The 55736-nt window shown below is 60.7% G+C and carries 58 protein-coding genes and 1 riboswitch (2 of these 59 only partly in view); of the genes, 19 read left to right on the forward strand and 39 right to left on the reverse strand.

Annotated elements, in window-relative coordinates:
- Together ACNOHI_RS21815 and ACNOHI_RS21820 are read left to right on the forward strand one after the other, a co-directional pair.
- A protein-coding gene (locus tag ACNOHI_RS21815) for a DMT family transporter (RefSeq protein ID WP_420476814.1) crosses the window boundary here: on the forward strand, positions 1-315 show its 3' end. Its footprint begins 615 nt before the window's first position; 315 of the gene's 930 nt are visible here — the last part of the coding sequence; the start codon falls outside the window, past its left edge; it ends in the stop codon at positions 313-315.
- Positions 316-329: 14 nt separating this feature from the next.
- On the forward strand, positions 330-1184 hold the full coding sequence (locus tag ACNOHI_RS21820) for a sulfurtransferase (protein ID WP_420476815.1): 855 nt from the start codon (positions 330-332) through the stop codon (positions 1182-1184).
- Here ACNOHI_RS21820 and ACNOHI_RS21825 read toward each other — a convergent pair whose 3' ends face one another.
- The 3 genes from ACNOHI_RS21825 to polA form a co-directional block, all read right to left on the reverse strand.
- Positions 1185-1868: a ZIP family metal transporter gene (locus tag ACNOHI_RS21825; RefSeq protein WP_420476887.1), complete on the reverse strand. Its 684-nt coding sequence runs from the start codon at positions 1866-1868 to the stop codon at positions 1185-1187.
- 239 nt (positions 1869-2107) lie between these two features.
- On the reverse strand, positions 2108-2992 hold the full coding sequence (locus ACNOHI_RS21830; RefSeq protein ID WP_420476816.1) for a dienelactone hydrolase family protein: 885 nt from the start codon (positions 2990-2992) through the stop codon (positions 2108-2110).
- A gap of 28 nt (positions 2993-3020) precedes the next feature.
- Positions 3021-5765: a DNA polymerase I gene (gene polA / locus ACNOHI_RS21835; protein WP_420476817.1), complete on the reverse strand. Its 2745-nt coding sequence runs from the start codon at positions 5763-5765 to the stop codon at positions 3021-3023.
- Between polA and ACNOHI_RS21840 the strand changes: the two genes are divergently transcribed.
- The 5 genes from ACNOHI_RS21840 (at position 5766) to ACNOHI_RS21860 (ending at position 10124) form a co-directional block, all read left to right on the forward strand.
- Complete coding sequence (locus ACNOHI_RS21840; RefSeq protein ID WP_420476818.1) at positions 5766-6503, forward strand: TIGR00730 family Rossman fold protein; 738 nt, start codon at positions 5766-5768, stop codon at positions 6501-6503.
- 88 nt (positions 6504-6591) lie between these two features.
- Entirely contained in the window at positions 6592-6996 is a 405-nt protein-coding gene (locus tag ACNOHI_RS21845; RefSeq protein ID WP_420476819.1) for a DUF2782 domain-containing protein, read from the forward strand.
- 53 nt (positions 6997-7049) lie between these two features.
- Entirely contained in the window at positions 7050-8006 is a 957-nt protein-coding gene (locus ACNOHI_RS21850; RefSeq protein ID WP_420476820.1) for a homoserine kinase, read from the forward strand.
- Positions 8007-8008: 2 nt separating this feature from the next.
- A complete protein-coding gene (locus tag ACNOHI_RS21855) occupies positions 8009-8794 on the forward strand; it encodes a BPSS1780 family membrane protein (protein ID WP_420476821.1) in 786 nt (261 codons plus the stop codon).
- 103 nt (positions 8795-8897) lie between these two features.
- Positions 8898-10124 carry an HD-GYP domain-containing protein gene (locus tag ACNOHI_RS21860; RefSeq protein ID WP_420476822.1) on the forward strand — a complete coding sequence of 409 codons (1227 nt, stop codon included), beginning with the start codon at positions 8898-8900 and terminating at the stop codon, positions 10122-10124.
- A gap of 2 nt (positions 10125-10126) precedes the next feature.
- Here ACNOHI_RS21860 and ACNOHI_RS21865 read toward each other — a convergent pair whose 3' ends face one another.
- On the reverse strand, positions 10127-12400 hold the full coding sequence (locus ACNOHI_RS21865; protein ID WP_420476823.1) for a UvrD-helicase domain-containing protein: 2274 nt from the start codon (positions 12398-12400) through the stop codon (positions 10127-10129).
- Positions 12401-12496: 96 nt separating this feature from the next.
- On the reverse strand, positions 12497-12874 hold the full coding sequence (locus tag ACNOHI_RS21870) for a cupin domain-containing protein (RefSeq protein ID WP_420476824.1): 378 nt from the start codon (positions 12872-12874) through the stop codon (positions 12497-12499).
- 125 nt (positions 12875-12999) lie between these two features.
- Here ACNOHI_RS21870 and ACNOHI_RS21875 point away from each other — a divergent pair, with 125 nt between their 5' ends.
- Positions 13000-13881: a LysR family transcriptional regulator gene (locus ACNOHI_RS21875; RefSeq protein ID WP_420476825.1), complete on the forward strand. Its 882-nt coding sequence runs from the start codon at positions 13000-13002 to the stop codon at positions 13879-13881.
- A 31-nt stretch (positions 13882-13912) separates the two neighbouring features.
- Positions 13913-15073 (forward strand): aminotransferase class V-fold PLP-dependent enzyme, encoded by a 1161-nt coding sequence (locus tag ACNOHI_RS21880; RefSeq protein ID WP_420476826.1) that lies wholly within the window; start codon positions 13913-13915, stop codon positions 15071-15073.
- A 4-nt stretch (positions 15074-15077) separates the two neighbouring features.
- Here ACNOHI_RS21880 and thiE read toward each other — a convergent pair whose 3' ends face one another.
- Genes thiE through thiC form a run of 5 tightly spaced genes read right to left on the reverse strand, consistent with a single transcriptional unit; the run spans position 15078 to position 19446 of the window.
- Entirely contained in the window at positions 15078-15689 is a 612-nt protein-coding gene (gene thiE, locus ACNOHI_RS21885) for a thiamine phosphate synthase (protein ID WP_420476827.1), read from the reverse strand.
- Positions 15686-16477, reverse strand: coding sequence for a bifunctional hydroxymethylpyrimidine kinase/phosphomethylpyrimidine kinase (gene thiD / locus ACNOHI_RS21890; RefSeq protein ID WP_420476828.1), 792 nt, complete (start codon positions 16475-16477; stop codon positions 15686-15688). Before thiD ends, thiE begins: the two co-directional genes overlap by 4 nt.
- Positions 16474-17274: a thiazole synthase gene (locus ACNOHI_RS21895; RefSeq protein ID WP_420476829.1), complete on the reverse strand. Its 801-nt coding sequence runs from the start codon at positions 17272-17274 to the stop codon at positions 16474-16476. The genes thiD and ACNOHI_RS21895 overlap by 4 nt, the downstream gene beginning before the upstream one ends.
- A gap of 53 nt (positions 17275-17327) precedes the next feature.
- Complete coding sequence (gene thiS / locus ACNOHI_RS21900; protein WP_420476830.1) at positions 17328-17528, reverse strand: sulfur carrier protein ThiS; 201 nt, start codon at positions 17526-17528, stop codon at positions 17328-17330.
- 4 nt (positions 17529-17532) lie between these two features.
- Positions 17533-19446: a phosphomethylpyrimidine synthase ThiC gene (thiC, locus tag ACNOHI_RS21905; protein WP_420476831.1), complete on the reverse strand. Its 1914-nt coding sequence runs from the start codon at positions 19444-19446 to the stop codon at positions 17533-17535.
- A 55-nt stretch (positions 19447-19501) separates the two neighbouring features.
- Positions 19502-19599: riboswitch (TPP riboswitch) on the reverse strand.
- A gap of 122 nt (positions 19600-19721) precedes the next feature.
- Between thiC and ACNOHI_RS21910 the strand changes: the two genes are divergently transcribed.
- Both ACNOHI_RS21910 and ACNOHI_RS21915 read left to right on the forward strand, forming a co-directional pair.
- A complete protein-coding gene (locus ACNOHI_RS21910) occupies positions 19722-22529 on the forward strand; it encodes a valine--tRNA ligase (protein ID WP_420476832.1) in 2808 nt (935 codons plus the stop codon).
- An 84-nt stretch (positions 22530-22613) separates the two neighbouring features.
- The gene (locus ACNOHI_RS21915) at positions 22614-23060 is read left to right on the forward strand and encodes a DUF2147 domain-containing protein (protein WP_420476833.1); all 447 of its coding nucleotides are present in this window, start codon (positions 22614-22616) and stop codon (positions 23058-23060) included.
- A gap of 54 nt (positions 23061-23114) precedes the next feature.
- Here the strand turns inward: ACNOHI_RS21915 and ACNOHI_RS21920 are convergent, their stop codons facing one another.
- The 3 genes from ACNOHI_RS21920 to ruvA form a co-directional block, all read right to left on the reverse strand.
- Positions 23115-23945, reverse strand: a complete 831-nt coding sequence (locus tag ACNOHI_RS21920) for a 2-keto-4-pentenoate hydratase (RefSeq protein WP_420476834.1) — start codon at positions 23943-23945, stop codon at positions 23115-23117.
- Positions 23946-24230: 285 nt separating this feature from the next.
- On the reverse strand, positions 24231-25295 hold the full coding sequence (ruvB, locus tag ACNOHI_RS21925) for a Holliday junction branch migration DNA helicase RuvB (protein ID WP_420476835.1): 1065 nt from the start codon (positions 25293-25295) through the stop codon (positions 24231-24233).
- A 12-nt stretch (positions 25296-25307) separates the two neighbouring features.
- Positions 25308-25883, reverse strand: a complete 576-nt coding sequence (ruvA, locus tag ACNOHI_RS21930) for a Holliday junction branch migration protein RuvA (protein WP_420476836.1) — start codon at positions 25881-25883, stop codon at positions 25308-25310.
- A 187-nt stretch (positions 25884-26070) separates the two neighbouring features.
- Here ruvA and ACNOHI_RS21935 point away from each other — a divergent pair, with 187 nt between their 5' ends.
- Positions 26071-26508 (forward strand): hypothetical protein, encoded by a 438-nt coding sequence (locus ACNOHI_RS21935; protein WP_420476837.1) that lies wholly within the window; start codon positions 26071-26073, stop codon positions 26506-26508.
- On the opposite strand, the gene ruvC is transcribed toward ACNOHI_RS21935, so the two are convergent.
- The 8 genes from ruvC to tyrS all read right to left on the reverse strand — a co-directional run bounded on the left by ruvC (position 26505) and on the right by tyrS (position 33117).
- Complete coding sequence (ruvC, locus tag ACNOHI_RS21940) at positions 26505-27047, reverse strand: crossover junction endodeoxyribonuclease RuvC (RefSeq protein ID WP_420476838.1); 543 nt, start codon at positions 27045-27047, stop codon at positions 26505-26507. The two genes, ACNOHI_RS21935 and ruvC, sit on opposite strands and share 4 nt — an antisense overlap.
- Positions 27048-27091: 44 nt before the next feature.
- Positions 27092-28657 carry a bifunctional phosphoribosylaminoimidazolecarboxamide formyltransferase/IMP cyclohydrolase gene (purH, locus tag ACNOHI_RS21945; protein ID WP_420476839.1) on the reverse strand — a complete coding sequence of 522 codons (1566 nt, stop codon included), beginning with the start codon at positions 28655-28657 and terminating at the stop codon, positions 27092-27094.
- Positions 28658-28746: 89 nt separating this feature from the next.
- Complete coding sequence (locus ACNOHI_RS21950) at positions 28747-28980, reverse strand: Fis family transcriptional regulator (protein WP_088707469.1); 234 nt, start codon at positions 28978-28980, stop codon at positions 28747-28749.
- 29 nt (positions 28981-29009) lie between these two features.
- A complete protein-coding gene (gene dusB, locus ACNOHI_RS21955) occupies positions 29010-30026 on the reverse strand; it encodes a tRNA dihydrouridine synthase DusB (protein ID WP_420476840.1) in 1017 nt (338 codons plus the stop codon).
- Between the two features lie 49 nt (positions 30027-30075).
- Positions 30076-30732: a histidine phosphatase family protein gene (locus ACNOHI_RS21960; protein WP_420476841.1), complete on the reverse strand. Its 657-nt coding sequence runs from the start codon at positions 30730-30732 to the stop codon at positions 30076-30078.
- A gap of 17 nt (positions 30733-30749) precedes the next feature.
- Positions 30750-31385: a YbhB/YbcL family Raf kinase inhibitor-like protein gene (locus tag ACNOHI_RS21965; protein WP_420476842.1), complete on the reverse strand. Its 636-nt coding sequence runs from the start codon at positions 31383-31385 to the stop codon at positions 30750-30752.
- A gap of 41 nt (positions 31386-31426) precedes the next feature.
- Entirely contained in the window at positions 31427-31882 is a 456-nt protein-coding gene (gene dtd, locus ACNOHI_RS21970) for a D-aminoacyl-tRNA deacylase (protein ID WP_420476843.1), read from the reverse strand.
- Positions 31879-33117, reverse strand: a complete 1239-nt coding sequence (gene tyrS, locus ACNOHI_RS21975; RefSeq protein WP_420476844.1) for a tyrosine--tRNA ligase — start codon at positions 33115-33117, stop codon at positions 31879-31881. Before tyrS ends, dtd begins: the two co-directional genes overlap by 4 nt.
- A 372-nt stretch (positions 33118-33489) precedes the next feature.
- Between tyrS and ACNOHI_RS21980 the strand changes: the two genes are divergently transcribed.
- Together ACNOHI_RS21980 and ACNOHI_RS21985 are read left to right on the forward strand one after the other, a co-directional pair.
- A complete protein-coding gene (locus ACNOHI_RS21980) occupies positions 33490-34857 on the forward strand; it encodes a M23 family metallopeptidase (RefSeq protein WP_420476845.1) in 1368 nt (455 codons plus the stop codon).
- 69 nt (positions 34858-34926) lie between these two features.
- Positions 34927-36051 (forward strand): anhydro-N-acetylmuramic acid kinase, encoded by a 1125-nt coding sequence (locus ACNOHI_RS21985; protein WP_420476888.1) that lies wholly within the window; start codon positions 34927-34929, stop codon positions 36049-36051.
- Positions 36052-36060: 9 nt separating this feature from the next.
- Here the strand turns inward: ACNOHI_RS21985 and ACNOHI_RS21990 are convergent, their stop codons facing one another.
- The 7 genes from ACNOHI_RS21990 to rplM all read right to left on the reverse strand — a co-directional run bounded on the left by ACNOHI_RS21990 (position 36061) and on the right by rplM (position 40266).
- On the reverse strand, positions 36061-36495 hold the full coding sequence (locus tag ACNOHI_RS21990) for a DUF4399 domain-containing protein (protein ID WP_420476846.1): 435 nt from the start codon (positions 36493-36495) through the stop codon (positions 36061-36063).
- 187 nt (positions 36496-36682) lie between these two features.
- Positions 36683-37033 carry an iron-sulfur cluster insertion protein ErpA gene (gene erpA / locus ACNOHI_RS21995; RefSeq protein ID WP_420476847.1) on the reverse strand — a complete coding sequence of 117 codons (351 nt, stop codon included), beginning with the start codon at positions 37031-37033 and terminating at the stop codon, positions 36683-36685.
- Between the two features lie 51 nt (positions 37034-37084).
- On the reverse strand, positions 37085-37474 hold the full coding sequence (locus ACNOHI_RS22000) for a bactofilin family protein (RefSeq protein ID WP_420476848.1): 390 nt from the start codon (positions 37472-37474) through the stop codon (positions 37085-37087).
- Positions 37475-37486: 12 nt separating this feature from the next.
- Positions 37487-38239 (reverse strand): DUF6776 family protein, encoded by a 753-nt coding sequence (locus ACNOHI_RS22005; RefSeq protein WP_420476849.1) that lies wholly within the window; start codon positions 38237-38239, stop codon positions 37487-37489.
- A 15-nt stretch (positions 38240-38254) separates the two neighbouring features.
- Positions 38255-39298: an N-acetyl-gamma-glutamyl-phosphate reductase gene (gene argC / locus ACNOHI_RS22010; protein ID WP_420476850.1), complete on the reverse strand. Its 1044-nt coding sequence runs from the start codon at positions 39296-39298 to the stop codon at positions 38255-38257.
- Between the two features lie 137 nt (positions 39299-39435).
- Complete coding sequence (gene rpsI, locus ACNOHI_RS22015; RefSeq protein ID WP_420476851.1) at positions 39436-39828, reverse strand: 30S ribosomal protein S9; 393 nt, start codon at positions 39826-39828, stop codon at positions 39436-39438.
- A gap of 9 nt (positions 39829-39837) precedes the next feature.
- On the reverse strand, positions 39838-40266 hold the full coding sequence (gene rplM, locus ACNOHI_RS22020) for a 50S ribosomal protein L13 (protein WP_420476852.1): 429 nt from the start codon (positions 40264-40266) through the stop codon (positions 39838-39840).
- 406 nt (positions 40267-40672) lie between these two features.
- Between rplM and ACNOHI_RS22025 the strand changes: the two genes are divergently transcribed.
- Positions 40673-41116 carry an OsmC family protein gene (locus ACNOHI_RS22025; RefSeq protein ID WP_420476853.1) on the forward strand — a complete coding sequence of 148 codons (444 nt, stop codon included), beginning with the start codon at positions 40673-40675 and terminating at the stop codon, positions 41114-41116.
- A gap of 14 nt (positions 41117-41130) precedes the next feature.
- On the opposite strand, the gene coq7 is transcribed toward ACNOHI_RS22025, so the two are convergent.
- Positions 41131-41757, reverse strand: coding sequence for a 2-polyprenyl-3-methyl-6-methoxy-1,4-benzoquinone monooxygenase (coq7, locus tag ACNOHI_RS22030; RefSeq protein ID WP_420476854.1), 627 nt, complete (start codon positions 41755-41757; stop codon positions 41131-41133).
- Positions 41758-42183: 426 nt separating this feature from the next.
- On the opposite strand from coq7, the gene ACNOHI_RS22035 reads away from it, so the two are divergent.
- Both ACNOHI_RS22035 and ACNOHI_RS22040 read left to right on the forward strand, forming a co-directional pair.
- Positions 42184-43185, forward strand: a complete 1002-nt coding sequence (locus tag ACNOHI_RS22035) for a porin (RefSeq protein ID WP_420476855.1) — start codon at positions 42184-42186, stop codon at positions 43183-43185.
- 417 nt (positions 43186-43602) lie between these two features.
- On the forward strand, positions 43603-44589 hold the full coding sequence (locus ACNOHI_RS22040; protein WP_420476856.1) for a porin: 987 nt from the start codon (positions 43603-43605) through the stop codon (positions 44587-44589).
- Positions 44590-44661: 72 nt separating this feature from the next.
- Here the strand turns inward: ACNOHI_RS22040 and ACNOHI_RS22045 are convergent, their stop codons facing one another.
- From ACNOHI_RS22045 to ACNOHI_RS22090, 10 genes are all read right to left on the reverse strand, one after another.
- Positions 44662-45474 (reverse strand): DUF3025 domain-containing protein, encoded by an 813-nt coding sequence (locus tag ACNOHI_RS22045; RefSeq protein WP_420476857.1) that lies wholly within the window; start codon positions 45472-45474, stop codon positions 44662-44664.
- Positions 45475-45487: 13 nt separating this feature from the next.
- Positions 45488-46534, reverse strand: coding sequence for a dihydroorotase (pyrC, locus tag ACNOHI_RS22050; RefSeq protein WP_420476858.1), 1047 nt, complete (start codon positions 46532-46534; stop codon positions 45488-45490).
- Between the two features lie 100 nt (positions 46535-46634).
- On the reverse strand, positions 46635-47363 hold the full coding sequence (locus ACNOHI_RS22055) for an amino acid ABC transporter ATP-binding protein (RefSeq protein WP_420476859.1): 729 nt from the start codon (positions 47361-47363) through the stop codon (positions 46635-46637).
- A gap of 10 nt (positions 47364-47373) precedes the next feature.
- On the reverse strand, positions 47374-48060 hold the full coding sequence (locus ACNOHI_RS22060; RefSeq protein ID WP_420476860.1) for an amino acid ABC transporter permease: 687 nt from the start codon (positions 48058-48060) through the stop codon (positions 47374-47376).
- The gene (locus tag ACNOHI_RS22065) at positions 48060-48785 is read right to left on the reverse strand and encodes an amino acid ABC transporter permease (protein ID WP_420476861.1); all 726 of its coding nucleotides are present in this window, start codon (positions 48783-48785) and stop codon (positions 48060-48062) included. Before ACNOHI_RS22065 ends, ACNOHI_RS22060 begins: the two co-directional genes overlap by 1 nt.
- Positions 48786-48906: 121 nt before the next feature.
- Entirely contained in the window at positions 48907-49803 is an 897-nt protein-coding gene (locus ACNOHI_RS22070; RefSeq protein WP_420476862.1) for a transporter substrate-binding domain-containing protein, read from the reverse strand.
- Between the two features lie 173 nt (positions 49804-49976).
- Positions 49977-50318, reverse strand: a complete 342-nt coding sequence (locus tag ACNOHI_RS22075; protein ID WP_420476863.1) for a hypothetical protein — start codon at positions 50316-50318, stop codon at positions 49977-49979.
- A gap of 131 nt (positions 50319-50449) precedes the next feature.
- On the reverse strand, positions 50450-51736 hold the full coding sequence (locus ACNOHI_RS22080) for a Glu/Leu/Phe/Val family dehydrogenase (protein ID WP_420476864.1): 1287 nt from the start codon (positions 51734-51736) through the stop codon (positions 50450-50452).
- A 148-nt stretch (positions 51737-51884) separates the two neighbouring features.
- Complete coding sequence (locus ACNOHI_RS22085) at positions 51885-52859, reverse strand: LysR family transcriptional regulator (RefSeq protein ID WP_420476865.1); 975 nt, start codon at positions 52857-52859, stop codon at positions 51885-51887.
- A 39-nt stretch (positions 52860-52898) separates the two neighbouring features.
- The gene (locus ACNOHI_RS22090; RefSeq protein WP_420476866.1) at positions 52899-54758 is read right to left on the reverse strand and encodes an ABCB family ABC transporter ATP-binding protein/permease; all 1860 of its coding nucleotides are present in this window, start codon (positions 54756-54758) and stop codon (positions 52899-52901) included.
- Between the two features lie 97 nt (positions 54759-54855).
- Between ACNOHI_RS22090 and ACNOHI_RS22095 the strand changes: the two genes are divergently transcribed.
- Together ACNOHI_RS22095 and ACNOHI_RS22100 are read left to right on the forward strand one after the other, a co-directional pair.
- Positions 54856-55260, forward strand: a complete 405-nt coding sequence (locus ACNOHI_RS22095) for an acyl-CoA thioesterase (RefSeq protein WP_420476867.1) — start codon at positions 54856-54858, stop codon at positions 55258-55260.
- 105 nt (positions 55261-55365) lie between these two features.
- Positions 55366-55736, forward strand: partial view of an alkaline phosphatase D family protein gene (locus ACNOHI_RS22100; protein ID WP_420476868.1) — the 5' end (the start) only. Its footprint extends 1216 nt past the window's final position; the window shows 371 of its 1587 coding nt (coding positions 1-371); it begins with the start codon at positions 55366-55368; its stop codon lies off the right edge, out of view.

Here is a 55736-nt window from a genome sequence, read left to right on the forward strand (position 1 = left end):
CACAGCCTGCAGGGCATCGCACTGCTGCTGTCGATCGGCGTCACGGCGACCGTGGCGCAGATGGCAATGACGCGCGCTTACCGGCTCGGGAAAACGCTCGTCACGGCCAACCTCCAGTACACCGGGATTGTATTCTCGAGCATCTGGGGTATCCTGATATGGGGCGATGTGTTGACCTGGACGGGATGGATCGGAATTTCTGTCATCCTGGCTAGCGGCCTCGCCGCCACCTATTACAATGCACGCAAAACCGCGGCGCAGTCCGCGGGCAAGTCGGTTGCCGATGCAAACGATCCGATTGCTACCGAAGTCTAGGAAACCAGGGGACCATGTCTTACACCACGTTGATATCCGCCGAAGACCTTGCACGTCACGTCCATGACGCCGACTGGGTCGTGCTCGACTGCCGCCATGACCTGACCGCGCCTGACGCCGGCAGGGCCGCCTACGAGGGCGGGCATATTCCCGGCGCACAGTTCGCGGATGTGGAATGCGACCTGTCCGACAAGAGCCCGGGACCGCACGGCGAATTCCGCGGACGCCACCCTCTTCCCGAACGTTTTGCCTTCGTTGAGACGCTGCGGCGCTGGGGCGTGAACCATGGCTCCCAGGTCATTGCATACGATGCGCATGGCGGGATGTTCGCGGCGCGCTTGTGGTGGATGCTGCGCTGGACCGGACATGAAGCGGTGGCTGTCCTCGACGGCGGGATACAGGCTTGGCAGGCGCTCGGACTGCCGCTGGCAACCACGCCGGTGTCGCGCCCGCGCGGCAATGCGGAGCCGCACTATCCGCTGGTATCGACCGTGAGCGTCGACGATGTGCTCGCCAACCTGCGCAATCCTGTCTACACCGTCATCGACGCGCGCGCCCCGGACCGCTTCCGCGGCGAGAATGAAACGCTGGATCCGGTCGGCGGCCACATTCCCGGCGCCAAGAATCGCTTCTTCAAGGATAACCTGCAGGCAGATGGACGCTTCAAGTCTCCGGGCGAGTTGCGCGATGATTTCGGCGCGCTGTCGATCGCGCCCGAGAAGACGATCATGCATTGCGGCTCGGGCGTGACCGCCTGCCACAACCTGCTTGCGATGGAAATTGCCGGCCTCAAGCGCCCCGTCCTCTATCCGGGTTCGTGGAGCGAATGGTGCTCGGATCCCTCGCGGCCGGTGGCAACCGATAGCTGATCAGTGGCCATGCGTCTGGCCGGTCAGGAAAAGCACGACCAGCACGCCGACGGCAATCAGCACGACTTGTGGAATGGTTTCGCGCAGCGTCGCGCGGCGCTGCATCTGCGGCATGAGGTCGCTGACTGCGATGTAGATGAAACCCGAAGAGGCAAAGACAAGCACGAAGGGAATCAGGTCGGTCGCACGATCCAGCGCCGCATAACCCACCAGGCCTCCGATAACCGCCATCAGGCTGCATAGCAGGTTGTAGACATACGCGCGCGCCCTGCTGAATCCCGCATTGAGCAGCACGATGAAATCGCCGATCTCCTGCGGAATTTCGTGTGCGACGATCGCCAGCGCGGTAATCAATCCCAATCCAGGATCAGCGAGGAAGGCCGCGGCAATCAGGATGCCGTCGGTGAAGTTGTGCAGTCCATCCCCCACCAGGATCATCCATCCAGCCTTGCCGGCCTCGTGCGCATCGTGACCATGCTCATGTCCGTGGCCGTCGCCTTCATAGTGGTGCGAGTGACGCAGAATGGCCATTTTCTCCAGCAGGAAGAATCCGAGCAGACCGGCGAGCAGCGTCGCAAACAGGGCATGCGCGTCAGCGTCTGACTCGAAGGCCTCGGGCAGCGCATGCAGCAGCGACGTCGACAACAGGATGCCGACCGACAGGCTGACCATGCGTTCGACCATCTTCGACAGGAGCGAAAACGAGAACACCGCCGCTGCGGTAATGCTCAGGACACCGGCGAGCGTCGTGGCAAGCAGGATGGAAGACAGCGGGGAGTCGATTTTGGGGCCTCGGCTTAAATGCAACAAAGTTGCAAATTAAAGCACAGACTGGCTTTTTCGGCAAACGGCCCTGTCGAAGGCCCGTCGGTTTTGGTCAAAAAAAATCCCGGCACGGCCGGGATAGCGATGCGACAGGCCAGTCAGGCCACGCCGTATTTCTTGAACCAGTCCAGGCACCGCTGCCAGGCATCCTTCGCGTCTGACTCGACATAGCTCGGCCGGTAATCCGCATGGAAGGCATGCCCCGCATTCTGGTAAACCACGAACTGGGACTTGCGCCCGCCCTTGGCAAGTTCGCCCTTCATCTTCTCGACGGTATCCAAAGGGATGCCGCCATCTTTTCCGCCGTACAGGCCCAGCACCGGCGTCTTCAACGTGGCGCCGACGTCCACCGGCTGCTGCGGCGTCAGCGCCGTCTTGTCGCCCACGAGGCGGCCATACCACGCGACGCCCGCCTTCACCTTTGGATTGTGCGCCGAATAAAGCCAGGTGATTCGTCCACCCCAGCAGAATCCGGTGATGCCCAACTTGTCCGTGTTGCCGCCATTGCCCCCGGCCCATGCAACGCAGGCATCGAGGTCGGCCATGACCTGCGCATCGGGCACCTTGGCAATGATTTCCTTCTGGATTTCCGGAATCGACGCCATCTTCGCCGGATCGCCCTGGCGGACGAACAAATCCGGCGCGAGGGCGAGATAGCCCTGTTGGGCAAAACGGCGTGCGACGTCGGCGATGTGTTCATGCACGCCGAAAATCTCGGAAACCACGATCACCACCGGCAAGCCGGTCTTGCCTTCCGGCTGTGCGCGATAGACCGGCACTTTCTCGCCGTTGACCGTGATGCTCACCTCACCGGCCGTCAGCCCGGTCGTATCGGTCCTGATCATGGTTTGTGCGGCAACCGGCAGGACCGCCGCCGCGAAACCGGTGCCGAATGCCGTCTTCAGGAATCCTCGGCGGTCGACGCCGTCGGACAGGGGCGTTTTTGCTACAAGACTGTCGAAATCTGCGTTGAAGTTCCGCACTGCAATCCTCCGAATGTCGTGTGTTCGTTCAATGGGCCTCTTCCCAGTTCCTGCCGACACCCACTTCGGCGATCAGCGGAACCTTGAGCTTGCCGACGCTGCTCATCAGCTCGGGAAGCTTGTGTTGAATATACGACAATTCGGATTCGCGCACTTCGAGCACCAATTCGTCGTGCACCTGCATCACCATCTTCGACTCCAGCCGCTCGGCTTCCAGCCAGTCCTGCACGGCGATCATTGAAAGCTTGATGAGGTCGGCCGCTGTCCCCTGCATCGGCGCATTGATCGCCGCACGCTCTGCCGCCTGCCGGCGCGGGCCATTCGGAGAGTTGATTTCCGCGAGCCACAGGCGACGGCCGAATACCGTCTGCACATAGCCGTGCGCCTTGGCCTGCGTGCGCGTGTCGGCCATGTACTGCGCAACGGACGGATAACGCTGGAAGTATTTGTCGATGTACATCTGCGCGGCCGAACGCTCGATGCCGAGGTTGCTCGCGAGGCCGAAAGCGCTCATGCCATAGATCAGTCCGAAGTTGATCACCTTCGCATAGCGACGCTGCTCACTGGTTACGTCCGCTGGCGCAGCGCCGAAAATTTCAGCAGCCGTGGCACGGTGGATGTCTTCACCTTCCGCGAAGGCGCGCAACAGGTTCTCGTCACCCGAAATGTGCGCCATGATGCGCAGTTCGATCTGCGAATAATCGGCCGAGACAATGACGCTGCCCGGCGGTGCGATGAATGCCTCGCGAATGCGCCGACCCTCGGCGGTGCGCACCGGGATGTTCTGCAGGTTAGGGTCGTTCGAGGCGAGGCGTCCCGTAACGGCAACCGCCTGCGCATAATTGGTATGCACGCGTCCGGTGTCCGGGTTGACCATCTTCGGCAGCTTGTCGGTATAGGTCGACTTCAGTTTCGACAAGCCACGATAGTCGAGCAGGATCTTCGGTAGCGGATAATTCTCCGCCAGCTTCTGCAGCACCTCTTCATCGGTGGACGGCGTGCCCGACGGCGTTTTCTTCACCACTGGAAGTTGCAGCCTGTCGAAAAAGATCTCGCCGATCTGCTTCGGCGAGTTGAGGTTGAACGGCTGGCCTGCAAGCTCGTACGCCTGCTTTTCCATCTCCATGATGCGCAAGCCGAGTTCATGCGACTGGGCCGACAGCAAGTCCTTGTCGATCAGCACGCCGTTGCGCTCGATCTTCTGCAGCACGACGGAGGTCGGCACCTCGATCTTTTCATAGATGAACTTCAACCCCTCGTCCTGATGGACGCGCGGCCACATCGCGTTGTGCAGTTGCAGCGTGATGTCCGCGTCCTCGGCGGCATACTCGGTCGCGCGCTCGATGGGAACCTGGTCGAAACAGATTTGCGAAGCGCCCTTGCCGCACACTTCCTCGAACGTGATTGTCTTTCGGTTCAGGTGGCGCAACGCCATGCTGTCCATGTCGTGGCTCTTGTGCGATTCGAATACATAGGACTCGAGCAGTGTGTCGTGTTCGATGCCGCGCAGGATGACGCCATGGTTCGCGAAGATGTGGCTGTCGTACTTGAGGTTCTGCCCGACCTTGCGCTTGCCCGCGTCTTCAAGCCAGGGTTTCAGCTTTTCCAGAACAAGTTCGCGCGAGAGTTGCGCGGGAGCGTCCTGATAGTGATGGGCAACAGGAATGTAGGCGGCGATACCGGGATGGCAGCAGAGGGAGATGCCGACCAGCTGCGCGCGCATCGGTTCAAGCGACGTCGTCTCGGTGTCGACGGAGGTGAGCGCTGCGGCATTGATCGTCTCGATCCAGCGGTCGAGCTGCGCTTCAGTCAGCACCGTTTCGTATTCCGTCTTCTCGGGCGCTGCCGGTGCATCGAACAGGCTGCCCTGCGGCGCTGCGCTTTCCACAGCCGGACGTGCCGGCACGGCGTCGTCTCCGGCCAGCTCGCGCAGCCAGGTCTTGAACCCGTAGCGCTTGAAGAAGTCGATCATCGCGTCCTTGTCCATCGGCTTGGCGACGAGCGACTCCGGAATGGAGACCATGTGGTTGACGAGATCGCAATCGTTCTTGATGGTGATGAGCTTGCGGCCCGTCGGCAACCAGTCGAGCGCACGGCGCAGGTTCTCGCCGACCGCGCCGCCGATGCTTGCGGCCTGCGCGATGATGTTGTCGAGCGTGCCGTACTGCGTGAGCCACTTGACCGCGGTCTTCGGGCCGACCTTGTCAACGCCGGGCACGTTGTCCACCGTGTCGCCGATGAGCGTGAGGTAATCGACGATGCGCTCGGGCGGCACGCCGAACTTTGCCGTCACTCCCGCGATGTCGAGCTTCTCGTTGGTCATGGTGTTGATCAGGGTGACATGCGCATTCACGAGTTGCGCCATGTCCTTGTCGCCCGTCGAGATGACGGCTTCCATCCCGTGCTCGACGGCTTGCGTTGCCAGCGTGCCGATGACGTCGTCGGCTTCGATGCCTTCGACCATCAGGATCGGCCAGCCCAGCGCACGCACTGCTTCGTGGATTGGTTCGATCTGCCGCGCGAGGTCTTCCGGCATCGGCGGACGCTGCGCTTTGTACTCTGGATACAGGTCATCGCGGAAGGTTTTTCCTTTTGCGTCGAACACGCATGCGATGTATGCTGCAGAGTAATCGTTACGGAGTTTGCGCAGCATGTTGATCATGCCGTAGATGGCTCCTGTCGGCGCACCTTCGGCGTTGCGCAGGTCGGGCATTGCATGGAAGGCACGGTACAGGTAGCTGGAACCGTCAACTAACAACAGGGTTTTATTCATATGGTGTCAAAGGGAAAAAACGTGCCGCGCCTGCGGCAGATCGCGGACATCAATCGCGCGACCGCGAAGAAGGCGCGCGAGTCGTGGCATATGCTCACGATTATGGCAGAGTTTATCGAGTCGACCGAACGCCTCGCGGAGTTGCGTCCGGCCGTTTCGATCTTCGGTTCGGCACGCATCAAGCCGGACGATCCGTACTACCAGAAGACGATCGACATCGCGCGCCGGCTGTCCGATGCCGGCCTTGCCGTCATCTCCGGCGGCGGCCCCGGCATCATGGAAGCGGCCAACAAGGGAGCCTTTGAAGGCGCCTCTTCCTCGGTGGGCCTGAACATCGAACTGCCGCATGAACAGGCGAGCAATTCGTGGCAGGACATCTCGATCAGCTTCCGCCATTTCTTTGCGCGCAAGGTGGCCTTCGTCAAGTATGCGGATGCCTACGTGGTCATGCCGGGCGGTTTCGGCACGCTCGACGAATTCACCGAAGTGCTGACGCTGATCCAGACCGGCAAGTCACGCCGCATTCCGGTCATCCTCGTCGGCACGTCGTTCTGGGGCGGACTGATCGACTGGTTCAAGGATAGGCTCGTTGCCGACGGAATGATTGCTCCGCAGGACATGAACCTCATCCAGCTGATCGATGAGCCGGCCAACGTCGTCGAAGCGATCTTTGCTTTTTACGAAGCGCACCACGAACTCCTGTCCGAAGACAGCAAGGAACCGGGCGCTTATCTCTGACGGAAGGAAAGGGGTCGTTTGCTAGAATATTGCCTTGAGGCTTGATTGCTTTCGGGCCAAGGCATTTCAACAACACCCCTACCCTATCATGTGCACAAACAAGGCATGGCGCCTCATCATCGCAGGCATTGCCATCCAGGCAATATCACTGGCCGCTTCGGCCCAGCAGCCTCCAAAACTGGAAAAGCTGGAAGAAGGCGAAGCACCGGCGGTCACCATCCGAAAACCTGACCAGAAGAGCCGAATCCAGGAAAAGCGCGCCCCCGGCGGCAAAGTGACCGAAGTGAAGGTCACCGCCGGCGGCAGCTCGTATGTGGTAAAACCGAACGAATCCGCCGGCAGCGCGCAGCCGGGCGATCTGCAGAGTAATACAATTCGTCCTGCGCAGTGGGAAGTGAAGGAATTCGACCTCGGCAGGCCGAAGACGAAGGAACAGGAAGAAGCGCAAGCCGCCGACATTCCTGTTCCGCCGGAAGCCCCCGCGAAGAAATAAACCCGTGCGCGACGGCGCGTCGCCCGATTTTCGACCTTTATTCAATTCGACTCATGGCAGTATTCACCCCGGTCAGCCTCGATGACCTCCAACCCTGGCTCACGCAGTTTTCCCTCGGCAAACCGCTCGCGGTCAAAGGCATTTCATCCGGCATTGAAAACAGCAATTTCTTCCTGACGACCGAAACGGGCGAATATGTCCTGACGATCTTCGAAAAGCTGACATTCGAGCAACTGCCGTTTTACCTGGAACTGATGCGCCACCTTGCCGACCGCGGCGTACTGGTGCCGGGACCGATTGCCAACCGCAACGGTGATATCCTGCATGCGCTGCACGGCAAGCCGACGGCCATCGTGACGAAGCTGGAAGGCACGTCGCAGCTGGACCCGAAGCCCGTGCACTGCGCCGCCGTCGGCGCCATGCTGGCGAAAATGCATCTTGCCGGACAGGACTTCCCGATCCAGCAGCCAAACCTGCGTGGTCTGGAATGGTGGCGCGCAACGACTCCGGTCGTCCTGCCCTACCTGCCTGAAGAAGCACAGCACCTGCTGCGCGCGGAAATCCATACGCAGGAAGCCTTCGCCGCGTCGGCGATCTACCACCAGTTGCCGCGTGGCCCGGTGCATGCCGACCTGTTCCGCAACAATGTGATGTTCGACGGCGAGCGCCTGACCGGCTTCTTCGATTTCTACTTTGCCGGATGCGACACCTGGATCTTTGACGTCGCGGTGACGGTCAACGACTGGTGCATCAACCTGCAGACGGGCGAACTCGACGAGGTCCGCGTGCGTGCAATGCTCGACGCTTACCATCGTGTGCGTCCCTTCACCCTTGCCGAAAAGGCAGCATGGCGTCCCACGCTGCAGGCGGGGGCGCTGCGCTTCTGGCTGTCGCGCCTGTATGACTTCTACATGCCGCGCGAGGCGGAGATGCTGACGCCGCACGATCCGACGCATTTCGAACGCATCCTGCGCGAGCGCATCAACAAACCGGTTCCGGAATTATTCTGACGATGGACAAACTACCCCCAATCGCCGGCTGGAACTGGGTCAAGGAAGGATTCGCGCTGTTCCGCAAGCAACCGGCCGAGATTTCCACGCTGTTCCTGGCCTACATGTTCCTGATGATGGCCGTCGGCTTCCTGCCCCTCCTCGGACAGGTGCTGCCGCTGGTGCTCATCCCGGTATTCTCGATGGCCTTCATGCAAGCCTGCCTGCAGATTGAACAAGGCAAGAAGGTGTATCCCAACCTGTTGCTGGCCGGCTTCCGCTCGCCCGCAGTGAAGCGCCTGCTGCAGCTCGGCGTCCTGTACCTCGTTGCCGCGGTCATTGCCGTTGCGGCGTCGGCAGTCATTGACGGCGGTATGTTCTGGGAAATCATGTCGGGTCAAAAGGCCCTGGACACGGACGCGATCCGTGGTTCCAACCTGTCGCTGTCGATGATGTTCTCGGCGGCCGTCTACACCCCGGCCGCGATGGCCTTCTGGTATGCCGCGCCACTGATCGCCTGGCAGGACATGGGCATCGGCAAGGCAATCTTCTACAGCTTCTTTGCCGTCAAGCGTTCCGGCATGGCGTTCCTCGTCTACGGACTGTCGTGGGTGCTCATCGGCGTGATCCTGCCCGCAGTGCTCAGCAGCATCGTCGCGCTGGTCGTCGGCAAGGCTTTCGCGGTCATGATCGTGCTGCTGACCGTGTCTCTCGTGCTGACGGTCGTTATGTACTGCTCCTTCTACCCCACGTACACCCACGTCTTCGGACGCCCGGACTCCCGGACCGTCCCATCCCTGCCCCAATAAGGGCGCGCCGCCGGGCGCGCTTTTGCACGACGGCAACAAACCTCCTATACTCGCTGAATGCCGCCGCCCGACTTTCTTCGGGCGGCTTCGCGTGGAGGCGTGGATGATCAAGAAAATCGGCATTCGCCAACTGAAAGTCGGCATGTTCGTGCACGACTTCAGCTGCCACTGGATCGATCATCCGTTCGCGCGCAACCGCCTCCTCATTACCTCCGACGACGACATCCGGAAAGTCGTCGAGGCCGGAATCCACGAGCTGTACATCGACACGGAAAAGGGCCTCGACGTCGCCGATGCGCCCACCGCGGAGCAGGCACAAAAAGCGCTCGAAAAGGAACTCGTGGCCATCGCCGCCGGACAGCCTGCAACCGTAGCACGCGTCACACTCGCCGAAGAAATGAACCGTGCCAGGCAGGTCAAGAACCAGGCACACCAGCTGGTGCGCACCGTCATGCACGACGCGCGCCTGGGCAAGGCGATCGAGCTGGACCAGGTCGAACCGGTGGTGCAGAACATCACCGAATCCATCCTGCGCAATCCCGGCGCCCTGACCGGACTCCTTCGCATCAAGAACAAGGACGACTACACCTTCCTGCATTCGGTCAGCGTCTGCACCCTGCTGGTGGCCTTCTGTCGTTCGTCCGGCATCGATCCGGAACTGACGCGCCAGGCAGGACTGGGTGGGCTGCTGCATGACACCGGGAAGGCACTGGTTCCGGACGCGGTGCTGAACAAGCCGGGCAGGCTGACCGACGAGGAATTCGAGATCATCCGCAAGCATCCGAAGGATGGTTACGACATCCTGCTGAAGACGCCGGGTGTGGGAGAGATCCCGCTGGACATCACCCTGCATCATCATGAACGGATGGACGGCAGCGGCTATCCGGACAAGCTGCCCGGTGAAAAGATCAGCACCGTGGCGCAGATGGCGGCCATCGTCGACGTGTACGACGCGATCACCGCCGATCGCTGCTACCACAAGGGCATGTCGGCGGCGGAAGCGCTGCGCAAGATCTTCGAGTGGAGCAAGTTCCACTTCAATCCGCAGCACGTGCAAAGCTTCATGCGCTGCGTCGGCATTTACCCGGTCGGCACGCTGGTGCTGCTGGAATCCGGCCGGCTTGGCGTGGTGATCGAACCGCATGAGACGAACCTGCTGGCGCCGAAGGTCAGAGCTTTCTTCAGCGCCAAGTCCAACACCTACATCAAGCCGGTCGATGTCGACCTGTCAAAACCGCTCGGCCTCGGCGGCGGCGACAAGATCGTCAGCCACGAGTCACGCGAGAAGTGGCGCGTGGATCCGATGAAGTTTTTCGAGTTTGCGCAGTAGCGTCAACTCACGCGTTCCAGCTTCGCAATATTCAGGTCGAGCAGCTTCATGCCATGCTTACCGAAATTGATATGGGCGCGCGTATTGGTGCCGCTGCCCTCGATGTTGACGATCACGCCTTCACCGAACTTCTGATGTGACACCGACTCGCCGATGCGCCAGCCGGAATCCTTGCGGCTGAAGGTTTGCGCGATCTTGTTGGCACCTGCTTCGGGCGCATCGTCCCACGCAGACTTGCGCGTATTGCCGAACCATTGCGGCTGCACTTTCGGGGACAGCCACTTGATCGCCTCTTCAGGCAACTCTTCGAGAAAGCGCGACTTCATGTTGTAACGCGTCTGGCCGTGCAGCATGCGCGTCTGCGAGAAGCTCAGGAAAAGCCGCTTCTTGGCGCGCGTGATGGCCACGTACATCAGGCGCCGCTCTTCCTCCAGCCCGCCCTCTTCCTGCGCGCTGTTCTCGTGCGGGAACAAGCCCTCTTCCAAGCCCGTGATGAACACGGCGTCAAACTCCAGTCCCTTGGCCGAATGCACCGTCATCAGCTGCAAGGCATCCTGCCCCGCCTGCGCCTGGTTGTCGCCCGCCTCCAAGGATGCGTGCGAGAGGAATGCCGACAGCGGCGACATCACGGTGGGCAGGGGTGCGTCCGCATCCAGGACTTCATCGCCGTTTGGCAGCGGCACACCCGCGGAAGCCTGCGCCTTCGGCCCGATCAGCGCCGGCTGGTCGATGCCGAAGCCCTCTTCCGACACGAAGAGCATGGCGGCGCTGACCAACTGCTCCAGGTTCTCGATGCGGTCCGCGCCTTCCTTCTCGGTCTGGTAGTGCGCAATCAGCGTGCTCATGTCGAGCATCACCTGCACCATTTCCTGCAACGGCAGGTTCTGCGTCTCGAAGCGCATGGCTTCAACCAGCTTGACGAAGGACCCGAGCGAGGTTCCCGCCTTGCCGGTCACGTAAGGCACCGCCGCATACAGCGAAATGCCGTACTGGCGTGCCGCGTCCTGCAACTGCTCGATGGAGCGCGCGCCAATGCCGCGCGTGGGGAAATTCACCACGCGCAGGAAGGCCGAATCGTTGTGCGGATTGTCCATCAACTGCAGGTAGGCGATCGCATGCTTGATCTCCGCGCGCTCGAAGAAGCGCTGGCCGCCGTACACGCGGTACGGAATACCGGCGGTGAACAGCGCGTGTTCGATCACGCGCGATTGCGCATTCGAGCGATACAGGATCGCGATCTCGCTGCGTGCCGCCCCCTCGTTGATCAGGCTCTTCGCCTGTTCGATCACCCATTGCGCTTCCTGGATGTCGCTCGTCGCTTCATAGATCCGCAGCTGCTCGCCATGGCCTGCATCGGTACGCAAGTTCTTGCCGAGGCGCTTGCTGTTGTTGGCGATCAGGATATTCGCGGCATCGAGGATGTGGCCATGCGAGCGGTAGTTCTGTTCCAGCTTGATCAGGTTCTGCACGCGGAATTCGCGCTCGAAGGCAACCATGTTGCCCACATTCGCGCCGCGGAAGGCATAGATGCTCTGGTCGTCGTCGCCGACCGCGAACACCGCATTGTGCTCGCCGGCCATCAGCTTGAGCCACGCATATTGCAGGTTGTTGGTGTCCTGGAATTCGTCGACCAGGATGTGCTTGAAGCGCGCCTGGTAATGCTCGCGCAGCGGCTGGTTGCGCGTCATAAGCTCATAGGTGCGCAGCAGGAGTTCCGCGAAATCCACCACGCCTTCGCGCTGGCACTGCTGGTCGTAGGCTTCGTACAGCTCCACGAAGCGGCGGTTGTAGTCGTCGTTCGCGTCGACGTCCTTCGCGCGCAGTCCCTGCTCCTTCGCATTGTTGATGAAGTACATCAGGTTGCGCGGCGGGTATTTCTCATCGTCCACGTTCAGCGTCTTCAGCAGGCGCTTGATGGCGGAAAGCTGGTCGGCGGAATCGAGGATCTGAAAAGTCTGCGGCAAGCCGGCGTCGCGATAATGTGCACGAAGCAGGCGGTTGCACAGACCGTGGAAGGTACCGATCCACATGCCGCGCGTGTTGATCGGCAGCATCGCCGACAGCCGCGACATCATCTCCTTTGCAGCCTTGTTCGTAAACGTCACAGCCAGCACACCGGCCGGTGACACCTGGGCGGTCTGGATCAGCCAGGCGATGCGCGTAGTAAGCACCCGCGTTTTGCCCGAGCCGGCGCCGGCGAGGATCAGTGCGGATTGATTGGGAAGCGTGACCGCGGCGAGCTGTTCCGCGTTGAGGTTGTGGAGGAGATTTTGCATCCGCAGATTATAAGCGTGCGGCCCGCTCGGCTGTGAGGATAATCCTTGCCCGCCCGCTGTTGCCGCTTCCGCAATTGATCTCCTTGCAAGTACCGCTCAAGTCGGCCACGGGAGCGCAACAGGTTCGCCGTTCGGCAACCATACCCCGACCGGCGTGGAAGCGAAGACGGCGGTCGTTTGCAAGGGCTCCTTCCCAACGCTGATGATCTGATGGTCGACATGCGGCGGAATCACGATGGTCATGTTCGCCGAGAAACGCTCCACGCGTCCGTCCGCGTGCAATTCTCCCTCGCCGGCCGTACAGAGCACCACTTCCTCGCAGTCATGGCGATGCGGCGGGGTTGCACCGCCGGGTGCGATGGATTGCTGCCAGATTGAAAGATGTTCGAGTCCGTTCTCGCGTCCGGCCAGCGTGACGTGATCGATACCGGGAAAGGCCGTCGGCGACGGCGCCTGGTTGGACATGATGTGCATTGCGGTCTCCTTGATCGTTTGTCGCTGCCGTCGGCGACGGCACGAAGGAAGTATGCGACAGGAAGATCGCCGATAGAATGACAATAAATGTCGTAATATTAAGGAAAATTTTTCCTCAATCGACCATGAGCGGATTCAGCCAGTTTCTTGCGTTCGCCTGCGCCGCACGTCACGGCAGCTTTGCCGTCGCGGCCCGCGAAATGGGGGTCACGCCCTCCACCGTCGCCAAGCGCATCGTCCGCCTCGAAGAGCAGCTCGGACTGAAGCTTTTCCACCGGACGACCCGACAGGTGACGCTGACCTCGGACGGCGAGGCGCTGTTTGCCCGTTGCGAACGCATCCTTGCCGAGATCGACGAACTGGAAACCCTTGCGGCAGGTGCCAGCGGAGAACCGCGCGGCGAACTGCGCATCAATGTCCCCATTACCTACGGCAAGCGCGTCGTACTCCCGGCCCTGGCGAAGCTCCTGTTGCGCCATCCTGAATTGACGGCCGACGTACGCCTGTCCGACCAGTTCTGCGACCTGGTCAAGGATGGCATGGATGCCGCGATCCGCATCAGCGCCCTCGACGATTCACGTCTTGCGAGCCGGCAGATCGGATCGCAGCAATTAGCCGTCTTCGCGAGCCCCGATTACCTCAAGCGGCACGGCACGCCGAAGCACCCGTCAAAACTCGATGGCCACAGCTTCATCCTGTTCCGCAACCCAACGTCCGGCCGCGACCGGCCGGTGCAATTCGCCATCGACGGCAAGACAATCGACACGCATCCACCGCGCCGCATCCTGCTTGACGACGGTGAAGGCATGGTCAAGGCGGCCTGCCTGGGGCTGGGTCTCACGCAGGTGCCGGATTACATGGCGTCCGAGGAACTGGCACAGGGCAGCCTCGTCGAAGTGCTGCGCAACTTCCAGCCGCCTCCGCTGCCCATCAGCGTCATCTGGCCCGGAAACCGGCTGATGCCGCCGCGCGTGCGCGCTTTCATCGATGCCTTGACCAGCAAGTAGAATGGCTTGTTGCCTTCAACAAGGGGATGACTTGACTCAGCACATAGAAGCTTCAGACGAACGCTACTGGTTGGACATTCGGTCCCAGTACGAACCGAGCCCGGACTTCATCAACCTCGAAAACGGTTACTTCGGCATGGCGAGTCGACCGGTCATGGATGCGCTGGAAGCGTACAACCTGCTGGTGAACCGCGAGGCGGCATTCTTCATGCGCACGAAGTATCCGCAACGCCTTGCGGATGTGGTGCAGTCGCTGGCCGCATTTTTCGGCGTCAGTGCCGATGAAGTCCTCGTCGTGCGTAATCCGACCGAGGGCATGAACATCCTGATCCAAGGGTATCCCTTCGGTCCGGACGACGAGGTTGTCGTCGCCGACCAGGACTACGACAGCGTGAAGGAAACGCTCACGATGATGGAACAGCGCGGACGCTTCCGGCTCGCGCCCGTGCAGTTGCCGTTTCATCCTGTCGACGATGAAGAAATTCTTGCCGCCTACAGAAAGGCCATTACGCCGAAGACTCGCGTGTTGATCGTCACACACCTGCTTCACCGCACGGGACAGATCCTTCCTGTGGCAAAAATTGCGCGCATGGCTCAGGACCTCGGTATCGATGTGTTTGTCGACGCGGCGCATTCCTTCGCGCATATCGACTACCGGCTTCCGGAACTGCAGAGCAGCTTTGTCGTCGTCCATCTGCATAAATGGTTGGGCGCCCCGCTGGGTGTGGGAATGCTGTATATCCGGAGCAACCGGGTCAGGGACATTGCGCCCCTGTATGGCGATACCTCGCATGCCGCCGAAGATATTCGCAAACTCGCCCGTTTCGGCACGACACCGCCGGGCCCCATCCTCGCGATCGAAGACGCGATCGCCTTCCACAACCGCATCGGCGGCAGGAACAAGGAGGCGCGTTTGCGCTACCTGAAGGAATGCTGGGTGAATGAAGCGAAGACGCTGCAGCGCATTGAGCTCATGATCCCGGATGCGCCGGAACGCTCATGCGGTATTGCCGCCTTCCGCGTAAAGGATAGGGATGCGCAGGCTGTCGTCGATTACCTGCTGGCTGAGCACCGGATCTTCACAGTCGCACCAATGGTCGGCACCACGCGCGTGGTGCGCGTCACGCCGCACTTGTACAACACACCGGAAGAAATGGCGAAGCTCGTCCATGCGCTTCGCCAGTTGCCCTGACCCCTCAGGCAGTGAACAGTTGCGCGAAGCCGCGCGCCGCGGCTTCCGGATCGTCGGCCATGTAGACGCTGCTGATCGCCGCAACCATGTCCGCGCCGTGCTGTACGAGCGGCAGCGAATTCTGCTGGGTCATGCCGCCGATCACCACGTTCGGCAACGGAATTTCCTTCTTTGCCTGCGCGACGATCTCGGGTGGAGTCGACACTTCGTATTTCTTCACGCGTGACGGATAGAAGCCGCCGAATGCAACGTAGCTCGCGCCCGCGGCGTAGGCGTCACGCGCAAGCTGCATGCTGCCGTAGCAGGACGATCCGACGATTTTCGACGGACCAACCGCTGCGCGCACCTGGGCGACCGCCGCGTCAGTGCCGCCGACGTGGATACCGTCCGCGTCCAGAGACAGGGCCAGTTCCACGAAGTCATTGATGATGAACGGGCGGCCATAGCGGCGGCACAGGGCCTGCAACTGCGAAGCCTGCTCGCGGCGAAGCTCCGGCGACGCGGTCTTGTGTCGGTACTGAACAATCGCCGCGCCGCCACGCAGTCCTGCTTCCGTGACGTCGAGCATCTTCTGCGTATCGTCCCAGTCCGGGGTAACGAGATACAGGCCTTTCATGGATTTTCCTCGATAGTGGTGCAGCGATTGGGAATCTGCTGCCCGCCTGCAATCGCGTAGGCGGACTGCAGGGATTGATGACAATAGGCTTGCGCCTCTTCGACGGCTTCGACCATGGTCTTGCCGCAGGCGAGCAAGGCGGCAATCGCGGAAGCCAGGGTGCAGCCCGTTCCGTGGAATCCTCCGGGGAGACGCGGCCAGGTCCAGGTGCATTTGTTTTCGCGCGTGAACAGGCGATTGACGATATCGGGGCCGGTGCCATGTCCGCCCTTGATCAGGACATTCGGGCAGTACTGGAGCAGGTTTTCCACCTGTGCCTCCATGTTCTGGTTGCCGCCGCAAAGCGCCGCCGCTTCCGGCAGGTTGGGCGTCACCAGTGTCGCGAACGGCAGCAGCGTCATGACGGCAAACGCCGGATTGTCCTCGGAGAGCTTGTCGCCGTGACCGCTGGCGAGCACCGTGTCGAGCACGACATGCAGGCCGGGGTTGCGTTCCTTCATCCGTCGAAGCATGTCGGCGATGGCTTCCGCATTGGCGCGATTGCCGACGATGCCGACCTTCACCGCGGCGATATCGATCTTGTCGACCAGCGCCTGCGCTTGCTGCTGCACCAGCGCTGCCGGCACGGGATGCACCTTGAATACGCGGTCGTTGTCCTGCACCGTCAGAGCCGTGACCGACGTCAGCGGATGCGCGCCAAGGGCGGCGATCGCCGGCACGTCCGCCTGCAATCCTGCCCCGCCGCTCGGGTCCGAGCCGGCGAAGACGAGGACGCTGGGGCGCATCATGTTGCGCGCCCCTCCATCGGGGAGGACGGCGATGCGACGAACTTCTTCGGGATACGGCCGGCGAGATACGCTTCGCGGCCGGCTTCGACGGCGAGTTTCATCGCGCGCGCCATGCGGATCGGATCCTTCGCACCCGCAATGGCGGTGTTCATCAGCACGCCGTCGCAGCCGAGTTCCATCGCGATCGCCGCATCCGATGCGGTGCCGACGCCCGCGTCGACCAGCACCGGCACTTTCGCCTGCTGGATGATGAGGGACAAGTTCCACGGATTGAGGATGCCCATCCCGGAGCCAATCAGCGATGCCAGCGGCATCACTGCCACGCAGCCGATGTCTTCCAGCATCTTCGCCTGGATCGGATCGTCGCTGCAGTAGACCATCACGTCGAAGCCGTCCTTGACCAGGGTCTCGGCGGCCTTCAGCGTTTCCGGCATGTTGGGGAACAAGGTCTTCTCGTCACCCAGCACTTCCAGCTTGACCAGCTTGTGGCCGTTGAGCAGTTCGCGCGCAAGCTGCAGCGTGTAGACCGCGTCCTTGGCGTTGTAGCAGCCGGCGGTGTTGGGGAGGATGGTGTACTTCGTCGGCGGAACCACGTCGAGCAGGCTGGGCGCGTTCGGGTCCTGGCCAATGTTCACGCGGCGGATGGCGACGGTGATGATGTCGGCGCCGCTGGCTTCGGTTGCCAGGCGGGTTTGCTCGAGGTCCTTGTATTTGCCGCTGCCGACGAGGAGGCGGGAATTGTAGGTTTTGCCGGCGATGGTGAGGCCGGTGTCTTGGGTGTTTTCTTGTGTGGTCATAAGTGCTCCGTACACTCCCTGGCCCTGGAGAAAAGGGAGTGTCCTTTATTGAGTTAACCGCCGCCGATCGCTTTCACGATATCCACGCGATCACTCGGCTGCAGCACGCGCTCTGCCCATTGGCTTCGCGGCACCACTTCCCGGTTGATCGCCACGGCCAGAGACTTGTTCGCCAGGTCCAGCGAGGCGACCAAATCCTGCACGTTCAGGTTGTCGGTGATCGGGTGCGGCGCACCGTTCAGTTCGATTTCCATGGCCTTACTGCTTGCGATACAGTTCCGCACCGGCTTTCACGAACTCGACGGCCTTCACTTCCATGCCCTTCTTCAGTGCTTCGTCGTCGGTGATGCCTTGCGACGCCGCGAAGTCGCGCACGTCCTGCGTGATCTTCATCGAGCAGAAATGCGGTCCGCACATCGAGCAGAAGTGCGCGACCTTGGCGGAATCCTTCGGCAGCGTTTCATCGTGGAATTCGCGCGCCTTGTCCGGATCGAGGCCGAGATTGAACTGGTCTTCCCAGCGGAACTCGAAGCGCGCCTTCGACAGCGCGTTGTCGCGGATCTGCGCGCCCGGGTGGCCCTTCGCCAGGTCCGCGGCATGCGCGGCGAGCTTGTAGGTGATGATGCCTTCCTTGACGTCGGCCTTGTTCGGCAGGCCAAGGTGCTCCTTCGGCGTCACGTAGCAGAGCATTGCAGTGCCATACCAGCCAATCATCGCAGCGCCAATGCCGGAGGTAATGTGGTCGTAGCCGGGGGCGATATCCGTGGTCAACGGGCCGAGCGTGTAGAACGGCGCTTCCGCGCAATCCTTCAGCTGCAGGTCCATGTTTTCCTTGATCAGGTGCATCGGCACGTGGCCGGGGCCTTCGATCATCACCTGCACGTCGTGCTTCCACGCGATCTGGGTCAGTTCGCCCAGGGTCTTCAGTTCGCCGAGTTGCGCTTCATCGTTGGCGTCGTAGATCGAGCCGGGACGCAGGCCGTCGCCGAGCGAGAACGCAACGTCGTACTGCTTCATGATTTCGCAGATCTCTTCGAAATGCGTGTACAGGAAGGATTCCTTGTGATGCGCGAGGCACCACTTCGCCATGATCGAGCCGCCGCGCGACACGATGCCGGTCATGCGTTTGGCCGTCAGCGGCACGTACTGCAGGCGCACGCCCGCGTGGATGGTGAAGTAGTCGACGCCCTGCTCCGCCTGCTCGATGAGCGTGTCGCGGAAGATTTCCCAGGTCAGGTCTTCGGCCTTGCCGTTGACCTTTTCCAGCGCCTGGTAGATCGGCACGGTACCGATCGGCACCGGCGAATTGCGGATGATCCATTCGCGGGTTTCGTGGATGTGCTTGCCGGTGGAGAGGTCCATCACGGTGTCGCCGCCCCAGCGGATCGCCCAGGTCATCTTCTCGACTTCCTCGCCGATGGACGAGGTCACGGCGGAATTGCCGATGTTGGCGTTGATCTTGACCAGGAAGTTGCGGCCGATGATCATCGGCTCGGATTCCGGATGGTTGATGTTGTTGGGGATGATCGCGCGGCCGCAGGCGATTTCGGAGCGCACGAATTCCGGCGTGATTTCAGCGGGGATCGCGGCGCCGAACGACTGGCCCGGGTGCTGGCGGCCCATCAGGTCGGCCAGCTTCTGGCCCATCGGTCCGGACGCCTTCAGGCCTTCGAGGTATTCCTTGCGACGCAGGTTTTCGCGAATGGCGATGTATTCCATTTCCGGCGTGATGATGCCGGCGCGCGCGTAGTGCATTTGTGTCACGTTCTTGCCGGCCTTGGCACGACGCGGTTTGCGGTGCAGGTTGAAGCGCAGTTCGGCCAGCTTGGGATCGTTCAGGCGCTCCACGCCGTACTGGGAAGACGGGCCATCCAGCTCTTCGGTGTCGCCGCGCTCGGCGATCCAGGCCGCGCGCAGTGCGGCGAGGCCGGAACGGATATCGATCTTGACGTTCGGATCAGTGTACGGGCCGGAGGTGTCGTAAACGTAGATCGGCGGATTCTTTTCCGCACCCATGGAGGCCGGGGTATCGGCCTGGCTGATTTCACGCATCGGAACGCGGATATCCGGGCGCGAGCCTTCGACATAGATCTTGCGGGAATTCGGCAGCGGCTGGATCGCGGCTTCGTCCACCTTGGCGGTGGCGGCGAGGAATTGCGGATTGGCGTTCATGGTGCTCCTTTGCAAAGGCGGGTATGCGAAGGAGCGGCGGGAAAAGGATGGACTGCAGGCTTTCCGGATGCTTCCCTTCGCTGGCATTACCCAGATCAGGTTCGAGGGTGTTTCTCACCCGGCTGATTGCAGCCAGGACCCCTAGCGTCGTACCGCGCGGCCTCCGTTGGACGGAAGCCTCTAAAACGGCGATGGCGGAATTATACGCCGATCCCCGCCATTGTCAGCCGTTCCCTCCCGTATAATGCATAGTTTCGCAAAAACATATTGAAATCATGGAATTAGCCAAGTCTTTCGAGCCCGCCGACATTGAAAAATTCTGGCGTACCGAATGGGAACAGCGCGGTTACTTCACCGCCAGCACCGAACCGGGCAAGCAGTCCTTCAGCATCCAGTTGCCGCCGCCCAATGTGACCGGCACGCTGCACATGGGCCATGCCTTCAACCAGACCGTGATGGACGGCCTGACGCGCTACTACCGCATGCGCGGCCACAACACCGCCTGGATTCCCGGTACCGACCACGCCGGCATCGCGACCCAGATCGTGGTCGAACGCCAGCTCGATGCACAGGGCGTTTCCCGCCATGACCTCGGCCGCGAGAAATTCCTCGAAAAGGTCTGGGAGTGGAAAGAACATTCCGGCTCCACCATTACCGGCCAGATGCGCCGCATGGGCGCCTCGACCGACTGGAAGCGCGAATATTTCACCATGGACGAGAAGATGTCCAAGGCCGTGACCGAAGTCTTCGTCCGCCTCTATGAACAAGGCCTGATCTACCGCGGCAAGCGCCTGGTGAACTGGGATCCGAAACTGCACACCGCCGTGTCCGACCTCGAAGTCGTCTCCGAGGAAGAAGACGGCTTCATGTGGCACATCCGCTATCCGCTCGCGGATGGCAGCGGCCACATCACCGTGGCGACGACGCGCCCGGAAACCATGCTCGGCGACGTCGCCGTCGCTGTCGATCCGACCGATGAGCGCTACCAGCATCTGGTCGGCAAGATGCTGACGCTGCCGCTGACCGGCCGCGATATTCCGATCATCGCCGACGACTACGTGGACAAGGAATTCGGCACCGGCTGCGTGAAAATCACGCCGGCCCACGACTTCAACGACTATGCCGTCGGCCAGCGTCATCGCCTCGCGCAGATCAACATCTTCACGCTCGACGCCAAGATCAACGACAACGCCCCTGCCGAATACGTCGGCATGGACCGCTTCGCGGCGCGCAAGAAAATCGTTGCCGACCTTGAAGCCATCGGCCTGCTGGATTCCGTCAAGCCGCACAAGCTGATGGTGCCGCGCGGCGACCGCACCGGCGTCGTGATCGAGCCGATGCTGACCGACCAGTGGTTCGTCGCGATGAGCGTGCCTGCGCCCGACGGCACGCACTTCCCCGGCAAGTCGATCGCCCAGGTAGCGCTCGAAAAGGTAGCCGACGGCGACATCAAGTTCATCCCCGAGAACTGGACCACCACCTACAACCAGTGGCTCAACAACATCCAGGACTGGTGCATCTCGCGCCAGCTCTGGTGGGGCCATCAAATCCCGGCGTGGTACGACGAGGACGGCAACATCTACGTCGCCCGCAATGAAGAAGAAGCGAAGGCCAAGGCCGGCGGCAAGGCGCTGACGCGCGAGTCCGACGTGCTCGACACCTGGTTCTCCTCCGCGCTGGTGCCCTTCTCCTCGCTCGGCTGGCCGGAAGAGACACCGGACTACAAGATGTTCCTGCCGTCGTCGGTGCTGGTCACCGGCTTCGACATCATCTTCTTCTGGGTCGCGCGCATGGTCATGATGACCACGCACTTCACTGGCAAGGTGCCGTTCGACACCGTGTACGTGCACGGCCTGGTGCGTGACGCCAGCGGGCAGAAAATGTCCAAGTCCAAGGGCAACACCCTCGACCCGATCGACCTGATCGACGGCATCGACGTCGAGTCGCTGGTCGCCAAGCGCACCACCGGCCTGATGAACCCGAAGCAGGCGGAAAGCATCGCCAAGGCGACGCGCAAGGAATTCCCGAACGGCATTCCCGCCTTCGGCACCGATGCGCTGCGCTTCACGATGGCGAGCTACGCCTCCCTCGGCCGCAACATCAACTTCGACCTGAATCGCTGCGAAGGCTATCGCAACTTCTGCAACAAGCTGTGGAACGCGACGCGCTTCGTGCTGATGAACACCGAAGGCAAGGATTGCGGCTTCGATCCCGCCACCTGCGGTCCCGACATGCGCGACTTCTCGGCGGCTGACCGCTGGATCGTGTCGCTGCTGCAGCGTACCGAAGCCGAAGTGGAAAAGGGCTTCGCCGACTACCGCTTCGACAACATCGCCTCCGCGATCTACAAGTTCGTCTGGGACGAGTACTGCGACTGGTACCTCGAAGTGGCGAAGGTGCAGATCCAGAACGGCACCGAAGCCCAACAGCGCGCCACCCGCCGCACCCTGCTGCGCGTGCTGGAAACCGTGCTGCGCCTGGCGCATCCGGTCATTCCGTTCATCACCGAGCAACTGTGGCAGAAGATCGCGCCGATGACCGGCATCGAACTGAACCCGGCCGGCGACTCCATCATGGTCCAGTCCTATCCGCGGCCGAACATGGAGAAACTGGACGAGCAGGCCGAAGCATGGATGGCGCAGCTGAAGTCGATGACCGACGCCTGCCGCAACCTGCGCGGCGAGATGCAGCTCTCGCCCGCACAGCGCGTGCCGCTCTTCATCGAAGCCGGCGACAAGGCGCAAGCCGAAACTTTCGTCCGCTACCTGCAGGCACTGGCCAAGCTGTCTGACGTGCAGATCGTCGACAGCCTGCCCGAATCCCCCGCACCGGTGTCCGTCGTCGGGACGATCAAGCTGATGCTCAAGGTCGAGATCGATGTCGCCGCCGAGAAGGAGCGTCTCTCCAAGGAGATCACCCGACTCGAAGGCGAAATCACCAAGGCGAATGCAAAACTCGGCAACGAAAGCTTCGTCGCCCGCGCACCGGCGCAAGTCGTGGCACAGGAGAAAGAGCGTCTGTTGACCTTCGGAGCCACACTCGAAAAACTGCGCGAGCAGTTTGATAAATTGCAAAAGAGCTGATCGCGCCTCGGTCGAAACTTCTGGACAGTTCGGACCGGGTCGCACCGGTTCGAACAGATTAACCAATCCCCAGGAGACAAGACAATGAGACGATTAGTAACCCTTTCCCTCGCGGCCAGCGCGCTGGTCGCCGCAAGCGCGATGGCGCAGGACGTCAGCCCGATCGGCGTCTGGAAAACCATCGACGATGAAACCGGCAAACCGAAATCGCTGGTCCGCATCACCGAGAGCAACGGTGAATTGCGCGGCAAGATCGAAAAGCTGTTCCGCGAGGCCGGTGAAGACCAGAATCCCAAGTGTGAAAAATGCGAGGGCAACCTGAAGGACCAGCCGGTCATTGGCATGACCATCATCACGGGCATGAAGAAGGATGGCAGCGAGTACAACGGCGGCCACATCCTCGATCCGAACAACGGCAAGGTCTACAAGAGCAAGCTGACGGTCGTCGACGGCGGCAAGAAGCTGGATGTGCGCGGCTATATCGGTGTGCCGATGTTGGGTCGCACGCAGACCTGGCTACGCCAGGAGTAATCGGGCACAAAACGAAAAGGCGCCATTGGCGCCTTTTTTATTGATCCAACTGGCTCAAACGAACGAGATCGTCAGCCCCGGCAGCGAAATGCCGGAGAACGCCGAGGTCCACGTCTCGCCCGGCTTGATTGGGCATACGTCCGTCCAGGTGCCGGTCGTAACGATTTCGCCCTTCGCCAGTTGCGGGAACTGCGGCTGGATCTTCAGGAGTTGATGCAAGTGCCACAGAGCGTGCATCGGACTGCCCAGCACATCGCTGCCGAAACCCGCAGAACGCAATTCATCACCGCAGGACAGGGACAGGCTCGCATGCGGCAGCACTTCGGCGAGGCTGCGGCGGCTCGCGGCCGACAGCATCTTCGGCTCACCGACGATCAGCGAACCATGCAGGCCGAACGCCGCGATCGAATCCGCCATCTCGAACTTCCATTCCGGGAAGGGGCACACCACGATTTCAAATGCGTGCGCCATCCATTCGATGCATTCGGCGAGCTCTTCCAGCGTGGCATCGGGGGCCGGCGTGCGGTTGAGCTTGAACACGAGTTCCGGGCCGATGCGCGGCTGCAGCGCACCGTCCAGGCTCTGGATGCCGCGATTGTCTTCCGTAAAGCGTACCGTCTCGTCGAAAATCGGCGTCCAGATCGGTGTGCGAATCGGTTCAGATACGCCGTACTTCGGCCAGATCTTGCGGTTGGTGAATCCAACCTTGCGCCCGACCATGGTCTCGCCTTGCGCCGTGCGGATGTCGATCATGCTCCGCGCGATGTCGTAGCCATCGGCCACCGAAAGCGGCCCGTTCGCGGACAGCGGTGGGATCATTTGCACCTGCGCTCGCGCGTCAAGCAGCTGGTGCGCGTAGCGGTTGGCTTGCGTGGACATGAGCATGGCGGGGACTCGAATTGATGGGTCGCAGACTTTGGCAATTCTGCGGCTCGCCGTGTACTTTACGCAGGCGGCAGGCCGCGGAATTGCGGAGCGTCAAACAAAAAAAGCGCGACCGTGCTTAAAAGAAGCATTATAGGTGCAGCTTTGCCGGTTTCTTAACAAGAAAATGCAGCCACCGTAGTTTTACGGATGACAACAAGACAACTTTTCGCCAAAAAGATTGCGAATGTTGATTGGTTGACAATGAAAGGCGCGAAACTGTCCGCCGGCACCTGATGGACAAGTTTAGCCCGGCGGCTGTTCCCACAAATCGCCGATTGCCCCGGTGCGCGGTGCTGTGATGCCGAAATGCGTGTACGCAGTCGGCGTCGCGATCCGTCCGCGCGGTGTGCGCTGCAGGAACCCCTGCTGGATCAGGTAAGGTTCGAGCACGTCCTCGATGGTGTCGCGCTCTTCGCCAATGGCTGCCGCAAGATTGTCGAGGCCGACAGGGCCGCCATTGAACTTGAACAGCACGGCTTCAAGCAGCTTACGGTCCATGACGTCGAATCCGACCGGATCGACGTCCAGCATCTTCAGCGCGGCGTCGGCAATTGCCTTGGTGATCTCGCCGTTGCCCTTCACTTCCGCGTAGTCGCGCACGCGGCGCAGCAGGCGGTTGGCAATACGCGGCGTGCCGCGGCTGCGCTTGGCGATTTCAAGGGCGCCTTCATCGACGATCTTCGCGTTGAGCAGCGAGGCACTGCGCGTCACGATCTTCGCCAATTCCTGCGGCGTGTAGAACTCCAGGCGCGCGACGATGCCGAAGCGGTCACGCAGCGGATTGGTCAGCATGCCCGCGCGCGTGGTGGCCCCGACCAGCGTGAAGGGCTGCAGGTCGAGGCGCACGGAACGCGCCGCCGGACCTTCGCCGATCATGATGTCGATCTGGTAGTCCTCGAGTGCGGGATACAGGATTTCTTCCACAACCGGCGACAGGCGATGGATCTCATCGATGAACAACACGTCGTTCGGCTCGAGATTGGTCAGCAGTGCGGCAAGATCGCCCGCACGTTCGAGCACCGGGCCCGAAGTCTGGCGCAGGTTGACGCCCATTTCGCGCGCGATGATGTGCGCCAGTGTCGTCTTGCCCAAGCCCGGCGGACCGAACAGAAGCGTGTGGTCCAGCGCCTCTTTCCGCTGCCGTGCGGCAGTGATGAAAATCTCCAGCTGGCCGTGGATCTTTTCCTGCCCGACGTATTCGTCGAGTTGCTTGGGGCGCAGCGCGCGCTCGATCGCCTCTTCATTGGGCGACGCGGGTGTGGCCGCAATGATGCGCTGTTCGCTGAAATTGTCGGTCTGAATACTCATCGGTTTGCTTCCTTACTTCGACAGCGCCTTCAGTGCCAGCTTGATGCCATCCGAGACGCTGGTCCCCGCCGGCACCTGCTTCAGCGCCAGCGCAGCCTCCTTGTCGGAATACCCCAGCGCCAGCAGCGCATTGAGGATGTCGGAGGTCGCATCATTATGCGCCGCACCGGCGGGCGCGCCCAGATCGGCACCGAGCTTGCCCTTCAGTTCGAGCAACAGGCGCTCCGCCGTCTTCTTGCCGATGCCCGGGATGCGCGTGAGCCGTCCGGCTTCCTGCAAGGTGATCGCTTGCGCAAGATCGGCGACCGACATGCCCGAGAGGATGGACAGCGCCGTCCGTGCACCGATGCCGGAAATCTTGATCAGTTGCTTGAATACATTGCGCTCTTCCACCGTGCCGAAACCGTACAGCAGGTGCGCGTCCTCGCGCACGGCCAGATGGGTCAGCAGGACCACCTTTTCGCCCATGCCGGGCAAGTTGTAGAAGGTGCTCATCGGGACATCGATCTCGTAGCCGACGCCGTTGCAATCGATCAGCAATTGGGGCGGATTTTTCTCAAGCAAAATTCCGGAAAGGCGACCTATCATGGTGAACGTAGACAAGAAAAGTTAGCTGCATCATACAGGACATTGCAGGCGCCCCGGCGCAGGATTTTTTCCTGTGAAAGAGGCTCTAAAGAACCATTTCATTCCTGACACGGAGTGCCTCGCGGAACGACTCCAGGGCAAGTCCGCGTGGCATGCAAGACAGATGCGCAACTGGTTACGACTATTCTTGAACAAGCGCCTTGTTCAGCGCCCGCTGTTCTGGCTGGGCACGACTCTTGGCGTCCTCTGGGCGTCCCCGCTCACCACGTTCGGGTTGCTGCTGGCAGCACCGGTGATCCTTTATCGCGGCAACGTGCAGGTCGTTCGCGGGTCGACCTTCGCCATCCTCGCGCGTGGTCCGTTTGCGGATGCCATGCTGAGCCGCCATCCTTTCGGCGTGATGAATGCGATGGCCCTCGGCCACGTGGTGATCGCGATGCATGATGGATTGTCATCGCGGGTGCTCGTGCATGAACTCGCGCATGTACGGCAGGCGGCGTGGTGGGGGCCGGTATTCCCCTTCGCCTATCTCGCGTCAAGCGCCTGGGCGGCGATCCGCGGGAAGGACGCCTACTGGCACAACCGATTCGAGATTGCCGCGCGCAAGGCCGAGAAACACTCCTAGCCGATCAGGCGCCCGCGCCGCACCCGCACACCCTTCTTCGTCAGCGCCGGCGCGAGATCACCGAGTGCGGACAAGGCTTCGCCGCTATGCGCGTGACAAATGGCCACCCCTAACGCGTCGGCGGCATCGGTGCCGGGCGTTCCCGACAACATCAGCAAGCGCTGCACCATGTCCTGCATCTGGTGCTTTTGCGCCTGGCCGTGTCCCACGACCGCCTTCTTGATCTGCAGCGCGGTGTACTCGGCCACTGCGAGGTCGGCGCTGACCAGCGCGCAGATTGCCGCGCCGCGCGCCTGGCCGAGCAGGAGTGTGGATTGCGGGTTCACGTTCACGAAGACTTTTTCGATGGCGGCGCAGTCGGGGGAATAGGTGCGAATGATTTCCGACACGCCCGAGAGGATGACTTTCAACCGCTGCGGGAGATCCGCGTCCGGGGTCTTGATGGTGCCGGAGGCGATGTAGCTGAGCCTGTTGCCCTGCTTGTTGATGAGACCGAAGCCGGTGGTGCGCAGGCCTGGGTCGATGCCGAGGATTTTCATCTAGCCTGGCCATTCCCGCCTTCGCGGGAATGGCCTCTTACCTGTTAATGACGGAAGTGGCGCGTGCCGGTAAACAGCATCACCACACCGCGCTCGTCCGCTGCGTCGATCACTTCCTGGTCGCGCATGGAACCACCCGGATGAATCACGCAAGTCGCGCCCGCGTCGACCACAACGTCAAGACCGTCACGGAACGGGAAGAACGCATCCGACGCCACCGCGGAACCCGCGAGCGACAAACCGGCGTTCTGTGCCTTGATGGAGGCGATGCGCGCCGAGTCCACACGGCTCATCTGCCCCGCGCCGACGCCGAGCGTCATGCCGTTGCCGCAGAAGACAATCGCGTTCGACTTCACGTACTTCGCAACACGCCATGCAAACATCAGGTCCTGCATCTGCTGCGGCGTCGGCTGCTTCTTGGTCACGACCTTCAGCTCGGCCACGGCGACGTTCTTCGCGTCGGGCGATTGCAGCAGCAGGCCGCCGCCCACGCGCTTCAAGTCATAAGCATTGACGATGTTCCCCAGCGGGATTTCGAGCAGGCGAACGTTCTGCTTCGCGGCGAAGATCTGCTTTGCTTCGGCGGTGAACGACGGCGCGATCAGCACTTCAACGAACTGCTTGGCGACGGCTTCCGCTGCCTTGCCGTCCAGTTCGCGGTTGAAGGCAATGATGCCGCCGAATGCCGAGGTCGGATCGGTCTGGAATGCCTTGCTGTACGCCTCGAGCGAATTCGCGCCAATCGCGACACCGCACGGGTTCGCGTGCTTGATGATCACGCAGGCGGTTTCATCGAATGTCTTCACGCATTCCCACGCTGCATCCGCGTCGGCGATGTTGTTGTACGAGAGTTCCTTGCCTTGCAGTTGCTTGTAGTTCGCGAGCGCCCCTGCCACCGGCGCGAGGTCGCGGTAGAACGCGGCGCTCTGGTGCGGGTTTTCGCCGTAGCGCATTTCTTGCACCTTCTCGAAATGCAGGTTGAGCGTCTGCGGATAGGCGCTGCGGGTCGCATGCTGCTTGTCTTCGCCGAGCGCGGTCAGGTAGTTGGTGATTGCGCCGTCGTACTGCGCGGTATGCGCGAACACTTTCTTTGCCAGCGCGAACTTGGTGTCATAGCCGACGTCGCCCTTGCCCGCCTTCATTTCCTCGAGCACGCGGCTGTAATCGGCCGGATCGCAGATCACGACTACGTCCTTGTGGTTCTTCGCGGAGGAACGCAGCATGGTCGGGCCGCCGATGTCGATGTTCTCGATGGCGTCTTCCAGCGAGCACTGGTCCTTGGCCACGGTTTGCTGGAACGGGTACAGATTCACCACCACCATGTCGATCGTCGGGATGCCGTGCTTTTCGAGTGCAGCGACGTGCTCGGGCAGGTCGCGGCGGGCGAGGATGCCGCCGTGCACTTTCGGATGCAGGGTCTTCACGCGGCCGTCGAGCATTTCGGGGAAGCCGGTGTAGTCGGCGACTTCGGTGACCTTCACGCCGTTGTCGGCCAGCAGTTTCGCGGTGCCGCCGGTGGACAGGATATTGACGCCCATGGCGGCGAGTGCCTTGGCAAAATCGAGAACGCCGGTCTTGTCGGAGACCGAGATAAGCGCTTGTTTGATCATGGTGGTGGACTAGCTAAAGTGATGAATAACGCAAAAACAGTGCGGACCTCCCGGCGCGCACTGTTTTTGCGTTATCGATCACGGCAAGATCAGAGCAGCCCGTGCTGCTGCAGCTTCTTGCGCAAGGTATTGCGATTGATGCCCAGCATTTCCGCAGCCAGCGACTGGTTGCCGTCGGCGCGTGCCATCACCACTTCCAGGATCGGTTTCTCAACGGTAAAGACCACCATTTCATAGACGTTGGAAGGCTGCTGTTCGCCTAGGTCCCTGAAGTATTTCTCAAGGCTTTTCTTGACGACGTCCTGGATATTGTCTTTGCTCATTGCTTGGGGATGGGTATTTTTATAGTGGGTCAGGCAGCCAGCTTTTCAGCGGCAAGGCCGTATTGTAACCGTTCGCCGAGCGCAGTTTGCGATTCAAAGAAGGTATCGACGGCTGCAAGTTGTTCTTCGCAACTTTCCAGGCGATTCATGCGCTGGCGGAATTCCTCGCCGCCCGGCAGGTCACGCACATACCAGCCGATATGCTTGCGCGCGGTACGCAAGCCCATGTACTCGCCATAGAACGCATAGTGCGCTTGTAAGTGCTCGCTCATCAAGGTGCGAACCTCGCTGACCAGCGGCGCCGGAAGATATTCTCCGGACCGCAGGTAATGGTCGATTTCACGGAAGATCCAGGGCCGGCCCTGTGCTGCACGCCCGATCATGACCGCATCGGCACCGGTTACCTGCAGCACGTGCCTGGCTTTTTCCGGCGTCGTGATGTCGCCGTTGGCCACGAGCGGAATCGAAACCGCCGCCTTGACCGCGGCAATTGTCTCGTACTCCGCATCGCCGCTGTAACCGTCGGCGCGGGTGCGTCCGTGCAGGGTCAGCATGGCGATGCCCGCCTGTTCGGCCATACGCGCGATCGTCAGTGCGTTCTTGTTCTCGCGGTTCCAGCCGGTGCGGAATTTCAGCGTCACCGGCACGTCGACGGCGGACACGACGGCATCGAGGATCTCGCCGACCAGATTTTCGTTCTGCAGCAGCGCGGAGCCGCACCAGCTATTGCAGACTTTCTTGACCGGACATCCCATGTTGATGTCGATGATCTGCGCGCCGCGGTCGACGTTGAACTTCGCGCACGTCGCCAGGACTGCCGGATCGGCGCCGGCGATCTGCACCGCCTTCGGCTCCATTTCGCCATCGTGGTTGGTGCGCCGCGCGGTTTTCTCGCTCGCCCAGAGCCGCGGGTCGGAGGCCGCCATTTCCGAAACCGCATAACCCGCCCCCAACTGCTTGCACAGTTGCCGGAAAGGCCGATCCGTCACCCCGGCCATGGGGGCGACGAAAACGTTGTTGCGAAGGATGTGCGGACCGATTTTCACGGAATTGGGGGTGTGGCGCGGGGAAACCGCTATTTTAGCCGGTCTGGGATCAGGTTTGATCGAGCTCGTCGAGCGCTTCCTCATCAAGCTCCTGCAGGTGCGTGATGTCGCCCCAGTGTTCGATCTTCAGCTTCGACCCGTCCCAGGTGAACCGGTTGACGCTCGCGTTGAAGATGTCGAAGTCGCGCGCGTGCGAAAATCCAAGCCCTTGTGCTGCACGGTAGGCGCATTCGAGCACCCCACCATGTGCAACCATTGCCACGCGACGGAACTTGTTCTCCGTGACGATGCGCGTAATGGTCGCGACGACGCGCTGCGAGAATTCGCGCAGTGTTTCCGCAATGTGGACGCCTTCCGGAAAACGTGCGTCGATGTCGCGCGCCTGCCAGGCCGTGTAGGCTTCCGGATAACGCTGGCTGACTTCCCCGTACAACATGCCTTCGAACGCGCCGTAGCAGCGTTCGCGCAATCCGCGATCCAGATGCACTTGCATGCCGCGCGGAGCGGCGATCGCCTCCGCAGTCTGGCGCGCACGTTGCAGGTCGCTGGAAAAAACCGCATCCAGCGGCTTGTCGCGCAGTGCGCGGCCAAGCGCGGCCGCCTGGCGCTCGCCTTCCTCATTCAGAGGGATATCGAGATGGCCCTGCAGCCGCCGCTTCGCGTTCCATGCCGTTTCGCCATGGCGGATCAAGAGGATTTCAGTCACACGTACTCCAATGTTTCTCAGCCCGCGAGTTTCGGGTTGAGCGTATAGGTTCCGGTTAATTTCGCTTCCGCGAGGACATGGCCCTTCAGTGCATCGCGCACCTGCTGGCCGGTGAACTTGCCCTCGACCTTGAGTCCCTCAACGTCCAACGCATACAGAGTGAACACGTAGTGGTGCACGATGGAATCGTTCCAGGGCGGGCACGGGCCGTCGTAACCGAAATAGTCGCCCGACATGTCCTTGTCGCCCGCAAACCAACCGGTGTAGTCATTGATACCGTGCCTTCCGGGCAGGCCGCCGCTGATGGCCGGACCTGGCTTGCCGCGTGCGCTTACTTCCTTGCTGTACTGGCCTGCGGCAATCGCATCCAAGTTCGGAGGGAGATCGACCATCACCCAATGGAAAAAATCCACGCGCGGCAGATCGGCCGGCACGGTTTTGCCTTCCTGGTTCACATCGTCGCCGCGCGACGGCACGTCATAGTCGTGGCAAACCAGCGCGAACGACTTGGTGCCGGTCGGCACCTCGCTCCAGGCGAGATGCGGGTTCTTGTTAGACGACAGCGCAACATGCGTCTTCGGATCGATGACACCAAACGCAAACTCGCCGGGAATGACACCACCATCCTTGAATGAATCGCTCCAGAGTTTCATCGAGGCCTCCTTGTTGGTTGGGTTGTGATGCGTATTGTGATTCAGGACAGGTTTTGCGGCTTGATCTGCAACCAGAAGGTGACGGGACCGTCATTGGTCAGCGAAACCTGCATGTCGGCACCGAATTCGCCAGTCTCGACGGTTGCATGCCTTGTCCGCGCCTTCTCCACGAAATAGTCGAACAGTCGCTTCCCGTCCGCGGGTGGCGCGGCCGGCGTAAAAGACGGCCGCGTTCCCGACTGCGTATCCGCCGCAAGGGTGAACTGCGGCACCAGCAGCAGGCCGCCCTGCACATCCGTAATGCTGCGATTCATCTTCCCTGCGTCGTCGGAGAACACGCGATACGAGAGCAGCTTCGCCAGCAAGGCATCCGCCTCCTTCTCGGTGTCGTTGCGCTCGGCGCAAAGGAGTACCATCAGTCCTTGCTTGATAGCGCCGACAGTAGCGCCGCCGACAACGACATTGGCCTCGCGAACCCGCTGCAACAGCCCGATCATGCGAGCGTGACGCGGGCGAACTTGCGCTTGCCGACCTGCAGCACGAAGGTGCCGGCGTCGACTTTCAATGCCTTGTCGCTGACTGTTTCGCCATCGATACGCACGCCACCCTGCTCGACCATGCGCAGCGCCTCGGACGAGGATGCACACAGGTTTGCCTGCTTGAGCAGCTGGCCAATGCCGACGGGCGCGCCACTGAGGCTGATTTCCGGAATGTCGTCCGGAATGCCGCCCTTTGCGCGGTTGTTGAAGTCCGCCAGCGCATCTTCCGCGGCCTTTTGCGAATGAAAGCGCGTGACGATTTCCTGGGCGAAAAGCACCTTGATATCGCGCGGATTGCGGCCGCCTTCGACATCCTTTTTGAACTGCGCGATCTCGGCAATGGAGCGGAACGACAACAGTTCGTAGTAGCGCCACATCATGGTGTCCGAAATGCTCATCAGCTTGGCGAACATGGTATTCCCCGGCTCGGTGATGCCGACATAGTTGCCCTTGGACTTGGACATCTTTTCGACACCGTCCAGGCCTTCAAGCAAGGGCATGGTCAGGATACATTGCGGCTCCTGGCCGTAATCTTTCTGCAGTTCGCGTCCAACCAGCAGGTTGAATTTCTGGTCGGTACCGCCGAGCTCCAGGTCGGACTGCAGCGCGACCGAGTCGTAGCCCTGCATCAACGGGTACAGGAATTCATGCACCGAAATGGGCGTGCCGGCTTTGAAACGCTTTGTAAAATCGTCACGTTCGAGCATGCGCGCAACGGTATATTTTGCAGCGAGCTGAATCATGCCCCGGGCGCCCAGCGGATCGCACCACTCGGAGTTGTAACGGATCTCGGTACGCGATGGATCGAGCACCAGGCTGGCCTGGGCGAAGTAGGTCTTGGCGTTTTCCTCGATCTGCTCCTTGGTCAGTGGCGGACGTGTCGCATTGCGGCCGGACGGATCGCCGATCATCGAGGTGAAGTCGCCGATCAGAAAGATCACGTTGTGGCCCAGATTTTGCAACTGCCGCATCTTGTTCAGCACAACGGTGTGACCGAGGTGCAGGTCCGGTGCGGTCGGGTCAAGACCGAGCTTGATGCGCAGGGGCTTGCCGGTTTTCTCGGAGCGCGCCAGCTTTTGGGCGAATTCAGCTTCGATCAGCAGTTCATCGACACCGCGTTTGGTCACTGCCAGGGCTTCCAGCACGGAGTCCGACAGGGCAAGTGACTCAACCGGTTTATTGTTCGTTTGCAAATTCTGGGAGTCGTTCATGAGCTGAGGAAAATTAAGAAATGGGGTGAAAATTCAATACCATGTGTTTGGTATAATTGCTGCTCATTTTCAACTTGCAGCAGAGCAACACAGCAGCAACTCGAAAAAGCGGAGCTTGCAACGCGGCACCGCAACCCGTTTGGGAATATCGTGCAGCCATTCGATTCCACGGCAGCACCCCAAGCTGGCTTGTCCGCAATGACTACTTGCAAGCTCACGGGCATTTTCAGAAATCATGTCGATCGCCTCAAGGCCGGTGACAGCAGCGTTTTTGTGCGCTCATCACCGCAGCATACCGGCGGATCCGCTTTCTGGTAGCGCCCTCGGTCAAAACAGCAGATTTTAACTTATTGCATGCTCACTACAGACAAAATCCTGAAACTGGGCTCGAGCAGCAAGCAACTCTTCGCATCGTCGCGCAAAACGCGCGTCGTCTACGCGTCCGCGATCTTCCTCGCCGTCATTGCATTTGGCGCCGCCGGCGTCGCGCCAATGGCCCCGGACGCAGCCGACCTCCCGGTGAAGTCGATCGTCGAAGAACTTGCCGTGCCCAGCCTGTCGGAGCAGATCGCCAAATTGCAGGCCGACGACCAGTTTTACCTGCGCGAGGAAAAAGTCCGCCCGGGCGACACGCTGGCAACCCTGTTGTCCCGCCTCGGCGTCCACGACGACACGGCCACGAACTTCATCAAGGCTGACCGTATTGCTTACGGCGTCCTCAAGCTCAAGGCAGGTCGCCGCGTCCAGGCGCAAACCAACAGCGAAGGCCAGCTCCAGCGCCTGACCGCGGTGTTGAGCGAAGGAAGCGGCCAACCGGTCCGCAATCTCGTCATCACGCGCGAAGCAAACGGCTTCAGCGCCACCGAAGACTCCGCAACCGTGGAGCGACGCATCGAAATGCGCACCGGGGAAATCCGTTCATCCCTGTTTGCAGCCACCGACGCCGCGCAAATCCCGGATCACGTGGCAATGCAGATTGTTGACATGTTTTCCACGAACATCGACTTCGCGTCGGACCTGCGCCGCGGCGACCGGTTCAACGTCGTCTACGAAACATTCTGGCAAAACGGCGAAATCATCCGTACCGGTCGCGTGCTGGCCGGCGAGTTCTACAACGGCGCCAACAAGTACCAGTCGGTGTGGTTCGACGAACCGGGCAGCAAGCAGGGTGGCGGCTACTACACCTTCGACGGTAAGGCGCTCAAGAAGGCCTTCCTGAAGTCGCCGCTGGAATTCAGCCGCGTCTCGTCAGGCTTCTCGATGCGCGTGCACCCGATTTCCGGCAAGTGGAAGCAGCACAAGGGTGTCGATTTCGCCGCCGCGACGGGAACGCCTATCCGGGCAGCCGGCGACGGCGTGATCGATTTCGCCGGCACCCAGGGCGGATACGGCAATGTCGTGGTGATCAAGCACTGGAACAACTATTCGACCGCCTACGCCCACATGAGCCGATTCGCGGCCGGCATGCGCAAGGGCGCGAAGGTCAACCAGGGCGAAGTCATCGGCTATGTCGGCAGCACCGGCTGGTCGACCGGCCCGCACCTGCACTATGAATTCCGCGTCAACAACGAGGCGCGCGATCCGATGTCGATCAATATCCCCAACGCGCAGCCTCTGGCGGGTGCCGACCTGCAGCGTTTCAAGTCGGTAGCGGAAGATATGCGCCATCGCTTTGCCCTGCTGACCCCGCAGGACAACAGCATCAAGCTGGCATCGAAGTAATTCGGGCCGCTGCGCCATCAAACCGTTCAAGGGCCGGTACAATCCGGTGAATCCTTGAACGGTTTTTTTATGCCCGACCTCCAGACCAAGCGTTATATCGGACTGATGTCCGGCACCAGTCTCGACGGCGTCGACGGCGTGCTGGCCGACTTTTCGGGCGAAGGCTCGATCAGGACGATCGCCACCGCCTACCTGCCCTTTCCCCAGGCACTTCGTGACGACCTGCTTCGCCTGCAAGCGCCTACCGACAACGAGATCCACATCGAAGCGCTCGCCGCCAAAGGACTGGCGCAGGTATACGCCGAGTGCGTAGCGAAGCTCCTCGCCGATTCGGGCACGCCATGCGATGAGGTGACCGCAATCGGTGCTCACGGTCAGACCATTCGCCACCGTCCGGAACTGGGCTACACATGGCAGACCGGCAACCCAGCCCTGCTGGCCGAGCTGTCGCGTATCGATGTCATTGCGGATTTTCGCAGCCGCGATATCGCAGCCGGCGGTCAAGGTGCGCCACTCGTGCCGGCGTTCCACCAAGCGGTGTTCGGCAATGAGGAAGAAACGCGCGTCGTCGCAAATATCGGCGGCATCGGCAATATCAGTCTGCTCGACCGCGGGCAAACAACTTTTGGCTTCGACACCGGCCCAGGCAATGTACTGATGGATACCTGGATTGGCCAGCACCTTGGCCGAGGCTACGACGCCGATGGGGCGTGGGCTGCGAGCGGGAAGGAAATCCCGGCCCTGCTTGCCGACATGATGGCAGAGCCCTACATTGCGCTACCACCACCGAAAAGCACAGGGCGCGATCTGTTCCACGCACGGTGGCTGAACCATAAACTCGCCCCTCATGCGTCAGTACAACCGGAAGACGTTCAGGCAACTCTCGCCGCGTTTACTGCCGAGACGCTCGCCGACGCGGTGAGCCGGCATGCCCCTGCAGCAGCAGCCGTCTACGTGTGCGGCGGCGGCGCCTATAATCGATATCTGTTACAACGCCTTCGCCAATCGCTGCAACAAAGGCATCATCAGGCACAAGTCCATTCGACTGATGCATTGGGCATCTCACCGAATCATGTGGAGGCGTTGGCGTTCGCCTGGCTGGCGCAGCGTTTCGTCGAGCGCCAGGCAGGCAACCTTCCGGCGGCGACAGGTGCCAAGGGACCGCGCATTCTCGGGGCTCTCTACCCGGCCTGACTCTGAAACTTACTGCTTCTTGCCGAGATCGTTGCGCGCAACGACTTCGACGGTAATTTCCTTGCTGGAGATGTAATACGGCTTGTGTTCCGCGTCCGCGAAGAGGAGGCGCAAGGTGTGCTTCCCCGGAGGCAGGTCCAGCGTGGCTTCTGTTTCGCCTCTCGCGAAATGACGATACTTGTCGGTGAAGGGGATCGGCTTGATCAGCATTTCGTTGGTCAGCTTCTGGTTGATCAGCAGATGGTGATGGCCGGTGTTCTCCATTCGGACGCCGGCGGGCGCGATTCCCATGCCGACGAGGCCGAAGGCAATCCGGAACGGCGAGGTGACCTTGTCGCCGTCGCGCAAGTTCACAAAATACACCGCCTTGGCCTCGTTCACATAGGGGCGGGTACGCTCTGCGGCGGAATTCGACGAACAGAGGTCGGCTTCAGGTGTTGCCACATCCTTCGCTGCAAATGCAGGAAAACTGACGGCAAACAGCGACAAAAGCACGTATCGGAGGAGAACCTGCATGACTGGTAGGAGACGGAGGGAAACGCGACATTATATTCCCCCCTATTTCATGCGGAATTTGTAAACAAAAAAAGCGCAGGCATAACCTGCGCTTTTTTGACCTGGAGCAAACTTGTCAGGCGGAGAACGACGATCCGCAGCCGCAAGTCGTAGTGGCGTTCGGGTTCTTGATGACGAACTGCGCGCCTTCGAGGTCATCCTTGTAGTCGATTTCCGCGCCGAGCAGGTATTGGTAGCTCATCGAGTCGATCAGCAACTGGACGCCGTTCTTGGTCATCGTTGTATCGTCTTCATTGACGATTTCGTCAAAGGTGAAGCCGTACTGGAAGCCAGAACACCCGCCGCCCTGCACGAACACGCGCAGTTTCAGGTCAGGGTTGCCTTCCTCTTCAATCAATTCCGCAACCTTGGCGGCAGCGCTGTCGGTGAAGACGATCGGATCGGGCATTTCGGTCACTGCATTCATTTCAAGCTCCTGCTAATTTCTAATGGCTTAATTATAGACGCTTGACGGAGATCACGTATTCGACAGCGCGAGTTTCAACACCGGCTCGCCAACCTGATCGTGCGTAAGCTTTCCTGCCACCAATGCACCCGTGTGCATTTCCAGCGCCTTGTAGTTCACATCTCCAGTTATGCGGGCGCGCGGCTGTAATTCAAGGAGTTCCGAAGAATAAACCGGTCCGACAATTTCGCCGTTGACGACAAGGTGCGCCGCGCGCACCTCGCCCTCCACCCTGGCGTGCTCGGAGATGACGAGCATGCAGGGCTCGTCGCCTTCGGCGACGACATTCCCCTTGACCTGCCCGTCGATCCGCAAACCGCCCTGGAAACGCACATTGCCTTCGATCCTGGTCGAAATCCCGATGAGGCTGTCGATCGTGCCTTTGTTCTTGCGGCCTAACATGCTGGCTCTCCTTTACAAATTCGCGGCTTGTTGCGCGCGGACCTGGCCATTTTCGAGTACGCGTGCCTGGACCTGTTTGGTCGCGGCGCCTTCCGGCAAGGTGAGGACACCTTCGACACGCTGGTAATGCATGAAGCTGAGTTTGAACTTATCCTGATCGGCAGGGACTGCCGGAAAAGTCATCATAGCACTTTTGCCTTCCTGCAGAGTTGTCACCATGAGTTGCAAACTGCCAACGAAACGGCGATCCCCCTTGCCGCCTTGCATGATTAGCAATCGGTACCGCAGCTGGTTCGGCGCAACCTGGTCGATCTTCAGGCGCCTAATTGAAACACCGGCCGCACCGGTGGCGTTGGGCAGGAGGCTTTCAAAAAACGCAAGATCTTCCTTCAGGCGCGTATTCTCGGCCTCTAGCGTTTTTACCTGCGCCGCGAGCTGCTTTTGCGCAGAGCGCTCGATGTTGAGCTGGCTCTCCGCGGCATTCGAGGTCGTGGAAAGCTGGTCGCGCTCAACGGTGACCTTGTCGAGCTGCTCCTTGATCTCGACAAGCTGGGCGCGCGCATTATCTGGATTAACGGGCAAGAACTGGCCGGTACCGTATAACCACATTGCCGCCGCGCCGGCGATCGCTGCGAGGAGGACAATCAGGAGTCGCATCGGCCATGGCGTCCGCGTCCGGATCGTCATCCTTGGTGACGACACCGACATGCGCCGCCGCCAGAGTCGTAACTTCATTGAATTGAACAACGACGTCGATTGGGTCATGCAGAATCCGGTTGCTTAGGGCAATACCGGAATGTGCATCAATCCTGCCGATTCTTCAATACCGAACATGATGTTCATGCACTGTACACCCTGCCCTGCCGCGCCCTTGACCAGGTTGTCCTCGACCACGAGGATCACCAGCAGGTCGCCGCCATCGGGTCGATGCACGGCGATGCGCAGCTTGTTCGAGGCGCGTACCGAGCGTGTTTCGGGATGACTGCCGGCGGGCATGACATCGACGAACTTCTCGCCCTTGAAGTGGTTTTCGTACAACGCCTGGAAATCGGTGTCGCGTGCCTCCGGCAGGATGGTTGCGTAAAGCGTCGAGTGAATCCCGCGGATCATGGGCACCAGATGCGGCACGAACGTCAGGCCGATCTTGCGACCTGCAATCGCCTGCAGCCCTTGGGTCGTTTCCGGCAAATGGCGATGTCCTTTTACGCCGTAGGCCTTGAAGTTGTCCGCGGCTTCGGCGAGCAGCGTGTGCACTTCCGCCTTGCGGCCCGCGCCGGACACGCCGGACTTGCAGTCGGCAATCAGGTTCGACTCATTCACCAGCGGCTTGCCCTGTGCGAGCAGGGGCGCGTAGCCGAGCTGCATCGAGGTCGGATAGCAGCCGGGCAGGCCGATCACGCGAGCCTTCTTGATCGCATCACGATTCACCTCGGGCAGACCGTACACGGCTTCTTCAAGGATATCGGTGCAGGAGTGAGGCATGCCATACCACTTTTCGAATACTGCCGGATCCTTCAGGCGGAAGTCCGCCGCGAGGTCAATCACTTTCACGCCAGCAGCGAGCAGTTCGCGCGCCTGCGCCATCGCCACGCCGTGCGGCGTCGCGAAGAACACGACGTCGCACTCGGTCAGCTTCGCCTTCTCGGGAGTGGAAAACGCCAGGTCGACATGGCCGCGCAGGGACGGATACATGTCGGCGACCGGCATGCCGTCTTCCTTGCGCGACGTGATGGCGGTGAGTTGTACGTGAGGATGTGCGGCCAGCAGGCGGAGCAGCTCCACGCCTGTATAACCTGTACCGCCGACGATGCCGACCTTGATCATGATTTTTCCTTGCTGAAGTAATTGAACCCGAATCCAAAATTTTAACAGCGGTGCTCTCTGTGTCGCTGCGGCGCACTAGAAAGCAAAAAGCCGCCAGGCGCAAACCTGGCGGCTTTTCGATGTTCTGAAAACGCAGATTAGCGCTTGGAGAACTGCTTTGCGCGGCGTGCTTTACGCAGACCGACTTTCTTACGTTCGACTTCACGTGCGTCACGGGTGACGAAGCCTGCCTTGGACAGTTCTGCCTTCAGGCCTGCATCGTAGTCGATCAGCGCACGGGTAATACCATGGCGAACCGCACCTGCCTGGCCGGACTCGCCGCCGCCATGCACGTTGACGAGGATGTCGAAACGCTCGACGTTGCCGGTCAGTTCCAGCGGTTGACGGATGACCATCAGACCGGTTTCGCGGGAAAAGTATTCCGCTGCCGGCTTGCCGTTGACGACGATGTTGCCGCTGCCAGCCTTGATGAAAACGCGAGCCACTGCACTCTTGCGACGGCCGGTTCCGTAGTTGTAGTTACCGATCATGTCCGTTCCTTAGATTTCGAGTGCCTTGGGTTGCTGGGCGGAGTGCGGATGGTTGCCATCTGCGTACACCTTCAGCTTCTTGATCATTGCGTAGCCGAGCGGGCCCTTGGGCAGCATGCCCTTGACTGCCTTCTCGAGCGCGCGGCCCGGAAAACGCTGTTGCATTTTCAGGAAATTCGTTTCGTAGATACCGCCCGGATAGGTCGAGTGACGGTAGTAGGTCTTGTCCAGAGCCTTGTTGCCGGTCACGCGCAGCTTGCCTGCATTGATGACGACGATGAAGTCGCCCGTGTCGACGTGGGGAGTGAACTCAGGTTTGTGTTTGCCGCGCAGACGGAGTGCCACTTCGCTGGCGACACGTCCGAGAACTTTGTCCGTAGCGTCAATCACGAACCACTCGCGCTTCACCTCATGGGCTTTGGCGGAAAAGGTTTTCATGATGATGTCCTAAATAAAGAAAATACTCGCTCAAATCAGCGGCGGTTCCGCTAGTGAATCCAGCGGACTCAACCTTGTTATCTTTTCCTGAGCGAACGGAAAGCCTGAAATTTTAGCCTTTTCAAGGACTTGGAGTCAATTCGAATCTTTGAATCGTACCCATTATGCGAAAAAAAACCCGACACTGTGGGGCATCGGGTTCGAATCCACACCAAAGGAGAAGGGTGGAGGAGACATCTTTTGATCGTCATCGCGCTCGCGAAAATTGACAATCAGCAACAAAAATTTTAGCGATTTTTATTGTGCAATGCAAGAAAACCAGGCGGAGCAGGTGTCCGGGGCCGTTGCCAGACCAACCATTTCAAACCAGTTACAATGGGCGCCTTCCGAATCACGCGAGAACATCATGGAATGCACAGTACGCTGGACCGGACTTTCCGGCATGACCTTTATGGCAGAAACGGGCTCGGGCCACATTGTGACGATGGACGGCGCCCCTGAAGGCGGCGGGCGCAACCTGGCGCCGCGGCCGATGGAGGTTGTCCTGGCGGGCACCGGCGGCTGCACCGCCTACGATGTCGTGCTGATCCTCCGGAAAAGCCAGCAGGACGTGCGCGGATGTGACGTAACGCTGAAGTCGGAGCGCGCGGAAAAGGATCCCAAGGTCTTCACCAAGGTTCATTTCCATTTCACCGTACGGGGCCGCAATCTCAAGCCGAGCCTCGTCGAGCGAGCGATCAAGCTGTCGCATGAAAAGTACTGCTCCGCGTCGATCATGCTCGAAAAGACTGCCGAGATCACGCACTCTTTCGACATCGTGGACGACCTCGCGGATACCCCGGGACAGTAACCGCGCGCGACGCACTATATATAGTAGGCGGTCGTCGTCATGACCTTGGCCATGGCGCGCATTGCCGCCTGCACTGGCGCGGGCGTCGCCGCAGCGCCCATTGCCTGTGCGGCGGCGCCGTGCTCAATCTCATCCACGCGCATCTGTTCCACGATGGCCCGCGACTTTTCGTCGGCTGCCGGCAGGAGGGTGAGATGACTGTCCAGATGCGCTTCCACCTGCCGCTCGGTTTCAACGACAAAGCCAAGGCTTTGCGCATCCCCGATGCGTGCTGCAACAGCCCCCAGCGCATAAGCGCCGGCGTACCAGAACGGGTTGAGCAAGCTCACGCGTGATCCCAACTCCTCCAGCCGCTGCGCGGTCCAGGCGAGATGATCCTCTTCTTCGCGCCCCGCCTGGCGGAACTGCCGCTTCAATTCCTCGCTTCTTGAAAACGCGCCCTGCGCATCGTAGAGTGCCTGCGCGCAGACTTCTCCCACGTGATTGACGCGCATGAGTCCGGCGCTGCGCCGACGCTCCGCCTCATCGAGCTGCCCATCCGCAACTTTTGCCGCAGGATTGGGCCGGGAGGCGGACGCAACTCCCGACACGACTCGCACAACCTTGTCCACGCCGGAAATGAGCTCATCGATATTCAACATGGGTTACCCCCTCCCCGCAAAAGAATTGGAGCGCCACAAGTAGTGCGCAACAAAAACAAAAAAGCCGGCCTATCAGCGACTGAAATTCGAAGGACCGCTATTAATACCGAGCAAAATTCTGATCCGTTCCGTCGTCAAGCGGGAAATTTTCATAAAAGAAACAAAATCGCTCGACCAGCTTGCTATTTATTGCTGTAACAGCATTAATTTCCATTGTGCTGTTGTTACAAAGCGACATGATCGGCGGCCATATCCCAGAATCACCAAATTCTCTTTGCTCAAAATGGGGACATTTGATGAAATCGCTAATAGCTTCTTGACCAGAGAGTTCGGAAGTGTCGGCGGGGACGTTACCACTAGTGGCTTCGCTGAGTGCAATAGGCAATTCAAAAAAATTTTAGCACGCCAACCCTTGGAGATTTATTAATGAAGAAATCGCTTCTCGCACTGGCAGTTCTCGGTGCATTCGCAGGTGCCGCACAAGCTCAATCCAACGTGACCATCTACGGTTCGTTCGACGGCGGCGTCCGCCACACCACCAACGTTAATGCAGCCGGCGACAACAACCTGACCATGGGCTCGACCGGTACGTACAACTCCAACCGTATCGGCTTCAAAGGCGTTGAAGACCTCGGTGGTGGCCTGAACGCTCACTTCACCCTGGAAACCGGCTTCAACACCGGCACCGGCGCACTCGACGCCGCCAACACCCTGTTCAACCGTACCGCCGCTGTCGGTCTGGGCGGTGCATGGGGCTCCGTCGACCTCGGCCGTCAGTACACGGTTCCGTTCAAGACCATCGCCGCGTACGATCCGTTCGGCTACAAGTATCCTGGCATCGCTGACGCGGTTGCCTCCTCCGCCGGCACCCGTTACAACAACGACATCCAGTACATCGGCACCTTCGGTGCAGTGACCGTCCGCGCTGAATACGCTCTGGGCGAAGTTGCTGGCGACACCGGCGCAAACTCCGCCAAGTCCATCGGCGGTACGTTTGCTAGCGGCGCACTGTCCGTCGGCGGCGCATACAACCAGCGTGAAAACGCAACTGGCACGCTGAACACCGACTACTGGACCCTGGGCGCAGCCTACAAGTTCGGCCCGGCACGCGTGTCCGCTGGCTACGTGAACCAGGAAGCTGAACAAGCTGCTGGCGCAGATGCCAAGACCCGCTGGATGTGGGCTGGTGTCAACTACGCCATCACCCCGGCTGTCGAGCTGACCGGCGCGTTCTACAAGACCAAGCTGAGCGGCGCGACCACCGGCGACAAGGACAACCTGATGGTCGGCGCAACCTACGCCCTGTCCAAGCGCACCAACCTGTACGGCCTGGTCACCAGCAAGAAGTTTGACGGCGCGGCTACCGCCCTGTCCGCTGGCAACCGTCGTCAGCGCGACCTCGCTGTCGGCGTGAACCACCTGTTCTAATCGGATTGCACGGCCGGTTTCCGGCCGTCGATTCCATTGGATTGAAACGGGCTCGAAAGAGCCCGTTTTTTATTGATCGTCGGCTAAAGCATTCGCCCCAACTGCCGTAAATGCGGCTTAATCTCCGTCCATCGAGCTACGGCCCGGCTCACCAGATCGCACCAACTTGGTGCAATTAATGACTTTCTCGTCATTGCTTCTGCGCCACTTCGTTGCAAGAACACCACAGAAGCGCCAAGAAGCTGCTGCAAAACCGAAATTCTCTTTGTGGTCAGTCGCGATATTTGATGAAATATCCACCAGCTACCCGGTTAAACAAATGATCAGGAAGCTTCCTTCGGCAGGGACGTTCTCACTAGTGGCCTTGTCGAACGCACTACAAAAATCTTAGCTCGATAAACCTTTGGGGATTATTCAATGAAAAAATCGCTTCTCGCGCTCGCAGTTCTGGGCGCCTTCGCAGGCGCAGCTTCCGCACAAACCAACGTCACCATCTACGGTGTTGCTGACGTCGGCATCCAGCGCACGGACACCAGCGCAACCTCCGCGACCTGGAGCCTGAACAGCGGCATCTGGTCCGGCAGCCGTATCGGCTTCAAGGGTTCGGAAGATCTGGGCGGCGGTCTGTCCGCAATCTTCCAACTGGAAAACGGCTTCGCAATCGACACCGGCGCTCTGGGCACCGCTAACACCCTGTTCAACCGTCAGGCTTTCGTTGGCCTGAAGGGCGGCTTCGGTGCTGTGACCCTGGGTCGTCAGTACTCCCCGTACCACATCGCTCTGGACACCATCGACCCGTTCGAAACCGGTCTGGCTGGCGACACCACCCGTCTGTTCGCTTCCCACCTGACCACCGGCTATCCGATCCGCGTCAGCAACTCCATCGTCTACTCCGCACCGGCAATGGGTGGCCTGTCCGCTTCGTTGATCTACGGTCTGGGTGAGACCGCTGGTTCCGTGTCCGACAACAGCCAACTCGGCGTCGGCGCTGGCTATGCAAACGGCCCGCTGAACGTTCAGTTCGCATACCACACCACCAACGTCACCGCTGCTGGCGTTGACACCGACCACAGCTCCCTGCTGCTCGGCGGTAAGTTCAACTTCGGCGTTGCTACCCTGCACGCTGGTTTCGCTGACAACAAGAACGAAGTTGCTGGCGGCTCCAACAAGGCACGCAACTACCTGGTCGGCGTTTCCGCACCGATCGGCGCTGGCAAGCTGCTGGCTTCCTGGGTTCGTAACGACCTGCGCGGCGGCAACCTGACCGACGCTGACCAGTACGCTGTTGGCTACACCCACGGCCTGTCCAAGCGCACCGACCTGTACACGTCCTTCGCACGCACCAACGTTGACGTTGGCGCAGACGTGAACGTCTTCAACGTCGGTATGCGTCACAAGTTCTAATCAAACGCGGGCGCAAGCCTGCATTGATTTGAACGCAGTATCGAAAAGGCACCTTCGGGTGCCTTTTCTTTTTCAGCCTCGCTGCTGCCGCTTCGGCCGGAAAACGGAGGTGTCGGCGTAAAAGGCCGCATCCTGCCCCTCCCACCACCCCGGGACACCAAGTACCGGCAAGGGCGTGAAATCCGCACTGGTCAGGCCTGCTTCGAGTTGTTTGGCTACGATGTCGTCAATTCGATCGATCCGTTCCGTCCACGGTAAACGGAAGAATGCGGCGTCGACCAGCACCGGCCATGCGTGTGCGGTGACCGCCTTGTAAGGACGCACGAGTTTTTCCATGAGCGCATGGCCAAAAAGACTGACATGGCAGTCGCGCCAGAAGCACTCCCGTTGCGTCATGAGCGCCTCTGTCCACCGGTGGTCCTGTAGCGCCTCCAGCAGACCCGGGTTGCAGGTGACGAGCAGGGCGGCATTTTCATCGAAGAGGGTCGCCGCATCGCGCACCCTGCCCCTTCCCTTGCCCCCATGCGTTGCCCCTTGCATCTGGGCGCGCGCAATTTCGGCCGCCTGCAGCGCGTTGAGCTGGACCTTGATCTTGGGAAAAGTGAGCCAGACGAGGGCATTGAAAAAGTCGTGCAGGTTGTCGCGCGTCGGAACACCGCCGCTGGCACTGATGAAAGCTTCATAGGACATGCCTTCGGGCAGGCTGGCCTGTGGAACAAATCGAATAGGCCTACCGAGGTGATTGCGCAACTCCAGGACCTGCGCCGCCAGGCTCAGAGCATCGCGCCAGTCGTCGGCGTGCAGGAGCGGACGCGCGGTTTCCTCAATCGTCCCGAGCCAAGGGCGACGCCAATCGATCTCCGAAAGGAACGGCGGCCCGGCCATGAAGCAGCAGGCCTCAGGCAACCTTCCAGCCAATCGGCTCACCACCGTTCAGGGGCACGACCGTCGTTTCGCCCAGCGGCACTTCCGCGGGAAGGGTCCAGGTTTCACGATGCAGCGTAATGGTACCGGTGTTGCGCGGCAGGCCGTAGAAAGCGGGACCATTCACACTGGCGAAGGCTTCCAGCTTGTCCAGCGCGCCCGCTGCGTCGAATGCCTGGGCGTACAGTTCCATGGCATGCAGCGCGGTGTAGCAGCCGGCGCATCCGCAGGCGTGCTCCTTCAGTCCTTTCGGATGCGGCGCGGAATCGGTGCCGAGGAAGAATTTTGTGCTGCCGGAAGTGGCGGCTTGTACCAGCGCCTGGCGATGCACTTCGCGCTTGAGGACCGGGAGGCAGTAGTAATGCGGGCGGATTCCACCCTTGAAGATTTCGTTGCGGTTATACAGCAAGTGGTGGGCGGTGATCGTTGCACCGACCGGGCCGTCGGCGTCCGTCACGTACTGGGCGGCATCCTTGGTCGTAATGTGTTCGAACACTACCTTCAGCGCCGGCATGTCACGGCGCAGGGGCTCCATTACCTTGTCGATGAAGACCGCTTCGCGATCGAAGATGTCGACCGCCGGATCCGTCACTTCGCCATGGACGAGGAAAGGCATGCCGACTTCCTGCATGACTTCGAGCGTCTTGTAGCATTTCGACAATTGCGTCACACCGGCATCGGAATTGGTCGTCGCGCCAGCGGGATAAAGCTTCACCGCATGCACAAAGCCGCTGTTCTTTGCGCGGCGAATTTCATCGGGCGGCGTATTGTCCGTGAGATACAAGGTCATCAGGGGCTGGAAATCCATGCCCGCCGGCAGTGCGGCGAGGATGCGGTCGCGGTAGGCACCTGCCTGCTCGGTCGTCGTGACGGGCGGCTTGAGGTTCGGCATGACGATAGCGCGGGCAAACTGGCGTGCGGTATGCGGCAGCACGCTGGCCATTGTCGCGCCATCGCGCAGGTGGAGATGCCAATCGTCGGGACGGGTAAGGGTAATGCTGGAAAGGATTTGGGTAGGCATGGCGGTACTTTCTTGAGAGTGGCGTTATTGTACCCGCCGCATGCAAAAAAGAAGCCGCTTCGGCCGGGTGGCGGAAGCGGCTTTGGATGAGACCGAGACGTCAGTGCGTGATGATCTTCGCCAGGAAATCCCGCGCACGTTCGGAGCGCGGCGAGCCGAAGAATTCGTCCTTGGTGCAATCCTCGACGATGTAGCCCTTGTCCATGAAGACCACGCGGTTGGCGACCTTGCGGGCAAAGCCCATTTCGTGGGTCACCACCATCATCGTCATGCCTTCCTGCGCGAGGCCGACCATGACGTCGAGCACTTCGTTGATCATCTCCGGGTCGAGCGCCGAGGTCGGTTCGTCGAACAGCATGGCGATCGGGTCCATCGACAGCGCACGAGCAATCGCCACGCGCTGCTGCTGGCCGCCGGAAAGCTGGCCGGGGAACTTGTCCTTGTGCGCCAGCAGTCCGACGCGGTCGAGGTACTTCAAACCCTTCTCGGCCGCCTCTTCCTCGCTGCGGCCCAATACCTTGACCTGTGCCAGCGTCAGATTCTTGCGAATGGAGAGGTGCGGGAACAGCTCGAAGTTCTGGAACACCATGCCGATGTGGGAACGCAGTTTCGGCAGGTCGGTCTTCGGATCGCCGACGGAGACTTTATCGACGAAGATCTCGCCCTTCTGAAAGGGCTCGAGTCCGTTGACCGTCTTGATCAGGGTGGATTTGCCGGAGCCGGACGGGCCGCAAACTACCATGACGTCGCCCTTGGCGACGCTGGTATTGCAGTCAGTCAGGACCTGGAAGCTTCCGTACCATTTGCTGACATTTTTAATTTCAATCATTTCGTTATCCTTAGCGAATGATGGCGATGCGCTTCTGCAGGCGCTTGACCAGCGTCGACAGCACAAAGCAGAGGGCAAAATAAACGATGGCGACGAACAGGTACATCTCGACCACGCGGCTGTCGCGTTGCGCGATCTTGACCGACGCACCGACGAAGTCCGTCACGTTCAGGAGCGATACCAGCGAGACGTCCTGGAACAGCACGATGGTCTGCGTCAGCAGGATCGGGAGCATGTTGCGGAAGGCCTGCGGCAGGATCACCAGCTGCATCGACTGGCGATACGTGAGTCCCAGTGCATAGCCGGCGTAGACCTGTCCCTTGGGGATACTCTGGATGCCCGCACGCATGATCTCGCAGAAGTATGCTGCTTCGAACATGATGAAGGTGATGTAGGCCGAACGGTCGGCTCCGAGCTGGATCGGGCGCTCCGAACCGGTAATTGCCTGCAGCACGACCGGCACCAGAAAGTAGAACCAGAAGATCACCAGCAGCAGCGGGATCGAGCGCATCAGGTTCACGTAACCGGCAGCCAGCATCGAAAGCGGCTTGAACGCCGAGAGGCGCGCCATCGCAAGCAAGGTGCCGAAAATCGTGCCGCCAACAGCGGCTACCACCGTCAGTTGCAACGTATATTGCAGGCCGGTCAGCAGGTAGGGCCAGGTACGGGCGACGACATCAAAATCAAGATCACCCATTATTTACCTCCTGCGATATAACCGGGCACGGCAACCTTGCGCTCGATGAAGGCCATCACGCGGTTGGCCGTCATGGCGATCACGACGTAGATCAGCGTCGTGGCGGCGAAAACCTCGAAGTAGCGGAAAGTCATCTCGCCCATTTCACGCGTGCGGAAAAAGAGTTCGACCAGGCCGATGGAATAGGCCACGGCGGTATTCTTGATCAGGTTCATCACTTCCGACGTAAGCGGCGGGATGATGATGCGGTAGGCCATCGGCAGCAGCACGTAGCGGTAGGTCTGGATCTGCGTGAGGCCCAGCGCATAGCCTGCGTTGCGCTGCCCGCGCGACAGCGACTGTATACCCGAACGCACCTGCTCCGCGATACGCGACGAGGTGAAGAACCCCAGGCAAACGACGGCCGTCACGAACTGGTGCTCGGTCGGATCCAGCGTCACGACCCAAGCCTTGACCGCCGGGATGATGCCCGGAATGACGAAGTACCAGACGAAAAACTGGACGATCAGCGGAATGTTGCGGAACAACTCGACATACGCATTGCCGAGCTTGACCAGCCAGGTCTTGTCCGTGGTGCGCGCGACGCCGACGATCGAACCGAGTACGAATGCCATGATCCAGGCCAGTGCCGCGGTGGACAGCGTCCAGCCCAGGCCCGAAAGCAGCATCTCGATCCAGGTTCCGTCGCCGTCAGGCACCTGTTCGAAAAAAATCCCCAAATTCATTATTGTGTCTCCCAGCTTGCACGGCTTTGCGCCGCGCAATGGGCCGGTGCGCTTGCACCGGCCTTAAAAAAAGCCGGATTGGCGATGACGCCCCTCCGGCCCTGTTTCTACTGCAAAGCGATTACTGAACGCCCTTGTCGTTCGGGTTCTTGAACGCCTCGCGGATTGCCGGGGTCATCGGGAAGTTGATGTTGATGCCCTTCGGCGGGATCGGGCTCTGGAACCACTTGAAGTAGATCTTCTCGATCTCCCCCGACTTCATCACGGCGCCGACGGTCTTGTCGACCAGGGCCTTGAACTGCGGGTCATCCTTGCGCAGCATCATGCTGTACGGTTCCTGGCGCAGGGATTCCTGGATGATCTTGAAGTCGGCAGGATTACGCGAGTTGGCGATCTGGCCGGCCAGCAGGATGTCGTCCATCACGAAGGCTTGCGAACGGTCGTCGGCCATCAGCAGGAAGGATTCTGCGTGGTCCTTGCCGTAGATTTCCTTGACGTCGACGCTCTTGGTCTTTTCATAGGCCTTGAGCAGCGGCACGGACGTGGTGCCGGACGTGGTGGAGATCGTCTTGCCGCCGAGGTCGGCCAGCGAGTTGATGTTGGAGGTCTTCTTGACCGCTGCGGTCACGTTGACCACGAAGTAGGTCGGACCGAACGCCACTTGCTGCTGGCGCACGACGGAGTTGGTGGTCGAGCCGCACTCCAGGTCGATCGTGCCGTTCTGCAGCAGCGGGATGCGGTTGCTGGATGTGACCGGCTGCAGGTTCACTTTCAGGTTGGGCAGCTTGAGTTCCGTCTTCACCGCGTCGACGATCTTCATGCACAGGTCCATGGCGTAGCCGATGGGCTGCTGCTTGTCGTCGAGGTAAGAGAACGGTACGGAAGACTCGCGGTGACCCACGGTAATGGTGCCGGTGTCCTTGATCTTCTTCAGCGTTCCGGTCAGGTCTTGCGCTTGCGCCGTGCCGGCGATTGCTCCGGTGGCGATCAGGACGGTGATGAGCTTCGATAGTTTCATATTGTCTCCAGGAAAATGTTGCGAGGCCTAGTGTACCAAAAGGAAAGCTTTAAAAGCTGACTAGAAAGCATCCCGCGAGCCGGCTTTCAAATTGGATCCCTTCATTGCGAAAAACGTGCCATTGCGGCGGCACGTTGACTTCCTGCGGTTCGCCCCAGGAAAGTGCGCGAACCCTACGTGGTACTACGCACCGCTCCCCGCGATGGACACGCAAGGAACGAGACTGTTGAACCAGGAACGGGACTGCCGGCAGATCTGCCCTTCGATAAGCACGGTCCTTGATCGCGACTGCTCAAGGCCTGGAAGGGAGCGATGTCCTTGCGCAGACGGATGGCGTAAGGCTCGGCGGGAAAAGCATCGCCGACCACGACGAAGCCATTGGAGTTCTGCGCATGGATACGCAGACCAAACAATAGCACGCCGTTTGGCGAAAAGGCTTTGACTTGTTGTTGTGGCGCACGCGGATAGCGGCGTTGACGGGTCGCCTTCGAGGCTACCGGGGATATGGCATGCATAAGGTCTCCTGCTCATGCTGTGCTGCAACCAAGCGCCGCCTCCTTGTGTTCTGTTTGTGGCGGCTGCCTGTTTTCGATGCGGCGGGTCCGATGCCCGCCGCCCTTCTTTTACTATAGTCCGGCGCGTGCGATCAGGGGTAGAGGCCGCGCATCTCGCGCGCCTGCAGGACCCGGGTACATGCCACGATGAACGCGGCGGTACGCAGCGACACCTTCTTTTCCTCGGCGAGCTGCCAGACGGCGGTGAACGCTTCACGCATGATGCGCGTGAGCCGCTGGTTGATCTCGTCCTCGGTCCAGAAGAAGCTCGAGAAATCCTGCACCCATTCAAAGTAACTCACCGTCACGCCGCCTGCGTTCGCGATGACGTCGGGCACGACCAGCACACCCTTTTCATGCAGGATGTCGTCAGCCGCCGGCGTCGTCGGACCGTTGGCGCCTTCGAGAATGATCTTCGCGCGGATCTTGTCGGCATTGGCCGCAGTGATCTGCTGTTCGAGTGCGGCCGGGATGAGGATGTCGCAGTCCACTTCCCAGAAGCTGCCGCGGTCGGCAATCGCTTCCGCCCCGCCGAAGCCGGCAACGCTGCCGTGCTGCTTCACATGCGCCTGCAATGCGGTCACGTCGATGCCGGTGTCGCGAACGATGGTGCCGACGTGATCCTGCACTGCCACGACTGTTGCACCCGCCTCCGCAAACAGGCGCGCTGCAATGCCGCCGACGTTGCCGAAGCCCTGCACGGCGACACGTGCGCCCTTGATATCGAGGCCGCGCTTTGCCGCCGCTTCGCAGCCGACGACATACACGCCGCGGCCGGTTGCTTCATGACGCCCCAGGCTGCCGCCGAGGGAAATCGGCTTGCCGGTGACGACGCCGGTGGCGGTGCTGCCTTGGTTCATGGAGTAGGTATCCATCATCCACGCCATGACCTTTTCATTGGTGTTGACGTCCGGCGCCGGGATGTCCTTGTTGGGGCCGATGATGATGTTGATTTCGCTGGTATAGCGGCGCGTCATCCGCTGCAGTTCGCCGGTCGAGAGGGTGCGCGGATCGACACGGATGCCGCCCTTGGCCCCGCCGTACGGCACGTTGACCGCGGCGTTCTTGACCGTCATCCATGCGGAGAGCGCCATCACTTCCGAGAGCGTCACATCCTGGTGGAAACGCACGCCGCCCTTGCCCGGGCCGCGCGAGGTGTTGTGCTGGACGCGGTAGCCTTCGAAATGCGCAATGGTGCCGTCGTCGCGCTCGATGGGCACGTCGACGATCAGGATGCGCTTCGGGCGCTTCAGGGTTTCGACCCAGCGTGCGAGGGTGCCGAGGTGCGGCGTGACGCGGTCGATCTGTTCGAGGTAAACGCCCCAGGGGCCGATTTCGTGCGGCGTCAGGTAAGACGGCACTTCGTGTTTGCTGGACATGCTGCCACTGCTCCTTGTAGGTTCAGTCGCGCTTCATCGAATGTGTGAATCGCGATGGAAAGGATGCTATTGCAACGCGTTGCAGCAAATCCAATGCTTTGTGCGCATGTAACTATGCACGAAATGCATAGTTTGGGAATTTGTCGAATCAGGCGTTTGCGCGGCTAGTGCCGCGCTTGCGTGCGCGTGCTTTTGCCTGTGCCTGGCTGCGCTGCACGAGATAGTCCCAGAGTCGAGCAACGACTGGCTTGCCCGGTCGCTGCGAGGTAGGACGCTCGCGGTAGAGGCGGATTTCCATGTTGACCTCCCACTCGGCATTGCCGCCGTCGGCTCGGGCCAGCTGCTTCTGCTTGAGCTCGCGCGTGACGGCCGATTCCGGGAGGAACACGACGCCGTGTCCCTCGAGCGCCATCATCTTCAAGCCCTCGGCCATGTCGGTCTCGTAGCGCTTTTCGAGGTGCAGCGGACGCTTCGCGTCGGTGAGGATCAGCTCGACCATGCGGCCGAGATAGGCGTTACTGGTATAGGACAGGAAAGGCAGCGGCGACTTGGCGCTGCCGGGAAGGGAAAACTCCGGCGTACCGCTGCGGTTGCAACGCGCATACGCCCGCAAGGCTTCGTTGCCGAGGGTCAGCATTTCATAGCGGCTGGCGTCGAGCTGCACCGGCTGGCGCGGATGGTGATAGCACAGCAGGAGATCGCAGCCGCCCTCGACCATTGTCATGACGGCGTCGTGCACGTTCAGTGCGATCAAGCGCGTGCGCAGCGTGCCGAACCCCTCCTCCAGCTCCGTCATCCACTTCGGCATGAAGGTGAGCGAGAGCGTATGCGGCACTGCAAAATCAACGGTGGTCTGCGCAGTGGGACGCTTGCCCCGGAGGAGAGCGCGGGCGTTGTTGATCTGCCCCAGCATTTCCAGCGCCTGCTCATAGAACACCTCGCCCGCCGGCGTGAGCCGGGTCGGATAGGAGGTGCGGTCGATGAGGTCAGCGCCGAGCCAAGCTTCCAGCGACTGAATGCGGCGCGAAAACGCCGGCTGCGTCACATGGCGCAACTCGGCCGACCGGCTGAAGCTGCGGGTCTCGGCCAATGAGATGAAGTCTTCCAGCCACTTGGTTTCCATGCCGCTATGGTAGTCGCGTTCGGCGGCGAAGCAAAGCGCTTACGCGACGGCCGGCTCTTCCCCGAGCGGATCGGAACGTGGCGACGAGGCTGCCACTTCCTGGCGCGCCTGCTGGCGCTCCCACATCTGCGCATAGGCGCCACCGGTGGCGAGCAGCTGCGCATGGGTACCGCGCTCGATGATGCGTCCATGATCGAGCACAAGGATCTGCGCCGCATCGGCAATTGTCGACAGGCGGTGCGCGATCACCAGCGTAGTGCGGTTCTTTGCGATCTCCTTCAATTGCGCCTGGATCGCCTGCTCCGACTTCGAATCGAGGGCAGAGGTCGCCTCGTCGAAAATCAGGATCGCCGGATTCTTGAGCAGGGTGCGCGCAATGGCGACGCGCTGCTTTTCGCCTCCGGACAACTTCAGGCCTCGCTCGCCGACCATCGTGGCGTAGCCGTCGGGGAGGCTTTCGATGAAATCGTGGATGTAGGCCGCCTTGGCCGCGGCAATGATTTCGTCCTTGCTCGCATCCGGCTTGCCGTAGGCAATGTTGTACTCGATCGTGTCGTTGAACAGCACCGTGTCCTGAGGCACGATGCCGATCGACCTCCGCAGCGACACTTGCGTGACCGCGCGCAGGTCCTGGCCGTCGATGGTGATGCTGCCCTTGTTGATGTCGTAGAAGCGGAACAGCAGGCGCGACAGCGTGGATTTGCCCGAACCGCTGTGGCCGACGACCGCCGTGGTTGTTCCCGCAGGAATCGTGAAATCGACGTCGAAGAGGATCTGGCGCTTGGCCTCATAGCTGAAATCGACATGCCCGAAGCGCACCTCTGCGCCCTTGATGTCCAGCGGCTTCGCGTCCGGGCTGTCGGCAACTTCCTTGTGCTGATCGAGCAGCGTGAAGAGCCGTTCCATATCGGCCAGGCTTTGCTTGATTTCGCGATAGATCACGCCAAGGAAATTGAGCGGGATGTAGAGCTGGATCATGAAGGCGTTGACGAGCACCAGGTCGCCGAGCGTCATCGTGCCGTCGATCACACCTTGCGTCGCGCGCCACAAGATCAGCGTCACGGCAACCGCAATGATGAAGGACTGGCCTGTATTCAGGAGCGACAGGGACGTCTGCGATTTCACAGCCGCCGTTTCCCAGCTCTGCAGACTCTTGTCATAACGGCGTGCCTCGTAATCCTCGTTGCCGAAATACTTCACCGTTTCATAGTTGATGAGCGAATCGATCGCGCGGGTGTTTGCCTTGGAATCGAGGTCGTTCATCGTTCGGCGGAATGTGGTGCGCCATTCGGTGACCAACACCGTATAGGCGATATAGACGATGAGCGCGCCAAAGGTGATCACCGCAAACCAGACGTCGTAATGCAGCACGAGGTAGCCGATCACCAGCGAGATTTCGACCAGCGTGGGGAGGATGCTGTACAGCGTATAGGACACGAGCGACGAGATGCCGCGCGTGCCGCGCTCGATGTCGCGCGTCATGCCGCCGGTCTGGCGATTCAGGTGGAAGCGCAATGACAGCGCATGCAGGTGGCGGAATACTTTCAGTGCGACAGTACGCACGGCGCTCTGCGTGACCTTGGCAAACACGAACTCGCGCAACTCGGTGAACATCGTCGTGCACAATCGCAGCACGCCGTACGCAACCAGGATGCCGACCGGCAAGACCAGCAATGCACGCGGATTATCGGGGCTGATCGTCATGTGGTCGACCAGCGACTTGAGCACGATCGGCACACCGACGTTGGCCAGCTTGGCGCCGACCAGGAAAGTCAGCGCCAGCAGCATGCGCCATTTATAGGCCCAGAGATAGGGGAACAGCGTCTTGAGCGTCACCCAGTCATTGCGTGTTCCCTGGTTGGCTGGAGGCTCGGGCGATGATACGGGATGACGTCTCATGAAAATCGATCAACAAGTTTGGTTTATGCTGTTGCTTTAACGATTGTAGCCCAGCCCGTTTTTTCGGGCGGCTGCCCGCAACAGAGAGGAGAAGAAAATGACTGACCACCACACGACCCTGCCGGAGGGGAAGGTTCCGCAACTGCGCGTCATGCCGATGCCCGCCGATGCCAATGTGCACGGCGACGTGTTCGGCGGCTGGATCATGGCACAGGTCGACATCGCGGGTGCACTGCCCGCAGTGCGCCGCGCCAACGGACGCGTCGCGACAATCGCCGTGAATTCCTTCCTGTTCAAGCAGCCGGTATTTGTCGGCGACCTGCTTTCCTTCTACGCGGAAGTCGTCAAGGTCGGCAACACCTCGATTACCGTCAATGTCGAGGTCTACGCGGAGCGCAACCGCCTGCAGGTGGAAACCGTAAAGGTAACGGAAGCCACGCTGACCTACGTCGCCACCGACGAGGAGCGCAAGCCGCGCCAGTTGCCGCCGCTGCAAGGATGAGCGTCCACGCATTCCCTGCAACAACACGTTGCGCTCCTGATTTGACTGGCAACCCACGGAACGGTTCATGCCTGCGCAGGTGCCGTTTCCGTCCCCGACTTCGCCATGCATCCTGACCGCAGAAGCTTCCTCACCCTTTCGGCGCGGCTCCTTTCCCTCGCCGCGCTATCGTCGGCCTTCCCTTCCCAGGCGTCTACGCGCGCCAGTGCCTACCCGTTCAGCCTCGGCGTGGCATCCGGCTCGCCCAGGCCGGACAGCGTCGTCCTCTGGACGCGCATCCTTCCCGATCCGCTCGACGCCCAGTCGTCGGGCACGCAGCCGTATTCGGTGCGTTGGGAGATCGCGGAGGATGAGGCCTTCCGCCATGTCGCGGCAAAAGGCAATGCAACGGCGCTGCCCGAACTGGCGCACAGCATCCACGTCGACGCCGCTGGCCTGCGCCCTGATCGCTGGTATTGGTACCGATTCATGCTCGG

Origin of the sequence: Noviherbaspirillum sp. ST9, assembly GCF_048799745.1 — a bacterium.
GTDB lineage: Bacteria > Pseudomonadota > Gammaproteobacteria > Burkholderiales > Burkholderiaceae_D > Noviherbaspirillum.

Excerpts from the sequence above, each read along its gene's own strand:
- ACNOHI_RS21910 (WP_420476832.1), top strand. The coding sequence starts at position 19,722 with ATGGAATTAGCCAAGTCTTTCGAGCCCGCCGACATTGAAAAATTCTGG.
- pyrC (WP_420476858.1), bottom strand. The coding sequence starts at position 46,534 with ATGCCTACCCAAATCCTTTCCAGCATTACCCTTACCCGTCCCGACGAT.
- ACNOHI_RS21875 (WP_420476825.1), top strand. The coding sequence starts at position 13,000 with ATGAGCGGATTCAGCCAGTTTCTTGCGTTCGCCTGCGCCGCACGTCAC.
- ACNOHI_RS22065 (WP_420476861.1), bottom strand. The coding sequence starts at position 48,785 with ATGAATTTGGGGATTTTTTTCGAACAGGTGCCTGACGGCGACGGAACC.
- thiC (WP_420476831.1), bottom strand. The coding sequence starts at position 19,446 with ATGAACGCCAATCCGCAATTCCTCGCCGCCACCGCCAAGGTGGACGAA.
- ACNOHI_RS22070 (WP_420476862.1), bottom strand. The coding sequence starts at position 49,803 with ATGAAACTATCGAAGCTCATCACCGTCCTGATCGCCACCGGAGCAATC.
- ACNOHI_RS21985 (WP_420476888.1), top strand. The coding sequence starts at position 34,927 with ATGCCCGACCTCCAGACCAAGCGTTATATCGGACTGATGTCCGGCACC.
- ACNOHI_RS21850 (WP_420476820.1), top strand. The coding sequence starts at position 7,050 with ATGGCAGTATTCACCCCGGTCAGCCTCGATGACCTCCAACCCTGGCTC.
- ACNOHI_RS22025 (WP_420476853.1), top strand. The coding sequence starts at position 40,673 with ATGGAATGCACAGTACGCTGGACCGGACTTTCCGGCATGACCTTTATG.
- ACNOHI_RS21950 (WP_088707469.1), bottom strand. The coding sequence starts at position 28,980 with ATGAGCAAAGACAATATCCAGGACGTCGTCAAGAAAAGCCTTGAGAAA.
- ACNOHI_RS22045 (WP_420476857.1), bottom strand. The coding sequence starts at position 45,474 with ATGGCCGGGCCGCCGTTCCTTTCGGAGATCGATTGGCGTCGCCCTTGG.
- ACNOHI_RS22035 (WP_420476855.1), top strand. The coding sequence starts at position 42,184 with ATGAAGAAATCGCTTCTCGCACTGGCAGTTCTCGGTGCATTCGCAGGT.
- ACNOHI_RS22095 (WP_420476867.1), top strand. The coding sequence starts at position 54,856 with ATGACTGACCACCACACGACCCTGCCGGAGGGGAAGGTTCCGCAACTG.
- ACNOHI_RS21980 (WP_420476845.1), top strand. The coding sequence starts at position 33,490 with ATGCTCACTACAGACAAAATCCTGAAACTGGGCTCGAGCAGCAAGCAA.
- thiD (WP_420476828.1), bottom strand. The coding sequence starts at position 16,477 with ATGATGCGCCCCAGCGTCCTCGTCTTCGCCGGCTCGGACCCGAGCGGC.
- thiE (WP_420476827.1), bottom strand. The coding sequence starts at position 15,689 with ATGAAAGGCCTGTATCTCGTTACCCCGGACTGGGACGATACGCAGAAG.
- ACNOHI_RS21920 (WP_420476834.1), bottom strand. The coding sequence starts at position 23,945 with ATGCTCATGTCCACGCAAGCCAACCGCTACGCGCACCAGCTGCTTGAC.
- ACNOHI_RS22085 (WP_420476865.1), bottom strand. The coding sequence starts at position 52,859 with ATGGAAACCAAGTGGCTGGAAGACTTCATCTCATTGGCCGAGACCCGC.
- ACNOHI_RS22080 (WP_420476864.1), bottom strand. The coding sequence starts at position 51,736 with ATGTCCAGCAAACACGAAGTGCCGTCTTACCTGACGCCGCACGAAATC.
- ACNOHI_RS22040 (WP_420476856.1), top strand. The coding sequence starts at position 43,603 with ATGAAAAAATCGCTTCTCGCGCTCGCAGTTCTGGGCGCCTTCGCAGGC.
- ACNOHI_RS21860 (WP_420476822.1), top strand. The coding sequence starts at position 8,898 with ATGATCAAGAAAATCGGCATTCGCCAACTGAAAGTCGGCATGTTCGTG.
- ACNOHI_RS22005 (WP_420476849.1), bottom strand. The coding sequence starts at position 38,239 with ATGACCCAATCGACGTCGTTGTTCAATTCAATGAAGTTACGACTCTGG.
- thiS (WP_420476830.1), bottom strand. The coding sequence starts at position 17,528 with ATGGAAATCGAACTGAACGGTGCGCCGCACCCGATCACCGACAACCTG.
- erpA (WP_420476847.1), bottom strand. The coding sequence starts at position 37,033 with ATGAATGCAGTGACCGAAATGCCCGATCCGATCGTCTTCACCGACAGC.
- ACNOHI_RS21820 (WP_420476815.1), top strand. The coding sequence starts at position 330 with ATGTCTTACACCACGTTGATATCCGCCGAAGACCTTGCACGTCACGTC.
- coq7 (WP_420476854.1), bottom strand. The coding sequence starts at position 41,757 with ATGTTGAATATCGATGAGCTCATTTCCGGCGTGGACAAGGTTGTGCGA.
- ruvA (WP_420476836.1), bottom strand. The coding sequence starts at position 25,883 with ATGATAGGTCGCCTTTCCGGAATTTTGCTTGAGAAAAATCCGCCCCAA.
- ACNOHI_RS21895 (WP_420476829.1), bottom strand. The coding sequence starts at position 17,274 with ATGACCACACAAGAAAACACCCAAGACACCGGCCTCACCATCGCCGGC.
- ACNOHI_RS21865 (WP_420476823.1), bottom strand. The coding sequence starts at position 12,400 with ATGCAAAATCTCCTCCACAACCTCAACGCGGAACAGCTCGCCGCGGTC.
- ACNOHI_RS22075 (WP_420476863.1), bottom strand. The coding sequence starts at position 50,318 with ATGCATGCCATATCCCCGGTAGCCTCGAAGGCGACCCGTCAACGCCGC.
- ACNOHI_RS22060 (WP_420476860.1), bottom strand. The coding sequence starts at position 48,060 with ATGGGTGATCTTGATTTTGATGTCGTCGCCCGTACCTGGCCCTACCTG.
- purH (WP_420476839.1), bottom strand. The coding sequence starts at position 28,657 with ATGATCAAACAAGCGCTTATCTCGGTCTCCGACAAGACCGGCGTTCTC.
- ACNOHI_RS22055 (WP_420476859.1), bottom strand. The coding sequence starts at position 47,363 with ATGATTGAAATTAAAAATGTCAGCAAATGGTACGGAAGCTTCCAGGTC.
- ACNOHI_RS21855 (WP_420476821.1), top strand. The coding sequence starts at position 8,009 with ATGGACAAACTACCCCCAATCGCCGGCTGGAACTGGGTCAAGGAAGGA.
- ACNOHI_RS21840 (WP_420476818.1), top strand. The coding sequence starts at position 5,766 with ATGGTGTCAAAGGGAAAAAACGTGCCGCGCCTGCGGCAGATCGCGGAC.
- argC (WP_420476850.1), bottom strand. The coding sequence starts at position 39,298 with ATGATCAAGGTCGGCATCGTCGGCGGTACAGGTTATACAGGCGTGGAG.
- ACNOHI_RS21915 (WP_420476833.1), top strand. The coding sequence starts at position 22,614 with ATGAGACGATTAGTAACCCTTTCCCTCGCGGCCAGCGCGCTGGTCGCC.
- ACNOHI_RS21965 (WP_420476842.1), bottom strand. The coding sequence starts at position 31,385 with ATGAAACTCTGGAGCGATTCATTCAAGGATGGTGGTGTCATTCCCGGC.
- ACNOHI_RS21825 (WP_420476887.1), bottom strand. The coding sequence starts at position 1,868 with ATGGTCGAACGCATGGTCAGCCTGTCGGTCGGCATCCTGTTGTCGACG.
- ACNOHI_RS21870 (WP_420476824.1), bottom strand. The coding sequence starts at position 12,874 with ATGCACATCATGTCCAACCAGGCGCCGTCGCCGACGGCCTTTCCCGGT.
- rpsI (WP_420476851.1), bottom strand. The coding sequence starts at position 39,828 with ATGATCGGTAACTACAACTACGGAACCGGCCGTCGCAAGAGTGCAGTG.
- dtd (WP_420476843.1), bottom strand. The coding sequence starts at position 31,882 with ATGATCGGGCTGTTGCAGCGGGTTCGCGAGGCCAATGTCGTTGTCGGC.
- polA (WP_420476817.1), bottom strand. The coding sequence starts at position 5,765 with ATGAATAAAACCCTGTTGTTAGTTGACGGTTCCAGCTACCTGTACCGT.
- ACNOHI_RS21845 (WP_420476819.1), top strand. The coding sequence starts at position 6,592 with ATGTGCACAAACAAGGCATGGCGCCTCATCATCGCAGGCATTGCCATC.
- rplM (WP_420476852.1), bottom strand. The coding sequence starts at position 40,266 with ATGAAAACCTTTTCCGCCAAAGCCCATGAGGTGAAGCGCGAGTGGTTC.
- ACNOHI_RS22090 (WP_420476866.1), bottom strand. The coding sequence starts at position 54,758 with ATGAGACGTCATCCCGTATCATCGCCCGAGCCTCCAGCCAACCAGGGA.
- ACNOHI_RS22000 (WP_420476848.1), bottom strand. The coding sequence starts at position 37,474 with ATGTTAGGCCGCAAGAACAAAGGCACGATCGACAGCCTCATCGGGATT.
- ruvC (WP_420476838.1), bottom strand. The coding sequence starts at position 27,047 with ATGAAAATCCTCGGCATCGACCCAGGCCTGCGCACCACCGGCTTCGGT.
- ruvB (WP_420476835.1), bottom strand. The coding sequence starts at position 25,295 with ATGAGTATTCAGACCGACAATTTCAGCGAACAGCGCATCATTGCGGCC.